A 44,728-nucleotide genomic window follows, 5' to 3' on the forward strand; every position below is an offset into this window, starting at 1 on the left:
AGACCGAGCACTCCGCCGATCAGCGTCTCCCAAGCGCGCGCAAACAGATAGGAAACCGAGTGAACGCCGTTCGCGGCGAGCGTCACGATCAGGATGAATGCGAATGCGCCGCATGCGATGTCATAGCGATCGGGCAATCCCATCGCGTAGATGATCATCGCGAGCGCCGCGAGTGACCACACGACGAGCGGCGCATGCTCGGCGAGCGGCAGGCACGCGAGACCAAGCGGCACGCCGACCAGCGTGCCGATAATGCGCCGACGCACGCGCTGCGCGGTGCCGCTCGCGGAGCCGGCGACGACATACGTGCAAGCGGTGATCGCCCACACGGATTCCTCGAGCCCGATGAGCTGATTCAACGCGATCACCACGGCCGCGCCAACCGCCGCCTGCAGGCCCATCACGAACTCCGGCGGCCAGCGCCGCGCGAACCCGGCCGGCACCGCCGGAACCGGCGAAAGCGCCGCCAGCAGCGCAGGCCGCTCGGCCGGTCCGCTCAACAGGCGCGGCACAATCGACCCGAGCGCGGCGATCAGCACGGCTACGCCGATCGCTTGCAAATCGGCGGGGACGAGATTTGTGCCATATGCATAGAGTTGCCCGAGATAGATCTGCGAGCCAATGCCGCCGCCGAGTATGCCGAACCGTTTCAGGTAACCGACGCAGAACGCGCCGCTTACCAGCGTGATTTCCGGACCCACCCCGCCCACACCGGTCAGAAGCGGCAGCAGCGCGACGTAGGACGCCGCGCCGATGCCCGTCGCGATACACAATAGCGCGAGGTCCCGGCTCGACTCGGCGCGCGTGACACTCGCTTCGGACACGCTCGCCCAGAGCGCGAAGCTGGCGGCGAGCGTCGCGAGCAAGGCGCCCTCGTGCACGTCGCGCGTCACATCATTCAACGCACCGAGTGCGGCGGCAAGCCCATAGGCCGTGACGAGCCGCAGTCCTTTTACACGGCGATGCGCGCCGGGGTCGACCCGTTCGAGCCACGCAAGCGCCGCCTGCCACGGCCGCACGAAGAAATGCCGCACCCATGCGGGAACCGCAAAGCGGCCCGCGTCCGCATGCGTGGCCTGCGTATCCCCGGCCGGGCGCGGTCGCGTTGCATCGAGCTGCTCACGATCGTCCATGATGACGACACCGCCGGTAACCGACACAGTGTCTTTATAGACGCTTTGCACGTCATGCGGCAATGATCGGAAGCACCGCACCGGGCGGTGCGAGACATCGCAGGCTCCATCGAGCGCCGGCGGCTAGCGCGCCAGCGCTCGCCTGCTCAACGCCGAGGCGGCGGGCTGCCGGCCTGCACGGCAAACGCGGCCGGATTCAGTTCGATATGCAGAATCACGAGCCAGCGCTTCGGGCAATCCGCGGCGATCTGCAGCGCGCGCTCCTTGCCGTCCGTGATTTTCACAAAGCCCTGCTTGCGCGCGAAGGCGAACGCGCGGCGCGCATCGGCCTGCAGCCACAGCGTGAGCAAACCGCAGGTCATGCAGCTGAAAAGCCACACCGTCTGATGGGGCAGCGTGGTATCGATCTGCTGCGCAACGTACGTGAAAGCGCTGGTCAGCACCTGATTGACCGCAAAGGCAATTGCGATCACCTTGCACATGCCGCGCAGCATCATCAGCGGTCGCGAGTAAACCATCAGCGTCGCATTGCGGCCGGTTCCATTGGTGCTCATGCTGCACGCGGAAACGTCGGGCACGGCAGCTCGAGGCGCCGCGACCAGCTGGCGAGCGTACGCGCGGCCACCGGCGGCTTGCTGAGAATCGCGCTGTCATAGTCGCGATCGGGAAAGCGCATCACATCGACCATGCGAAATCCCTGGCTGCGATAGAAGTCGAGCAGATGCGTGGCCGGATACGGCGTATCGAGCGCGAGCTGCGCGTAGCCGCGCGTCGCGGCCCAGTGCTCGGCGAACGCGATCAGCGATTTGCCGATGCCGCGGCTTTGCCACGCCGGTTCGACACCGAACTGGCGCAGCGTCGCGACGTTCTCGACGCGATAGTGCTCGCAAAGCGACTCGGCGTCGCGCGCATACAGGGTCATCGTGCCGACCACCTCACCACCGCAGACCGCGACGAAACAATCACCCGAGCGCGCACGCTTGCGCGTGGCGGACGACGTCTGCCCGACGCACAGGCAGTTCAGTCCCATCATGCCGAGCTTCGCAAACGCGCGGTGCAGCATCGCGGTCAATTGCTCGTAGGAGTCGAGTGACGGATCGAAGCGCCGCAGGACGACGCTTCCCGGACCGCTGCCACGCTGCACGGTTGCGACGCGGGAAGGATTTCTATTCGAGTTTCCTGCCGCTGCGCGTTGTTTCTGCATTGATACCTCCAGACTTCGACCGATGCCCGAAGTCCCTGACTTCAGTGGTTCGTTGTTCGATTTGCCGTTGGCTTGCCACTTGCGCGACGGCTGGCGCGGCGGCTGTCCGCTAGTGCGTCGCGCCCAGCGTCTCCGCGCGCAAGTCCTGCAGCGCGTCGCGAGCCTGCGAAAGCCGCTCGACCAGTTGCGCCGACGCGCGCGTGATCGGCATGCGCGTTTCGTCAGTGAGCTGGTGATCGAACGCGAGCATGGCTTTGATCGCCGCTGGGTTCGGCGCCGCGAACAGCAGCCGCAGCAACGGCACGAGGTTCGCGAACAGATGCCGCGCGTCGTCTTCGTGGCCGCCGCGATGCAGTTCGTGCACTTCGACCAGCAGGTCCGCGCACACATGCGCGCTCGCGAGAATGCCGCCCGCGCCGCCGGCGTCGAGCGCCTCAACGAACGCGTCGTCGGTGCCGCACAGCACGTTGATCGGCAGATCGCGCAGCGTGCCGAAGTGGTCCTTCACGCATTCCTTGATCGCGACGATGTTGTCGAACTCAAGCAGCCGGTCGACCGTGTCCGGCGCAATCTTGACGCCGGTGCGATGCGGCACGTCGTACAGCACGATCGGGCGCTCGGTTGCGCATGCAACCTGCTCGAAATGCCATTGCACACCGGCCTGATCCGGGCACAGGTACGCGGGCGGCGACACCAGGTAGCCGGCGCAATTCCAGCGCTCGTAGCGCTGGATCTCGCGCACCACGTCGCGTGTGTCGAAGCCACCCGCGCCAACCAGCACCGGCAAACGGTCACCGACCACATCGAGCAGCGCCTGCAGCACGGAGATCCGCTCGCTTTCCGACAGTAATGCGGCTTCGCCGGTCGTACCGAGCGCGACGAAACCGCTGATCTCGGTATGCAGGTAGTAATCAGCGAGGCGTTGCAAGCCTTCGACATCGACGTCGCCATTGCGGAACGGGGTGACAATCGGCAGCCAGATACCGGAGTACATCAGTGCGCCTCTTTTGACGGGCTGGTCCGCTTGAGCGACCCGATCAGCGCATGCGGCACGGATCCGATCAGCGTATGCAAGGTGAAATCGAGGTCTTCGGGTGCGATCGAGAACAGTACGCGCACACCGTCACGGACGAGTTCCGTGCTGACGACGTAGACGCCCAGAGGCGAGTGCAGCAGCGATTTGAGTTGCGAGCGCGCTTCGTCTTCCGAATCTCGAAGCAGGGTGACCGGCAGGAATGCGCGCGACAGCGGGAAGGGGATGACGTTGTTGCGTTGTAGGGGCCGTGCAGAGGAACGTACGGAATCGGGGACTTCAGACGGTTGAGAGAGAGCCATGATTGGCGGTTAATCCCGCGGTGGTTGATCAAGACAGTTACGAGATTAGTCCTGCGGGTATAAATGCGGTGCAAAAAAGCGGCAGTCGCGCGAAAAAATACCGTGACGGGCACGACTGCCGGCAACGCAAGCGCTTTGCAAGCGCCTCTTAGCACCGTTTCAACTTGATGACACGCGAAATCTGACCTACCGTGAAGCTGCTGTTACGCGCATACGGTTCACACTCGAGCGGCGCCGTCAACGACTGTTCGGGCGCGTACTGGCCGACGTAGCGGAAACGGTCGGTTTCCGCGCGGATAAAGACCGGTATCGCGCCGGTCTGCTTCGCGAGTGTTCGGCCCGCCGCACGTGCAGCCGCGCCGCTGTTGCACAGGACCACGTCAGGCGCCTGCGGGTTCAGGTCCATACGCAGACATGCGGCAACCACCTTGCCGCGCTTGGTCGGCAAAAAGGCCTGCTTGCTTCCGCCGCACACCGTGTGAATATATTCGCGAGAATATTCCTTGCCGACTTCGAATTCGTCCATAAATGCCTCCAGAAAACCGCCGGAAGCGATCCAGCTTCAGCGGGAGGCCAAGACAATAGCGAACTCCGCCTAAAACACCTGTAAATTCGATGAGGGTCGGAGTAAAGGATGAGTATTTTTTTAGTTGCGCGGTCTAGTTGGATCGCCCGATTCGTTTGTTTGACCTTCGAGATAAAGATCGCGCGTGTCGGGTCCGTCGCCGTATCTTTTGCCGACTGCCACGTGCCGCAAGCGGCCGGACTTCCCCCTGGGACACGCGCAGGCTGCGATACGGCGGGCTTTTTGAAATCCATTCACTGGAATGAAGCCTCCATGGGAGGCAACGGAGGAAGCATCGTTGCCGCAAGCGCGTTTCCGGCCTTGCCGACCATGAAAATGCGCTCAGGCATCCGGAAGCCACGCAGTTTGAGCAGCTCGAGCGGTCCCTCGCCGAGCTGCGTACGCAACACATAGCACAGCGGCGCCGCGTCCGGCTGGTCCCACGTCAATTCATAACGGGTGCTGTCGAGCGGTTTGATATGCGCCTGAGCAAGCAGACGCAGGAAGGCCCAATCGCCGGTTGCGTCGAATGCCTGGCGCAGTCCCGCGTTCACCATTTGCCACATCAGTCCCGCGCGGCCATTCAGCCCGTCGCCGGGCCACGTTAGCGCCGTCCATGATTCCTTCTGGTTGAAGTAGACGATAGGCTTGCCATCGATACTCAGTTCCGTGCGCGTCACATTCGGCGACGGCAGCGCCATGATTTCGAAGTGGTATCCGGCGTCGCCCTGCGCGTAGGCGCGTGCGCCGACGTTGGATAGCTGGCGGATCGCGGCAAGAAAAGCAGGATCAAACCGCAATGCCTGCGGCGCGAGTTCGTCGGGCACCCACTGGTCGCCCTGGCGTTTGAGCACACCGGCCAGTTCAGTCGCGAGAAAGCGCGCGATCAGTCCCGTGTCAGGCCGCACATAGCGCCCCAGCTCCGCAAACGAGGCATCGGCGTTTGTTTCGAAGAAGGGGTAGCGACCGTCGAATGACGTTTTGAACGGAATTGCAATGCTTGCCCGCCAAGCTTCGTTCAGGCTCGCGGCGGCCGGTTGCAGGATCGTTTGCCACGCGGTGTCGAGCGGCTGCACGAAGAGCGCGTCGCCAAAGCCGGACCACAGTGCGCCAAGGCTCGCCGCGGTCAGCGCCGCATCATTGCGCGCCTGTGCGAGTTCGGAAAGCCTGCCCTGGAACACGGCCTGCGCGAGCGACCGGGCCATCGCCTGCGCATCGGGACTGACGGCGATTTGCTGCAACTTCAGACGCATTGTGGTGGTCAGGGTCAGGTAGTGTGCGAGGCTGATGCCGTTTAGCGTCATCGACTCATGTGCGACATGACCGTCGTTGTTCGCACTTGCGCTTGAGCCGGTGTCGCCCATCAGCGCCAGCAAGGGGCCAAATGGCTTGTCGAGCGGGCTGACATCAGGTGCCCGCGTGCTTGCGCCGTCGCCGATCAGGCTCTGCGCTTTGCGTACGAGTGTGTCCGCCAGTGCTTGCGACGGGCGTCCTGCCTGTGCCTGGTACTGGACGGACTTCATCAGTGCGATTAGCGGCGACGTCTGTGCGTCGGCCAGGCGATTGAGCTGGTCGATCGCTTCGTTCAGGTTTGCCGCCGGTTGCCACTGGACGCTGTTGAGCATCCGTTGCCATGCCGCCGTGTATTCCGCGAAGTAGCGTGCGGTGAGGCGCTGTTTGAGCGCATCGCGGGCCCCTTCATTGTCGGTTGATGTCGTCTTCGTGATTGTTTCAGCGCCCCGCACCGCGACGGCGTTCGAGGGCCGCGCCGGCTCATTGCCGCTTAGCACCCAGTCAGCTCTGGTGCGCCGCTCGCTGGCAGCCTTGTCGATTGCGTCGGCGATCATGCCGTCCCAAGCGGCGCGGGTATAGATGCCGGGCACCCTTTGCGTGGTGCTGAACAGGCCGCGTGCATCTGTGCCGTCGAGCAGCATGGCGAGCGACGCATCGGCGAATTTGCCCTTCACGTCATCGAGAATCGATCGGTAGACGATATCGTCACCGTTCGCGAGCCCGATCTGGTTGATGAGCGTGCTGCGCGACGCAGTGACGAGCGCATCCGATATGGGGATGCGCCAATCCGGGTGGGTCTGTAGATGGGTCGCGTAGAACGCGGCGAGATGCTGCGCAAGATCGTCACGTTCACCAGCCGACATACCGGGCGGCAGCGCCCAAAACGACACCAGCATCTTGTCGAGAAAAGCCGCATCGGTCCGCTGCGGATCCGCGAGCATCAGGTATGTCTTGAGCGCGTCGTAACCGTCCTGCCGCGTACGCTCGGTCTGCAACGCGTCGGCGCGTGTGCTGTTCATTTCGTTCAGGCGGGCTTCGAGCGAGCCGACCACCGGACGCTGCAGGTTGCGCGCGGCTACCGTTGCATAGGGTTGCCACAGGGCTTCGAGCAGTGCGTTGTTGCGACTCAGGCCCGCGCCCAAATACCAGGGTACGCCGTGTTGCCGACGGTATTCGAGCGTGTCGATCCGCCGTTGCAGAGCGCGCTGCGCGCGCAGCGCGGCGGGTGTGCCGGGCACGGCGGCTAAAGCCGTCTCGGCCGTAGTGTGCGCGTCACGAATCAATTGCCGGTTGCCGATGAATGAAACCGCCATTGCCACGCACGAGGCAACCGATGCAAGCATCACGCTTGCAGCCAACGCTTGTGGCAGGTGGAAACCAACACGCCGACCGTTGCGATGACGCAGGCGGCGGCCAATCTCTTGCCACACGGGGACGAGCGCGAGCGGTTGGGTACTCGACATCAGCATTGCCGACGCGGAGTTTGCCCCGTGCTGTTCGGCTAAGGACTGTCGACTTACGGCAAGAGTCCCGTCTGCTGCAACCGGCACGGGAGCCGTGCGGACGCCTTCGAATACGGGTGCGAACATCACTCCCCCAAGCGGTGCGCGCGACCATCCTGACGAAACGAACGAGCGCCAGTCGTCAACTATCCGCTCTCGCTGCTTGCCGATATAAGCCGAAACTTCCGCGAGATACTTTACCCAGCCGGAAGTGTCGCGCAGCATCACGCCGGTGTATGCGGTGTGCGCTTCGAGCTGGGCGAGTTCATCGTCGAGCAGGTCCGCGGCGGACAGCATCGCACGACGCGTTCGTCCCGCCGTGAACACCCCGACTGATCGGAACCGCTCGGGCTGTCCGCCGCTCGCTTTCACCGCATGCAGGAACGTAAGCGGCGCGGCCCAACCGAGGTCCGCGGCAATCATCGCAAGTATGCGCGCCTGGTCGGCGTTCCGATGTTCGTCTTCGCTGACGCGCGCCACCTGCACAACGCTGTCGATGGGGCGGCGACGGCGAAGCTGTTTGAGCTGACGGCGCCACGGTGCGGGGTCGATGCCGTCTGGTGCGGCATGCACGAGGACCGTCCCGGCGACCAGCATGGCACCGGCCTGTTTCAAACCGGGCGCGACTTCGTCGATACGGTTGTCGCTGCCAGTGAGCATCAGCCACGGCAAGCGGTAGCGCCATCGCCGACCGTGGCTGTGGCGTAATTCGTCGCAGAGAGTTTGCAGACGCGGGTCGCGTTGCAAAGTCCTTATTGCCCGTGGTCGCTCGCCCGTCTCGCGATAAATGAAGCGTGCGGCAGCGCTATACGCACCGAATGACAACGCGAGGAAGTGGATGATCACCACGATGGCCAGCGCGAATCCAGTCCACAGCAACGCTGAAATCCGCACTTCCTTCGAAGTCAGGTCGAGTAGCTCGCCCTTTGACCAGATCAGCGCGGCCGCAAGCAGCGCGAGGCCCAGTGCGGCGAACGGAAAGCCCCACAGGGTGATAAGGCGTTGACGTAAAGTGGTCGGCGATGCCGGCCTGAGCGCCGGCGTATTACTCGTCGGGGATGTCATTTCGGGAATGGGAATGAAGGTAGACGACTGCGGCCTGATCTCGGTCGACGATCAGGTGCGGACCGGGCTCGGCAGATTGGATGGCCGCCACGACTGAGAGCCAGCCGTTGGCGTTGCCGGCATCGCCGATGATGCGATCGGGACGACGTTGCGCTTCATGTCGTGCCACGCCCAGCAGCGACGCTTCGCGCAGACCGGCAAGCAGCGCGTTGTCGTGGTTACCGTTAAGACCTGTGATCCACGCGTGCGTGACTTCGGGACCGTTGACCTTGCCCCATACCACGGTGTTCGCGAAGAGATCGCCCAACGCCGACCGTTCGCCAGCGACGGGACGATGCAGCGTGCCGATCGCTTTCACAGGCTCCGGCAAACGGTAAAACCCCGAAGCGAGCAGGACCGCAACGCAGCCTTCAGTGCTGCCCACGGGTGGATCGGCGTCGTGCCACGCGGCCGCGATGACCAATAGCGGGCGACGCTCGCGCGCGTCGAGCCAGGCGTCGGCGATCAGCAGGCCGTCCGTCGCAGGGATGGCCTGGCACGGGAGTTCGGGCAGTCCGGCGATACGCAGCGCGTCGCGGACTTGTATTTCGCGTAGCGTGGCTTCGCCGGGGGTGGACAGGACACGCACCTGGGGCCAGTGGATGGATTCGTACTGGGTCAGGGCTTGCAGGCTGGGGGCCAGCGGTTCGAGCGCCTGTGCGATTTTGAGTGTGAGGGGCGTGACCTTCCTGCGCTGTCGCGGAGGCAATGACTGGGCCTCTGTGTCGATTTCGGCTTCAAGGTCGATTTCTACCGGCGGAATATCGGACGGGTCGTCAACGAGCAAACCGGTATCTTCAAAGCGGCCGTGCACAACGACACCTGAACCCGTGCGAGGGGCCTGCGATTTCGGCAATACCTTTGTGCCGGCCATTGCGGCAGCAAGCCGCTGTTCGCCGATCGGCAAACAGCAACCGACGGCTAGCACGTGCAATGGCTGTTGCGCTTCGCGCACCTTGTCTTCCAGCCATTTGGTCCGGAACAGATTCCGGTAGTGTGCCTGGAACCAGAGCGCTTCGTGCGCCGCACGATCGAGGCCGAGAAGCACCATGAACACGGCGTTTGGAATTCCAAACACGTAGCCCCAGAACTCGATGCCGTGCGTTGGGGAATCTGCCGGCCATAGCGCGATCACCAGAGCCGCGCCCACTACGTTGCATATGCAACCGATTCCAAGCCAGGGCCAAAAGCGGGGACCATGTGCGGGATAAACGCTGGGCAACCCCGCACGAGAAAGATCGATCGGCATCAGGCAATGCTGACGTTGAGCAGTGACGAGATCAGCCGGCAACCACACGCGCAGCGGTGATGGTGCATCGCGACTCGCTTGCCGTCCTGGTCGGGAAATCGCTCGTGGCCTTCGTTGATGGTGGTTGAGCCATGCAGTGCGCAGATGGCGGCGTCCCCTTGGCGCGCGAGTGGGCGGCCCATGAAATCCATGTAGGGGGAGCCGCCGGTTACTTCGCCGCCGTTTTCGAGTTTGTCGCCTTGTCGGATGGGGGAGTTCATTTTTTATCTCGAGTGTGGTCTATCTGCGATTGCATTGCTGCATTGAAATTTCCGGTGCAGATGGCGATTCAAAAACACCTTTCAGTTGATGTCCCAAGTCACGATCAGTCGATCGGCGCCTATCGGAAGTTGAACAACCGCAAACAAGAGTCCCTACTAATTCTGACTTTCTGGCTTAGACGTATATCGACAACTTCGAGGTCATCTCCTTCCCCACAGCCGTGCAGGTCTACCGAAACATAGCGCCCGTCCAGCGAAAGTGTGGGCGACATCAACGGCGATCCCTCCATTCGCAGTTTGGACATACTCACACCTTTTCGATCAAATTTCGGAAGATTAACTATGTTTCGATCACTACCAATTTTTGCAACGATAGCAACAAAACCCAATGGATTAACATACACGGGGGTCAGTGATGCATATAGTCCGGCGCGCAGGTTTATATCGGAGAGGAAACCGACATGCGGCGCCGCGATTCTTGCATGTACGATTGATGTCGGATGGCAATCCATAAGTTTAGCCACTGGAATATACGATGTCCCCGATACGATCACTGCCTCCCGGTCTGAGCTAAATTTGAGCTCCTCGGGAATCTGATCAATCGTACAGCGATGCTCGGAGTCAAGGTCCTTCACCAAAATTTCTGAGCCGGAAATTTTACTTACGGTGGCGCCTTGCCCGAGTGCCCCGTTTGAAAAGGCCGTGCCACAAAATAAAATCATTGGCACTACAACAAGTACCAGACGTACGATCATAACGAGACCTCCTTCACGATTCTGGTGTATTTGATTTTTTGCTGCAATCCGGTTTCTGCACCATTGATATGAGCCCAAATACGCACGGCATCACAGGTTTGACAAGCGGTAATCTCATTTAGCCATATCCGGGTAGAATAATGACCGACATGATTGTTCGTCCGTCAGTACTTTTCTGTTATGTTCTATGTCCCAGACACTTGGCCAAGCGTTCGCATCACAGAAAATCTGGCCTGCTGGCGCGACATAACGACCATCTGGGGATATAGCTGCGGAACCTGGCTCGCCCGAACTGCTAAACGCATATTGTTTCAGTTCTGAGAGTTTTCGCCCGGCGACATATGCACCTAGCATATTGACGAGATTCCGTGTGCTATTCAAACATGCGACCGTAGCTAAAAACCCCATTGGCCGAAGCGTTACTATGTCAACAGCCACGTATAGGTTTTTGTTCAAGCTTACGTCGACAAGTATTCCGGCGCTCTGCGGGGTTGTGAAAACGTGCACAGGCGTATCAGCCGGACATACCTTTAAACTATCCACAGGTACGTAGCCATTCCCGGATACGATAACTGCGGCCTTGTCGAAGCTTTCGACAGAGGAAGATATCTCCCTGTCCAGAAGACACGTGTGGTCCCTTTCACCGTTTGAAATATCAATATATCGGCCTCTCGCCTGGTATGTATCTTCAGCCGATACAGCAAGGGAAATCAAATAAATCATCATAAAAGCGATAAAACGAATTAGCTGTTTCATGTTATATCAATACCATTTTTGCCAAGCGAGTAAAAATCAATCTGCCGGCAGCACTATCGAAACCACCATTTATCGCGTACGTTACATCGCGGGACACTCTCTCTTCTACCGCCAAGCAGTCCGGGGAATTTGCAATGCATGGTCCGTCTTTGTCAATTTTCCTTATGACGTTATGTCGCTCAAAGCATAAATAAAATCCCGCACTGTCAATGCAATTCTCCGGCAATGCGACTCGCTGAGGATCGTCGATTTCTGCAGGTCGCGCGGTCATTGCCCTACGGTCGCGCAAGATGTATGCGGGATCCTTCCACCAGCTTTCGGAAAAGTCTTTTGGCGATATCCATCCACGAAATACCCAGTAGCCTGCATAGTTACTTCGACCTGTGAGCTGCTTAAACCCTCGTCCACGGAATTTTTGTGCGTCTAGCCACCCACACCGCCTGAAATGCCGAATAAACGCAAGCGGATGAAAAAACCAAAGCTTCTGCCTGCGATTGCATTGCCGCTTTCAGATTTCCGGCACGGTCAGCGGTTCAAAAAACACCCCAACGAAACATAGCCCGCATCCAGCGGAAGTGTGGTCTCGCAGCAGGCGACGCAGCGATCATCGAAAACACTGTCTCTATATTCAAAAGACACTACTACTGGTTCAAAAAACGCGCCGACTTCAGCATATCTATAAACAGGTCATAACTGAAGCCACGTTCCAGACTAAGCTCTCTTTTTCGCAAAAGGCAAACCCCACCAACCTGAGCCGTCGCAACCTCATTTCCTATCATCAAGTGAATGCAGCGATATCTGGATGTGTATTGCTTATATGATTTGCAATCCATACGCCGTCTCCCAAATTTTTCCTCGGCAATCCATCCATGCCAATTGCGTCCTTGGATAGCACTTATGATTGTTTTTGTTACGGGTTCGCAATCAGATCCGGAATACGATGCCCCTGCTGACAGGCTAGGCATATCACTCTTCTCCGATTGATGAAATATACTGTTTTTTCCAGATCGGATTTTCTGCTCTATCCCTATGTTTTCGATAACGAAACTGATTAAATCGGCACCGCTGTTCCGGTTTGGATCGTATTGGAAGTCCATCGACAGAACGGCCTTTCGGCCCTCTCTATAAGATCCGGCGCAGTCAAAGGTCAACTCCTGATTGTAGATATTCTTTAAAGCCGGGACTCGCATCGAGATCCCGCATTGCTCCTCGACTTCGGTATCCATCTCATTGGTTTCGATGGCTCCAAAAGCAGATTGAGCATACACAGTCGAAAAAATTAACAGGACGTGCAGTGTCATTACTCGAATAATCATCTAAACATCCTCCACTTGGCGCTGCAAGCCTCCGTCGACAGGCATAGTCGGAGCATCGCTCAGGACAAAGTACGCGTATCGGAAGAATTGCTGTCTTTCAGCCAGGCCATCGGCCCCGCCAACTAATCGCAGACAGTTTTGGACATCTTGATCAGTTACGCCATTATCTGCCTTAGCATTAATGCGCCTCATGATCCAAAAATATCCAGCGGAATCGGCCGCGGTTTCGGCGTCGGATTCCAGTAACTCTGGGTTGGGGTCGGCAGTGTAATCGCGGCTACGAAACTTTCCGTAATCGCGATATCCATTACGCCAGGTGAGATGGATCAATCCGCGCCCTTTGAAACGCGCTCCATCCCCGGGGTGAACGTTGCCGTTAGAAGTCGCTTTTTCGTGTATATCATGCGGACGAGTCGCTATATACTCCGCACGATTTCGCCCCCGAAGAAAACCGAGTTTTTTGATCCAGTTGTAATTATGATCAAAATCATAGGCTGCATCCTCCGCCGTATAGCTCTCGTACATTTTTCTAAAATAATTCGAATCCCCCATCTCCCTCGCTGAGCGCAAGGCGCCAGTCTCCTTGAATGCTTGCCCCAAGAAATGAGCCTTTCTAAGAGCGTTGCTGAGGCCATATTTTAAAAACATGTCATTTAGCGCCATCCAAATGTTGCGAGGCCATTGCCTGTTAGCTTCCTTGTGATCTTCGGTGAATCTATTTTCGCTCTGCTCCCACAGAATCAGGGCACCCGCATCCGGTAACGATCTGCGCGGGAGCAATTGAATCTGCTCGCGCAAACTCAACCACCCACACCGCCTAAAATGCCGAATAAACGCAAGCGGATGAAAAAACCAAAGCTTCTGCCCAGCCGGTAGCCCCGTCTTCTCCCAGAACTGAAACGACGTCAGCAGTTTCATGAACGCGGCGTACCCCGCTTCGTTCCCGTGATAGAACTCACCTTCTTCCTTCAACCTCCTGAAACGCTCTTCGTTATGCGTGCTATCCCACTGACCTGGCGCTTCGCAAATAAAGCCTCGCAACTGTCGACGCACCGCGTCATTCGACTTCACATAACGGGCCAGCACCTCCTCCTTCTGATACTCCTTCTTCAACGCAACGTCCTGCGGCGTCTGACGCTCAGTCGTATCCTTGACAACCCTCTTCAGCGCATCGATATCGCACAACCCATCCGCATTGAACGGACTATTGCCTTCGCTGATCTTCTGCCAGCCCATAAAGAACGGAAAATCCGCGTCGGAGAGCTTCAGAATCTCCGGATTGTTGATATCGATGTAGCCCTGTTTACCCTCTTCAAACGCCGCACGCATCCACGTCGCACACTGACTCGGCACGCGCCTCGATTGCGGATTGCCTTGAATTGCTGGATCGATTGACGCGGACGTACTAGCAGACGAAGACGTGAGCGTTGCCGGCTCCGACAGAATCCGCCCAAAACGAAGCAGCTCATAACCATCACTGGGACACGCTGCATAAAGCTTCGTCGCCCGCGCGTACATGTCGTACTCGTAGTCCACTTCGCAGATCGGCTTCGGAGTCAGTAATACCCGGCTGCCGTCCTCGGACATGCTCCAAACATTCGTGTACTTACTGCCTTTGTGGAAGTACATCTCGACAACCAGCGGTTGTGCGTTCTGCCCCGTTTGCAGCGGTTCAAACGCAATACCCGACAGCATGTGGTGACTATCCACGCCCGGCGGCAGCGCACGGAACGCCCTCTCCTGCGGAATAAGAAAATAGCAATGCCCCCAACAGTCCTTGCCCAGGGCTGGGTTCACAGTCGTTCGACCAAGCTGCGTCTGCGCGAAATAAGCCTCGAAATCCGCACTCGTCATAAAGATCTCGAAGTGCAAATGCCACTGCCCCTGACACCCACCGGTCCACCCCAGCACATCTTTGCGACTCACCTTGCGGCCTTCGCCAGGCTGCGCAGGCGGCACCTCAGCGTCATCACCAGGGGCGGGCATACGCAGAAACTCAGGTAAGCGCTTCGCGTCCGCACTAACCGACTGATAGCTCTCGAGATCCAGCAGATGCATATAGAGCGAGTAGAAGGTCAACGTCCGACCATCTCCCGTTTCCGTCGTATGTCGAAGCAGAACAAACCCGGCATGACTGTCCCGCGTACCACTACCGCCGTCGTATGCGTGCTGACAAACGCGATACGCCACTACCACTCCATCTGCAATTGCATGAACTTTCTCGTTCTGCATGGCCGGCATCAAATGCACGCCGCAATGCCATCGCCGATCAAACGCGATCGGGTAAATGCCATGTGCGAGTTCGTACTTATCGACCCGATCCATCAGTGGATCGACGCTCGGAGGATTCGCCTTCGTATCGACGAAATTCAAACCGGCAGTCGGCAGGAACGGAGGGCTGATGATCATGGTTCTAGTGCGTCAAGAGGTAGTCGACAACGGGCTTCAGTTCGCTCTGTGGCAGGGATGGGAGCGGGGTATCGTCGCTTTGCGGTCCCTCGAAGGTGAAGGATGCAGCTTTGATCCGAAATTCCCCGGGACAACGAATTTCCACATTGCCGTTTTCGATCGTGATCGACGCACCGCCGCTGGTTAGCGCGATCTTCTTCTTCCCGGCCACCAGCACGTCCTCCCTGGCGCTGGCGAGATGCAGCCGCTTCTCCGCGAACAGATCAAGCGCGTCGCTCTGCGCTTGAATTTCGACCTTGCCCTTCGCAGCGGTCAGCTTCAGCCCAAGCTTGTGCGCACACAGCGAGATCAACTCACCGACCGCCAGCGTGAAGCGCTCGACGACACTGAAGTCCGCATGTCGTCCCGCTGTCATGATTACGTTTTCGCTGGCCGCGTGCTGAATAGACTTCGGCGTTACCAGCGCAATGCCGCCTGGCGCACTGGCAAGCAGCCCCGGCGCCTTCAACTCATCTAACGCCTCCGTGAGGTCCGCCTGCGTGGCCATGTCGGCCGCTGTGGCCTTGGCCTGTGCAGTGGACTCGGCGAGCGCCTTAACCCGCTCCAGCGAAGACCGCTGTTCGCGGCGCGCCGCCGACATCTCCAGCTGCGGCGCATCCGCGCCCGACAACCCATCAGCCGAAAGGAACAACCCCTTCGGCCCTCGCACCGTTCCCCACGCATGCGTAGCGATCTCGAAGCCTTCCCCGCGCTGCTTCTTCTCGCTATCAACAAGAAACCCGAGACTCACCGACGTCTGCATATAAACCGTCGCGGCCTTGAGACCTTCGCGGCCCTTCAGATCGTCGAAACGAATCTTCGCGCCCAGCAACGGACTACGCCATACCGCACGGCTGTACCACTGTCCGCCGCCGTGCACGACGTCAGGATGTGCATAGTCATGCAGCGCACCGGCGATAAACAGCCGATCGATATCTCCGTTCGTGCCGACCAGCCGAACCTCGGTATCCGGCAACAGCGGCGAATGAAATCCCCCTTGATACGACGCGGCAGGCCGCAGCAACCGCAGCGCCATCAGATGCGTGCCGCGCTTGCCGCTACGTTTGCGAAACAGCGGGTCGACCTGATACCGACCATGCTCATCCAGACACGCATAAGGTTGTGTCGAGTCCGACGTGACCACAGCAGTCAGCGCGCCTGACACCCAGCGCCAATGCCGCGCGGGATCATATTCAGGCCGCCACGTCAGATGCGCTGGCGTCGCCTCGAACTCATTGAAGACCGGCGCTGAACGGCTGCCTTTTGTCTTCAACCGCGTGATCAGCAAACCATAGGGGGCCTCGGTCAACTTCAGGTTGGTCAGTTTCACCACAACGCCCGGCATCATCCCGAGCGCGTTGCTGGTCCCATACAGCGTCTGCTGCTTCGCAACCTGTTCATCGCGCCGCGCCTCGACCAACATCCGGCCACTCTCGACCGTATGGTGATGCTCGATGCTGCGATTGACGCGGCCAAACACCGACCGGTCATCACGCGCCACGATCGCGCCCGCTTCCAGCGAAGCGTCAGGCAAACGATAATTCCGGTCCCATACCCCAATCTCGGCCGGCACCAGCTCGCGCACGGAGCCGACCGATAGCACCGCCTCGTGCCAGTCAGCCACCAGCCCCGAATCCGGCACCCAAGGCAACTCGATCGACCGCACATAGCCGCGCGGGTTGTTGCCAAACACCAGCGTGTCCCGCCGCGGCCCGCTGCGACCCTGCTTGAAGTAGTAGTAGATGCCCGCGCGCCGGCAATGGCGTTCGATAAAACCCTTGACGGTCTCCTCGTACATCACCGTTTGCTCGAATTTCTCCTCAGTGCCTTCGAGATTGAACTCGATGTCGTGCGGGTCAAACAGCTCGCGGTCAACGATGCATTCCCTGATCAGTTCCCTCACCGACACATCGCGAAACACACCCGAATCGTGTACATGTTCAAGCAGCGCAAAGCGCGGCTCGATGCGCAACCCATAAGCCGTCTCGTCCCGGCTTGACGAGCGCCGCTCCCAACGCGTGACCACACCATGCACGCGACGTGCGGGTTCGATCACGGGCTCGATCGGATCGGGCATCGACGGCACCGAACCTTCCTCGACGATCGTGAACGTCGCGCGACGCCCAACGCACAGCCCGCCGTCGATCGCATGATCGGAGGAGGTGACCACCAGATCGAGCTTGTACGTCTGGTTGAGTGCCTCTTCGAGCTCGAAGCTGACCACAGACAAAGATTGACTGACGGTGCCAATCGTCAACTCGAACTGCTGTCTTAAGCGGGCACCTGGGTATTGCAGAATGTTCTGGATTGTTCGCATAAAGGCGAGGCTCTCGTTTTTTTCTTGAGATCGAGTAAGGACGTGCGCGCTTACGCTGCATCCCGGCACGGATCGGCCCTGGAGAAACTAATCTCCAATTGATGCGATGTCCATCGAATTTGCTCAGGTTTGACAAACCTTTGCAATTCGCCTTTTTATTCATTCGTATTGCAAACTATGTCCACGGAAAGATCATGTTTGCGGGTGTCCGCCATAAACGACAAACCCGGCCGGAGCCGGGTTTGTCACTACGGTGCTTCCTGTCGGATCAATCGGGACGCGTAGTCAAAAGCCTACGATCCCGCGTCTCGCGGCTCGCTCGCCGGCGCCCTTCACTCCTGCTCACACACGCGCGCCAATGCGCGATCCATCGCGACCGCATATAACGGGTCCAGCGCATGACTCACCACATACGCTTGTGTCGCCTGCGCCAATTGCGCGCTGCAATCCGGCTGCGCGCGCAACGTCGTCGTATCGGCCAGCGTCTTGATAAAGCCTTGCTGCAACCTGTCCAGTTCCGGACGAATGTCTTTCTTCAGATCCACCCGTTTTTCGTCGGGCGCGTGGCCGTCGCGGTGCCATTGCGCAAGTAACCCGTATTGCACGAGTTTATTGGCTTCAATCTGGTCAGCGAAGAAATGCGTCGCGAGTTGCGGCGGCACGCCGAGCGAGCGTGCCTCTTCCGCCGCGGCCTTGATCACCTCCGCCTCGCGCGGCAGATCTTCGACCGGCTTGCGCGAGTCCCACTTCGATAGCGCAACCTGCCGCGCAATATGCAAGCGCGCAACCGTCATATCGAGCAGAGGAAGAAATGCCTGACCGTTGGATGGTGCGCTGTAGGAAGGCGGCGCGGCGAACAGCAGAGCGGCGGCAAGCGGGCTGATCAGAAAGCGTGACTTGTCGAAACTGAACTTCAGCATCAATCGGTTCCTTTTTGCAGGTGAACGCGGGCGCTGCCATCACAGCACCCGCTAACGCGCGGGCTACGCCCGGAGCCTCAATAACGCCGGCCGCACAGGTTCTATTCCGCACCGGTTCTATTCCATACCGATCGAACTTTCACCTTGTCTGCGCGCAGCGCTCCGAGCGAAGTGCGTCCTGGACGTCATTGTCCACGATACGTTCAACGTGCGCATCGAACTCCGCAACCCACCACCCTGCACTTAGAACCGGTAATCAAGCCTGAACGTCGCCGCCTGCGCGGACGCATGACTGGTGGCGATCAGCGCGTCATAACCCACTGACACGGAGAGCGCCTTGGTCGGCTGCATGCTGACGCTGACGCCCGTCGTCAACTGATCGCGCGGCAGGCTGGTGCCCGGCGCCGCGAACAAGGTGCCGTCCTGCGCGCCGACCGTGACCGCACGTCCGGTGCCGAGCAATTCGCGCGCGTAACCGACTCGAAGTTCCACGTTAACCGGCTTTAGCTGGTTACCGAAACTTTTGTCAAAAGTGAGTTGCGCGTACGGCTGCAAGCTGCGCACGTTATCCGTGCCCACATTCAGGTCCTGACCATTCGCGCCGCTTTCGCTAAAACCATTCGCATGCAGATAAGAAAAGCGCATACCGATGCGCGGCGTGACCGTCACGCCGCCAAGCACAAGCGGCATCGCTGCCTGAGCCGCGGCCGTCGCTTCCTGCCCGATGTGATCGCCTTCCGCAGTGCCAGCCGGACCGAACGGCCGCTTCTGCGACAGAAAATCGAGGCCTGTGCCAACCGTCGCGGATACATCGACCGGCCCGAGCGTACGCCCGCCATAGAACGCGACGCGTAGCGTATCGGTCGTGCCCGAATCGCCGGTGCTGTCTTCGCTGATGTCGCTGTGGTTATAGCCGCCCGAGAAACCGACCGTATACGCGCCAAGCGGATGATCAATACCCGCGATAAAGCCATAGTTACGCGCCTCGAAGCCCGGCGCACCGTTGGTGCCGTGCACCTTCGCCTGTGACCCGGTCGCGTTCACCCATACCGACGATCTCGACGTCGCACGGTCGGCAAACGGCATGCGCTCGAGCAATGCGGCGTTCGCCATCTGCGCGGACAACGCGAGGTTCGTGCCGAGCGCCGTATAAATGCTCGTGTCGGTCGGCGCGATGATCGTCGGACCCGTCCCTGATGCGGGGTCGCCGCCTGGAGGATTGCCCCCGGCGTCATCGCCGCCCGGCGTCTGCTGCCCCGCTCCGCTCAGCACGAGATCGACTTCATTCGCGCTGTATTCGACCGATTGCTGCAGCGAGCCCAGATTGGCACCCGATGCGAGCGTGTTCGTCACATTCGTGAAGCGGCCGTTGACCCCGCCGCTTGCCGTCACGATCGCATACGTTTTCGACTGGTATGTGCCCGGGTCGTACAGCACCTGCAAGCCCCCGTTCAGCGTCGCCGCGCCGCCGACGCGCAACTGCGAGCCCGAGATCGGACTGACCTCGATCGCGAGCGAGGCGCCGCTTGCCTGCGTGTAGTTGCCGCCGACCGTCAGCGTCCCGATCGAGCCACCCGGCATCACGACACCGTTATTCATCACATTGCCGGTGATCGAACCATGACCCCGCAATGTGCCCGGCGCATCGACGATGACATCGCCGCCGAGCTGCGCGCCCGGGTTGTTGATATCGCCGACGGCGAGTGCGCCCGACATGACTTCGGTGATACCGCTAAACAGATGGCTATCGCCATTCAGCACCACGCTGCCTGTGCCCTGCTGCTCGATGCGCCCGGCACCGGTGACATTGCCGGCATACGTGATCGCATCGGGCCGGTTGAATACCAGCAGACCGTCGTTGACCGTGTTGCCGATCAGATCGCCAGCCGCCGTGCCCTGGCCGATGGTCAGAATACCGCCCGACGACACAACCGGATTCGTCAGCGATCCGAACAAATGCTGGGTGCCGCCGCTCATCACCTGCGTGCCGCTCACGCTCGCGCCGCTCGACACGGTCTGCACACCGCCGCTCGATACGATCGAGCCGTTCGCGGCGCCGCCGGACAGCACGTCCTGCGTGCCGCCGGACGCGACGATCGTGCCTGACGTGACGCCGCCCGAACCGACCGTCTGCGTCCCGCCGGACGCGACTGCCGTACCCGACGCCGTGCCCCCCGAACTCACCGTCTGCGAACCGCCGGACGCGACCATCGTGCCCGACGTGACGCCGCCCGAACTCACCGTCTGCGAGCCGCCCGAGGCGACCGCCGTGCCGCTGGTCGTACCGCCGCTCGCCACGGTCTGCTGGCCGCCACTGCCCACCGATGTGCCGACTGTTGCCCCGCCCGACGACACAACCTCCGCGCCGCCGCTGCTCACCACGGTGCCGCTCGCGGTGCCGCCAGCGGTCACGATCGACGTGCCGCCGCTCGTCACGGTCGTACCGCTTGCCGAGCCGCCCGACATCACGACGCTCGACCCGCCGTTGCCAACAGATGTGTCGCTTACCGCACCGCCGGAGGACACGAACTGCGTGCCTCCGCTAAGCTGTGTGCCGCTCGCGGTACCGCCCGCGGCTACAGTCTGCGAGCCCGCGCTGTCCACGATCGCGCCCCGCGTGACGCCGCCCGACGAGACGGCCTGAGCGCCGCCGCTGCTGACGTGCGTGTTGCTTGCGGTGCCGCCCGCGACGTTCTGCTGGCCGCCGGCCGTCACCTGTGTGCCCCGCGCCGAGCCGCCCGATGACACGATCTCGACACCGCCGCTTGCGAGCAGGGTGCCGCTCGTCACGCCACCGGACCCGATCGACACGGTGCCGCCCGCGGACGCCGTCGTGCCGCTCGCGGTGCCGAACACGGTCTGCGAACCGCCGCCGCTGACTGTTGTACCCACCGTCGTTCCGCGGGACGCCACGACTTCGGACCCGCCGCTGGTCACCAAGGTGCCGCTCGCGGTGCCGCCGGACAACACGTTCTGCACGCCGCCCGAGCTTACTGTCGTGCTATTCGCGGTCCCGCCGGCGGATACAAATGTAGTGCCGCCGCTGCCCACCGTCGTGCTGTTCGCGTTATCGCCCGCCAATACGGTCAACTGGCCGCCGTTTTCGACGAGCACGTTCTGGGCGTTGCCGCCGCTGATCCAGAACGCACCGTTCGTGTTGGAACCGACCACCGTGGCCGACGTATTGGTGATCAGCGCCGCGCCCGCGGACTGGTTGACGTCCGTCGCCGTACCGCCGCCCGACACGGCGAGCGTTCCGCCGCTTGACACGGTTGTCGACGATGCACTGCCGCCCGTCAGCACCGTCTGTATGCCGCCACTCGCGACCGTGGTGTCCGACGTCGTGCCGCCCGACGATACGATGACCTGTCCACGACTGCCGACGGTGGTCGACGTTGCGCTGTCGCCGGCTAGCACCGTCAGCTGGCCGCCGTTTTCGACGATCACCTTTTGCGCGTCGCCGCCGACGATGCTGAACGAGCCGTTGGCGTTCGTGCCGCTGACCGTCGCCGACGTATCGGTAATGAGCGCCGCGCCCGCGCTTTGCGCGACGTTCAACGCAGTGCCGCCGCCCGACACGACCAGTTGACCGCCGCTATTCACCGTTGCGCTGTTCGCGGTGCCGCCCGACGACACCAGCAATTGCCCGCCGTTACTGACCGTCGTGTTGTCGGCCTCGCCCGCGGCCTGCACGATCGCACTGCCGCGATTGCCGACTTGCGTGCCGCTTGCCGTGGTGCCGCCCAGCACGGTCAATGAGCCACCGCCTTCGAGAAACACGCCCAGCGCGACGCCGCCGCTAATCGAAAACGGATTGCTGGTCGTGCCATTCGCCGTGTTCGTGCCGTCCACCGTAGCGGACGTATTCGTGATCAGCGCCGCGCCGGCCTGCTGCGTAACATTCGTCGCGGTGCCGCCAGACGACACCGCGAGTGTGCCGCCGTTGCCGACCGTCGTTGAATTGGCCGAACCGCCCGCCATCACCACCGCGGACCCCTGATTGACGATATGCGTACTGGTCGCGGAATTGCCGGAAAGCACCGTCAACACACCGCCGTTTTCGAGCAGCACGCCGTTCGCGACGCCGCCCGAAATCGAAAACGCGCCGCTGGCATTCGTGCCGTTTGCGCTCGCCGAGGTGTCCGCCGTGAAGGCGGCGCCGCTCGACTGAGCGATCCCGTTCGCGGTGGCGCCCGCGGACACGACGATCGCGCCGCCGGAGAGCACCGTCGTACCGCTCACCGTACCGCCTGCCGACACGGTCTGCCGCCCGCCGTTGCTGACGGCCGCGCCGTTCGCGACACCTCCGTTCAGGATGTTCTGCACGCCGCCGCCACGGACGATCGCCGACGTGTCGGTGCCCTGCACGTTCTCTGTGCCGCCGGCGGAGAGTGTCGTCGATACGGCCGTGCCGCCGGCGGACACCGTCAACCCGCCGCCGCTCACGAGCGCGCCCACCGTCGAACCGCCATTGCCGACGCTGACCGCGCCACCATTGTTGATCGTCGTCGCACTCGCGACGCCGCCCGACGACACGATCAGTCTGCCGCCCGCGCCGACCGTCGCCGACGTATCGGTGCCGGTCAGATTTTCGACGCCACCGGAATTGACCGCCGTGCGGGTTGCGTTGGCGCCTGCGGAAACGGTCAGCGTGCCGCCGTTGAGGACCGTGCCGATCGCGGTCCCGCCGCTACTCACGATGCTCTGCGCGCCGCCGAGCACAGTCGTGGCGCTCGCAGTGCCGCCCGCGAACACGTTCTGCGTCGCGCCGTTGCTGAGCGTGGCCCGAATGTCCGTGCCGAAGACCGAGTCGACGCCGCCGGACGAGACTGTTGTGAGCGCCGCGCTGCCGCCGGCCGACACCGTGATTTGACCGCCGGCGCTGACCGTCGTCCCGGACGCGACACCGCCCGACGATACCGCCACCGCGCCGGTGTTGCTCACCGTCGTGCCGCTCGCCGCGCCGCCGGCCGCGATGCTCTGGGTCGACGCGTCGCTCACGGTGGTGCCGATGGCGACTCCGCCCGACGAAACCACCTCGGACGATCCGCCGAGCAGCGTCGTGCCGCTCACGATGCCGCCCGCGGACACGACGTCCAGCCCGCCGCTTACCGTCGCGCTACGCGCGATGCCGCCCGACGACACCGCCAGCACGCCGCCGATACCGACGTTGGTACGCTGCGCGAGGCCGCCCGACAGAACCGCCTGCGTGCCGCCGGCGCTCACCGTCGTGTTGCTGGTAACGCCGCCCGACAGCACGTTTTGCATGCCGCCGACCGTCACGCCATCGCCAATCGTCGTGCCGAGCACGTTCTCAGTGCCGCTAATGGTCGCGCCGTTCTCGGTGTCGCCCGCGGCGACGGTGGTCTGCGCGTGCGCGCCTTGCGCGAGCCACGGCTGCATGGTCAGCGCCGCGAGCAGCATGCCCAGCAGGCGCGAGCACCGGCGATAGCGCCCGCTGAAGGCACGCGCGGTATGCACGGCGTGCACGCGGCGCCAGGTGAATCGTTTCATCGTGTTCCCCGAATTCTTTACTGCTCTTCTTCTGTTTCTTGGTGTCGCTTCTTGGTATTGCTGCTTACTGCTGCTTCTTGCTGTGCTTTTTTGTATGTCGTCTTCTGGCGCTGCGTCTTTAACGCGCTCGCGCGCTCGCCGTATCACGCGCCGTTACAGCATCGGATTCAAGCCGCCGCGACCGGCTGCGCATTGAACACCGGAACGCGCCGGATCGTGTTCTTCACCTGTTCCGCGGTAATGAGCCGCGTACATTCGAATTGCCGTGGCGTGCCCGCATGACGCGGACACCACAAGAAGTCGTGGTGATCGAACTGCACCCGCACGTCGTTCCAGCAACTGTTGCATGTGTGGTAGTTGATCACGCGATACGGTGTGTCGAACTCGTTGGTCGGATGCGTGAAGCCGCTGATCATCACGACCGGTGTGCGCATCGTCCATGCAAGCCATGACAGACCGCTGCTCAGGCCGACGAAAAACTCCGCGTGCTTGAGCCAGCGCGCGCGTTCCGCCAGCGGCCGCTCGCCGGTGAAGTCCTCGGACCCGTAAGGTATGTGATTCCAGACAACACCGCTGCCATGTGTCGCTTTCTGGTCGATGCAGATTACGCGGTAACCGTGCTGCTTCAGGAACTGCACAATTTCGCGCCAGCCACTCGGGTTGTTCCAGTATTTGCACTGCGTCGTGCTTTGCGCGGCGATACACACGTATTTGTCCGGAATCGGCCGGCTATCGTCGGGCAATACGAGCGTCGGCCGCTCTTCCTGCGGGTCGACGCCGAGAATGTACGCGGCCGTCCGGTGCAGGCCGACCAGACGGAAGTCGCACGGCTGGCGCACGTTCGCGTCGTCAGTGAAGAAAAGGCCGATGTTGTAGGTCGCGTAGAAATCGCTGGGGTTGATCGCTTCGGGCGTGGCAAACGTAATCGACGGATAAGCATCCTGAAACAACGGGATCAGCGCGTCGCCCATCACACAGGTCAGCCGACAGCGATGCTGCTGCTCGAACTTCGCGACATACGGAAACCAGCCGAGCGTGTCGCCCAGTGTGCCGACCGGTAGATGCACGAGCACGTTGCGGCCGGTCAGATCGAGGCGGTGACGAAAAACCTCTTTGCCTTGCGACCACACTTCGATCTCGAACGGCACATAGTATTTCTTGCTGCTTGCAACGACGCCCGCGGAGATCTGCGTGTCGAACAGCGGGTTCGCAGTGGCCGTGTCGCGCAGCAGCACGCGCCAATCGCCATCGCCGGCCGGCAGCGTGACGCGACAGCCATCGTTGAAGTCGAAGCGGATGCCGGCCGGGCCTTCCTGCGTCGGCACCGCGGGCGGGTTTTGCACCGGTTGTCCGCCGTGGCCTTTAGCGGCATTGCCGGCGCTGTCGTCCGGCGCGGCGTGGCTGGCCGCGCTTGCCTCGGTGGACTCGGTGGACTCGGCGGTCGTGGTGGCTGACCCAGCGAGCGCGTCCGTACCTGCCGCCCCCGTTGCTGCGCTGTCGGCGGACCCCACCGCCGCGCGCGACTGCTTGCCTGTTTGGGACATAATCGATCCGAAAGTTGAACGACTCGGCCTTGCATTGGACTTGTAAATGGCGTGTGTCTGCTTTTCCGGTCGTCGTAAAGCGAAAAAGCCGGTTATTTAACCATCGGTCGAAATCACTCGCAATAGCGGCCATGCACGGGCGCGAGCGCAGTAAACTGAAGCGCAGCGCGCGCATCCCGCCAATCGGAAACATTCAGGAACATTCAGGAACACCGATGAGCGTCAGCATCGTTCAACTCGGGTCGGCCCGCGCGGCCGATGAAGGCCTGCGCATCGGCACCGTCAGGCGGCCGCCGCGCGGCGTGCCCAAAAGCGAGTTCAGCACGCGCAACTACTACGACGTATGGCTGCCGATTCTGTCGCCGACGCCGGAGCTCGTCAGCGAGGCGCTGGCGGCCGGGACTGAGCGCGACTGGAATGCGTTCGCTCGCAAGTTCCGCGCGCAGATGAATAGCGGCGACGCATCGAAGGTACTGGACACGCTCGCCGCGCTATCGAAAACGACTGATTTCTCGGTCGGCTGCTATTGCGACAACGAGCACCGCTGCCATCGAAGCATCTTGCGTCAGTTGCTGAAGGACCGCGGAGCATCGGTGCGGTAAAGCCTGGAGCCATGGACGACTAGAGCCACGGCAACAACGGTTCCCTGACATACGTGTCAAGCACGAGGTTCGCGGCGACCGGCTTGCCGAACAGGTGGCCTTGCATCACCGTCGCACCCAGCTCGCGCAGCGCGGTCATCTGCGCGCGCGTCTCCACGCCCTCGATCACGCAAGTCAGCCCCAGGTTCTGGCACAGATCGACGATGCTCTTCACGATCGCCCGCGCCGTCGCCTCGCGCTCGATGCCGGCGACGAAGCTGCCGTCCACCTTCACCTTGTCGATCGGCAAGCGGTGCACGCTATTCAGGCTCGAAAAGCCCGTGCCGAAGTCGTCGAGCGAGATGCGCGCGCCGAGTTTTTTCAGCGCGTCGAGCGCGGTGCGCGCCTGGCCGAAATCCTGGATCAGCGCGGTTTCGGTGATCTCAAAGTCGATCCGGTGCGGTGCGACACCGCTTGCGAGCGTCGTGCGAATGACCCGGTCCAGCGCGCCCGCCGAGGTCAGGTCGCGCGCCGACAGGTTGAACGAAATGCGCACCGTCTCCGGCCAGCTGCGCGCCGTGTCGAGCGCCTTGCGCAGCAGCACTTCGGTGAGCGCATGAATCAGATCGCAGCGCTCGGCCACCGGGATGAACATCGATGGCGCCACCACGCCGAGCGTCGGACTGGTCCAGCGCGCAAGCGCCTCGAACGCCATGATCTCGCGCAGCGCGGTATCGAAAATCGGCTGGAAATGCAGCGAGATTTCGCGTTCGAAATCGGCGCGCCGCAGGCTTTCCTCGATCTTGCTCAGATGCCGGATCTGCGTTTCATGTTCCGGCGAGAAAATCACGACGCCACCGCGCCGATGGGCTTGCGCGAAATGCAGCGCGTAATACGCGCGCTCGACGAGCTGCAAGGTCGTCTCGCCCGCTTCAGGAAAGTTCGCGAAGCCGATCGACGCCGACATCCGCGCTGCGCCTTCCGGCAGCACGTAGGGCCGCTCGATCACGGCGGTCAACGCGTCGCCAAGATCGAGCAACTGCCGGTAAGCCGTTGCGCCGACAACCATCAGTCCGAACTCGTCGCCGCCGATGCGCGCGACGCTAACCTGCGGCGTGATCTGCGCGGCAAAACGCCGGCCGGTTTCTTCAAGCACACGGTCTCCAAACGCGTGCCCGTACAGGTCGTTGATCCGCTTGAACCCGTCGAGATCGATAATGCCGATCGCGAGACTTCCCGGTGCGCGCGCGTAGCCTTGCAGCGGCGCCAGGTGGCCGTCCAGGTCGGCAAAGAAGCGCCGGCGGTTCGGCAAGCCGGTCAGCGCATCGAGGTTCGCAAGCCGGAAGTTTTCGTCGCTCAGGCGCTGCGTTTCGGTCTGCTTGGTGCGCAACTGGATCTGCGATTCGACAAGGGTCGTGAAATCGCGGTAGTAGATCAGCAGGATCATCACCATCACGACCGCGACCAGCAATACGTTCACCGCGATCGCGACGAGCACCGGGTTGTGCGTCGACCCGAAAAAGAGCGTGAACGGCACAATCACGATGCAGGTCAGCAGCAGCGCGGCGACGCGCATATGCATCAGGCAGAAAATGCAGCCGATGACCGTCATCGCCATATAGAACGCGACATGGCTGCGCGCATACGCGTCGCCATACGGGTAAAGCGAGAGCGCCCACGCGGTGAATGCCGTCCCCATCCCAGCGGCCATCCACACCATCGTGCGCAGGCGCCGCGCAAGCGCATCGTCGGACAGCACGCGGCGCCGCGAGCGCAGCCACATGACGACCCGCACCACGCAGAACAGGCACAGCAGCACAGGCGCGTACACCGACAGATAAACCGGTGCGACGCGTAGATGCGTAATCGCAACCGTCGCCGTATTGACAATCAGGACCGCGTAAAGAAGCGGGACTTGCTGCAGAAACGCGCGATACTGCGACCGCCTCAGTTCGACCCGAGCCGCCGGCGCAAGACGCGAACCAGACCATCTTTTGAAAGGAAACATGCTTGTCCCGGGTGCATTTCCGTCAAAAGCAGCGCGTGAAGTCGCGAACCACTCAATCTTTGGTTTCGTTCGGTTCAGTTCGGTTCATTCAGTTCGTTTAGGCCCTCCACTATTAGCAAAATTCCCACCTACCCGCGGTAATCGTTCGAATTGTCATCGGGCATCCGTGGCTGCGATCACCGCGCCGTACGCAGATGCTGGAAAACACAGGCAAAAAAAATCGCCGGCGCATAACGCCGGCGATTTCATGGTTCAGCGCCCGCGCGGCGGTTGACGCGTCAGGCGCTGGTCGATGTTCCGTGACGGGGCACTGAATTACACGCCGCTGTCCGCCGGCACATTTGCCGTGCGGATCGGCTCGGCGGCGACGCGCCCCTGGCTTTCTGCCGGCAGCGCCCATTCGAGCCAGCGGGCCCGGTGCAGCACCACCAGCACGAACGCGAGCGCCGACAAGCCTGCGAAGGTCGCAAAGCCCATCTGATAGCTGCCGGTGCTCTCCTTCGCGATACCCATGATCACCGGCAGGTAAAAGCCGCCGATGCCGCCCGCCGCGCCGACGATCCCGGACATCAGACCGGTCTTGCCCTTCCAGCGTTGTGGGACGAGCTGGAAGGTCGCGCCGTTGCCGAGTCCAAAGCAAAGGTACAGCGCGATCAGCAGCACGATGCCTGCGGCAAGCGGCGGCATCCACGCGGCAAAGACGAAATCGCACAGCGAGATCGCCGCGAGCAGGATCACGAGTGCCCGCACGCCGGAGATGCGATCGGCGACGAGGCCGCCGATCGGCCGCACCAGGGCGCCGATAAACGCGAGCAGCGACATGAAGAGGCCTGCTTCGAGCGCCGGCAACTGGTAGAGCGAAATGAGCAGCGTCGTCACGTACGAAGACATGCCGACGAAGCCGCCGAACGTGATGCTGTAGACGAGCATCACGACCCACGTATCGCCTTCGACGAGCACGCTGCGGTAGTGGCGCGGCAACACGAAGATCGCCAGCAGCGCGCCGAGTACGGGCAGCAGCAGCACGCCGGTCTTGCCCGCGCCGAATACGCCCGCATGCACCGCGAGCACGAGCACAACGAGGCCCGCGAGCGTGACGAAGAAACTGCGGAACGCACGCGGCGCGCTGCCCGACTTCAGTCCAAAATCCTGCGCCCAGAAGAACAGCGCGGTGGCCGCGAGCGCGAGCAGCGGTAACGCGGCGCCCGCCGCGGAGGTCCAGCCGAAATGGGCGGCGAGGCCGGGGAACATGAAGCCGTCGAGCACCGCGCCGATATTGCCCGCCGCGGCAAGACCGAGCACCAGCCCCTGCACTTTCGGCGGATAGTTGCTGCCCGCCATCGGTAGCGCCACTGCGAAGCTTGCGCCGCCGACACCGAGGAAGACGCCGAGCACGAGCAGCAGCGTGTACGACGGCGTGCCGGGCATCAGCAGCAGCACGATCGACGGAATCGCCGACAGCAGCACGCCCATCAGCGCGATGCGCCGGCCATCGCAAGCCTGGTACAGGTTGCCGAGCGTCACGCGCAAGATCGCCGCGCCAAGCACCGGCACCGCGACCAGAAAGCCCAGTTCAGCCGGCGTCATCGCAATGTCTTTGTGGATGAACGGCGCGAGCGGCCCGAACATCACCCACACGGTGAAACCGGTGTCGAAATAGAAGAAGCACGCGAGCAGTGCGCGCCAGTTACCGCTCGTGAGCGAACTCAACAGATTTTTCATGGGTCGATGTGCACACGCAAAAGAAAAGCGTCCCGAACCGCACGCGCGCGGATCGATGCATCGATCGCGCTCGCGTGCGGTTCGGGACGCCGTTGCCCCTAGGTCCTATGGTCCGCTCGACCTGAGCGTCCCTGCTCGAACTGCCCTTCATCGAAGCCGCCATTGGCCTCGGCGACGATAAACGCAATAGGTATGCCATCGGGCGTGACGGCGGCGCGCCACGCGCGTGAAAGCGCGCTGCGCGAACCCGTCACGGCGTGCGCAATCGCTTGTTAGACGGGGCGTTGCGCGCGATGCGGCGTGCGCCCAAAAAAATGAAAGCGGCCTCGTGGAGGCCGCGGGTAAGTGCGTGACGGACGGGCTTTCAGCGCGCCGACGCGTTGCCTTCGCGCACGCTGACGAAGCGGGTCAGTGCTGCGCCGTGGTGCACCGCACCACGGCCGTGCGCAGATAGGTCAGTCGAATGCCACTTGCTACGTTTAGCGTTGCGCTTCAGCGTTGGTTCGACCCCGAAATCACGTCGACCCACACGGCGAGCACGAGAATGCCGCCTTTGACGATCATCTGCCAGTACGAATCGACGTCGAGCATCGACATCCCATTGTCGAGGCTCGCCATCACGAGCGCGCCGATCAGCGCGCCGTACACGGTGCCCGAGCCGCCGCGCATCGACGTGCCGCCGATAAAGCAGGCGGCAATCGCATCGAGCTCGCCGGTCGTGCCGGCCGATGGCGACCCGGCCGCGAGTCGCGCGGTTTCGACCAACCCGCCGAAAGCGCACATCAGCCCCATCAGCGCGAAGATCGCGAGCTTCACGCGATTCGTATTGACGCCGGACAGACGCGTCGCTTCGAGATTCGAACCGACTGCATAAATACGGCGGCCGAATACGGTCTGCGTCGCGATATACGTGAAAATGCCGAGCAGCGCGAGCAGCACCAGCACAGGCACCGGAATCCCGCCATAGCGGTTCAGTGTCGCGACGAACGCGAAGACAATCAGCCCCGCCGCGACGATCTTCACGCCGTCCTGCCACACCGGCACCACCGGCAGGTTGTAGTGCTGACGGCTCTTGCGGTGGCGCACGGTCAGCACGGTCAACAGCACGAACAGCACGACCGCGAGCACGTTGCCGGCGATACGCGGCAGATATCCCTGTCCGACAAACACCAGCGCGTCCGAAGCGGGCGCAATCGTCGAGCCGCCGGTCACGCCGAGCAGCACGCCGCGATACGCGAGCATGCCGCCCAAACCGACGATAAACGACGGCACGCGCAGATACGTCGACCACCAGCCGTTGAAGATGCCGAACGCGACGCCCGCCAGCATCACGACCGGCAGCGTCGCCGCCAGCGGCCAGTGATACTTGACGTCGAGAATCGCGGCGATGCCGCCGAGCAGCCCGAGCAGCGACCCGACTGACAGGTCGATTTCGCCGGCGATGATCACGAACACCATGCCGCACGCGAGCATCCCGGTGATCGACATCTGCCGCAGCAGGTTCGACAGATTGCGCGGCGTGACGAACGCGCCATCGGTGAGAAACGAAAAGAAAGTCCAGATGACCACGACCGCCAGCAGCAAAGCCAGCAGCTTGTAGCGCGCGAACAGCTGTTTGACGCGCTGCCCTGAGGCAATCGACGCCCGCTGCCCGGCACGGTTTTCGACGGAACTGAATTCAGGTGTCATGCGACGCTCACAAGGTTGGAAGGGTCACGACGTTCGGTTTCGGTATTGAGCGCGGCGGTCAGGATGTGCTCCTGCGTGAGGCCGTCGTTGACGAAGTCGCCGCGCAGGCGGCCTTCGCCGATCACGAGCACGCGGTCGCTCACGCCGAGCACTTCGGGCAATTCCGACGAGACGACGATGATCGACACGCCGCGCCGCGCGAGCGCGAACATCAGCTTGTAGATTTCGTATTTGGCGCCGACGTCGACGCCGCGCGTCGGCTCATCGAGAATCAGCACCTGCGGATCGGTCAGCAGCATGCGCGTCAGCACCGCCTTTTGCTGGTTGCCGCCGGAGAGGCTGGCAATCGACAGCATCGGCGACGCGGCGCGCACCGACAGGCGCTTCATTTCCGTGTGAATCGTGTCGAGCTCGGACGCGCTGTCGATGCGCCCGGCCTTCGCGAAGCGCGACAGCACCGCCAGCGTGATGTTGTGGCCGACCCCGAGTTGCGGCACGATGCCGTGGCGCTTGCGGTCTTCGGGCACCATCGCGATGCCGGCGCGAATCGCATCGGCCGGCGCGGCGATCTTCAGGCGCTTACCGTTCATCGATACGTCGGCGCGACTCACGCCCGGATACGCGCCGAAAATCGCCTGCATCAGTTCGGTGCGACCCGCGCCGACCAGCCCGGCCACGCCGAGAATCTCGCCTTTGCGCAACGAGAACGACACGTTGTCGACCCGCTTGCGGTTCGAATTCGTCACGTCGTAGCAGGTGACGTGGCGCGCTTCGAAAATCACGTCGCCGATTTCATGCGGCTCGCGCGGAAACAGATTGGTGATCTCGCGCCCGACCATCAACGCGATAATGCGGTCGGTGGTGAGTTGCGCCATCGGCTGTGTCGCGACATGCTTGCCGTCGCGAATCACGGTGATCGTGTCGCACACCGCTTCGACTTCGTCGAGCTTGTGCGAGATATAGACGCACGCGACGCCGCGCTTTTTCAGGTCGCGCACGATATTCAGCAGAATCTTTGTTTCGGCGGCCGTCAGCGATGAAGACGGCTCGTCGAGAATCAGCAGCTTGGCGCGCTTGTTCAGCGCCTTCGCGATCTCGATCAGTTGCTGATGCCCGCCGCCGTAGTTCATCACCGGCTGCGCGACATTGATGCCTTCGATGTTCAGTTCGCGTAGCAGCGCGTCCGCACGCTGATACATCGCCGCGTAGTTCATCCGGCCGCCGGGCAGCGTGATCTCGTTGCCGAGGAAGATGTTCTCCGCCACGGAAAGCTGCGGCACCAGCATCAGTTCCTGATGAATGATCACGATGCCGGCGCGCTCGGTGTCGCGCACGTTTTGCGCGACGAGCGGCCTGCCTTCCCACAGCATCTCGCCGGACCAGTCGCCGTGCGGATAGACGCCCGACACGATCTTCATCAGTGTCGACTTGCCCGCGCCGTTTTCGCCGCACAGGCCGACGCATTCGCCGGGCGCGACGGTGAGATCGATGCCGTCGAGCGCCCGCACGCCGGCAAATGATTTGGCGATGCCGCGCAGCTCCAGAAGCGCTTGTGACATGTGCGCTTGTTCCATGCGTGTCGTCCTGGGTGGATCAGGGACACGCGCGTGCCCGTTGACGGGCGCGCGCGCCTGTTACGGAGACGTCGCGCCGCTTATCGCCTGATGCGATGCCAGCCGCGGCGCGCGTCAACCCGCACGCGATCAGTTGCCCGCGAGCTGTGCCTGCGTATAGAAGCCATCCCTGACCACGACGTCGGCATTGGCCTTCGTCAGCAGCGTCGGCTGCAGCAGCACCGTGTCGACCTGCTTCTTGCCGTTGTCGTACTTCGCGTTGAACGCGGGCTGGTTGCCCTTCGCGAGATCGACCGACAGCTTGGCCGCTTCGCTGGCGATCAGCTTCAGCGGCTTATAGACCGTCATCGTCTGCGTGCCGGAGATCACGCGCTTCACCGCTGCGAGATCGGCGTCCTGGCCCGACACCGGCACCTTGCCCGCGAGATGCTGCGCGGCAAGCGCCTGGATCGCGCCGCCCGCGGTGCCATCGTTCGACGCGACGATCGCATCGATCTTGTTGTTGTTCGCGGTCAGCGCGTCTTCGGTGATGCGCAGCGCGGTCGCAGCGCTCCACTCCGGCACCCACTGCTGGCCGACCACCTTGATATCGCCGCGGTCGATCGCGGGCTTCAACACTTTCAGCTGGCCTTCGCGCAGCATCTTCGCGTTGTTGTCGGTCGGCGCGCCGCCGAGCAGGAAGTAATTGCCCTTCGGCTGCGCGTTAAAGACGCCTTGCGCCTGCAGTTCACCGACCTTCTCGTTGTCGAACGAGATATAGCCGTCGACATCCGCATCGAGAATCAGGCGGTCATACGACACGACCTTGATGCCGGCCTTATGCGCTTCGGCGACGACGTTGCCGAGCGTCTTCGAGTTGAACGGCACGATCACGATCACATCGACGCCGCGCGAGATCAGGTTTTCGATCTGCGAGATCTGGCGCGATTCGCTCGCGTCAGCCGACTGCACCGACACCTTCGCGCCCAGCTTGGTTGCGGCCTCAACGAAGTAGTCGCGGTCGCGCGACCAGCGCTCGACGCGCAGATCGTCGATACAGAAACCGATTTCCGGCTTGTCCTTGCTTGCATGCGCTAGCGGCGCAAGCGACGTCAGGCCGGCAAACATCGCGGCGCAGACAAGTGAATTCAGAACGGAACGACGCATAGCAGATTTCATTGTCTCACTCCTTCCTTTATTGGTTGGCTACCGGCGTCCGAAGATGCGAGAGCAACGAAGTCGCCGGCAAAATCCTACGGATGCGCCGCGAATTCGTGTTCGCGGTCGTCGATTGTGTAAAGCTGGTTTTTGTCCGCCCGACAGAGTGGGCTGTGCGGACCGGCCGGACAATTGCGAAATTGACCGGCCGAGCTAACGTTTTTTACCGATGCGCGTTCTTTCGCGACGCGCGCCTATTTGCCCGCGCCGTACAGCGCCTGGGTCACCACGTTTTCGAGGTGCTCCTGACGGCCGCTGACATGCCGCGGCGCGATGCCGCGTGCGAGCGCATCGTCCGCGAGCGATTCGAGCGAGTAGTCGCCCGCGAGAATCTTGCGGCCGAACTCGGTGTCCCAACCCGCGTAACGCTTTTGCTTGAACTCGGCGAGCTTATCGTTTTCGACAAGACGCGCAGCGCGTTCGAGCGCAATCGCGAGCGCGTCGATCGCACCGATATGGCCGTGGAACAGATCTTCCGGGTCGATGCTCTGGCGACGCACCTTCGCATCGAAGTTCATGCCGCCGGTCGTAAAGCCGCCATTGCGCAGAATTTCGTAGAACGCGAGCGTGAGTTCTTCGACGCTGTTCGGGAACTGGTCGGTATCCCAACCGTTTTGCGGATCGCCGCGATTCGCGTCGACGCTGCCGAAGATACCAAGCGCAAACGCATTCGCAATCTCGTGGTGGAACGAATGGCCCGCGAGCGTCGCGTGATTCGCCTCGATATTCACGCGAATGTCATGCTGCAACCCGAACTGCGTGAGGAAGCCGTGCACCGTTGCGACATCGTAATCGTACTGGTGCTTGGTCGGCTCCTGCGGCTTCGGTTCGATCAGCAGCGTGCCCTTGAAACCCTTCTTGTGCTTGTGCTCGACCACCATGCTCATAAAGCGGCCAAGCTGTTCGCGCTCGCGCTTCAGATCGGTGTTGAGCAGCGTCTCATAGCCTTCGCGGCCGCCCCACAGCACATAGTTCGAACCGCCCAGACGCTGGGTCGCTTCGAGCGCTTCGCACACCTGGGTCGCGGCAAACGCGAACACGTCCGGATTCGGATTGGTCGCGGCGCCGGCCGCATAGCGCGGGTGCGAGAACAGGTTCGCGGTGCCCCACAGCAGCTTCACGCCGGTGTCTTCCTGCTTGCGCGCGAGATAGTCGGTGAGCGACTTGAAGTTGCTCACGTACTGCTTGATGCTGTCGCCTTCGGGTGCGACGTCGGTATCGTGGAACGTATAGAACGGCACACCGAGCTTCGAGAAGAATTCGAATGCGGAGTCGGCCTTCAGGCGTGCGCGCTCGAGCGGTTCGCCCGCGGCGTGCCATGGGCGATCGAAGGTGCCCGGCCCGAACATGTCGGTGCCCGCCCAGCCGAACGTATGCCAGTAGCAGACGGCGACGCGCAGATGATCTTCCATCCGCTTGCCAAGCACGACCCTGTCGCGATCGTAGTGGCGGTACGCAAAGGGATTGTCGGACTGCGGGCCTTCATAGCGCACAGCCGGCAGGTGTTCGAAATAGGACATCCGCGTCTCCTTGATCGATATCGTGCGTGCACATGACCCGGCATGGGGGCATGGCGGGCGCCGCACGTTTGCATGAGTGACGCCATGCTGCCAGTTTGCGGCTCACGCCGGCAATTGCGAAATCCGCCAGCGTCGTTAGCGATTCTTGCCACCGGTTAAAATCGGCTGGCGGCAGCAAGCTTGCACCGCCTAAAATAAACAGGATGCTTAAAAACACCGCGAAGCCATCTTACCCCTAAGGGTTTCGCCGCATACGGAGACGACGGCGCCGCTGCGTTCATGCAGCAACAGCCGTTTTACACAGCGATGACACGCCAGCAACCCGTTCAACGTACGCATCGGATCGCGTTGCTCTTTAACGCGAACAAGGTCTATGACCGCGAGATCATCACCGGTATCGGCAAATACCTGCTGTCGACGCGCGTCGCGTGGGATCTGTTCCTTGAAGAAGACTTTCGCGCGCGTCTGACCGGCATCGAACACTTCGAAGGCGACGGCATCATTGCCGACTTCGACGACCCGGCCGTACGCGAAGCGCTGTCGGATTGTCCGCTGCCGGTGGTGGCGGTCGGCTCGTCGTATGAGGATGAATCCCAGTATCCGGACAATGTGCCGTATATCGCGACCGACAATCGCAAGCTCGTTTCGCTCGCGTATACGCATTTGATCGGCGCCGGACTGCAGCGCTTCGCGTTATACAGCCTGCCCGAATCGCCAACCAACCGCTGGGCGCAGGAACGCGAGCTCGCATTCAACGCGCTGCTCGCCGCCGATGGCCTGACCGGCGACGTGCATCGTGGCCTGCCGACCAGCGCGCCGGTGTGGAGCCAGGCCAGCGCGCAATTAACCGCATGGCTGCAAAGTCTGCCGAAGCCAGTCGGCGTAATCGCGGTCACCGATGCGCGTGCGCGTCAGCTATTACAGGTGTGCCTGATCTCCGGCATCGCGGTGCCTGAGGAAGTGGCGATTATCGGTATCGACAACGATCCGCTCACGCGTTCGCTGACGCGTATTCCGGTGTCGTCGGTCATTCAAGGCACCGAGGAAATGGGCCGCACCGCCGCGCACCTGCTGCATCAGATGCTGGGCGGCGCACGCTTCGGCGGACGGCGCATTCTGGTGCCGCCAGTCGGCATCAATGTGCTCGAGTCGACGCGGCATCAGCCCGTGTCGAGCCCGTACGTGATGCGCGCACGCCACTACATTCGACAGTACGGCTGCCAGGGCATCAAGACCGAGCAGGTCGCCGATTATGTCGGCGTGTCGCGCTCGTCGCTCGAAGAGCACTTCCGCCGCGAGCTCGGCTGCACCGTGCATCAGGCCATCCTTAACCACAAGCTCGAGGTCGCGAAACAGTTGCTCGCGCAACCGGATATTTCCAGTACCGAGGTCGCAATACGCTGCGGCTTCACGTCGTTGCAATACATGTACGCGGTGTTTCGCCGCGAACTGGGCTGTACCCCACGCGAGTACCATGAACGCTTGCAGTCCACGCAGGCATCGCAACCCGGCTGACCCCCGACTTCGATTTTTTATCCATGAACCTCGCAGACTCGCGCAGCTCCGATCGCGCCCATCCGGCGCATATCACCGTCGAACGCTGGGGCACGCTGCCCGGCGGCGATGCGATCCGTCTCTTTACGCTGCGCAACGCGCACGGCATGCGGGTCGCGATCAGCGATCTGGGCGCGACGCTCGTGTCGTGGCATGCGGCTGACCGCGCCGGCCGGATCGCCGACGTCGTGCTCGGGCACGACACGCCGGCCGACTATCTCGCCAGCACGTCGTTCTTTGGCGGCACGATTGGCCGCTGGGCGAACCGGATCGCCGCTGCGCGCTTCATGCTCGACGGCGTCACGTATCAGCTCGATCGCAACGAAGGTGACAATCTGCTGCACGGCGGCGCGACCGGCTTTCATCGCGCGGTGTGGAATGCACGCGAAGTCGATGGCACGCTCGTGTTCACACACGAATCGCCGGAGGGCGACGCGGGCTTTCCGGGCACGCTCGAGGCGACCGTGCGCTACGCGCTGGGCGACGACGGCGCGCTGACCATTCACTACGACGCGGTGAGCGACGCACCGACGCCGGTCAATATGACGAATCACGCGTACTTCAATCTGTCCGGCGGACCGGCGGACATCCGCGGCCATCTGATCGAAATCGATGCGGACGAATTCTGGGAGGTCGACGGCGCGCTGATTCCGCTGGCGCGCGCAAGCGTCACCGGCAACGCGTTCGACTTTCGGACGGGCGCGCCGATCGGTGCGCGTCTGGATTGGCCGCACGAGCAACTCGCGCGTGCGAAGGGATTCGACCACTGCTATCTGCTACGCGGTCCGTCCGGTACGGTGCGCCGCGTGGCGGTGCTGTACGACCCGGGCAGCGGCCGTGAGCTGACCGTCGAAACCGATGCAAGCGGCTTGCAGTTCTATACGGGCAATTATCTGGACGGCGTGGTCGCGCGCGGCGGCCAGCCGTTGCGCAAGCATGCGGCGCTGTGCCTCGAAACCGGCGGGTATCCGAACCAGATCAATATGGACGATGCCGCCGCGCAGGTCGTGTTGCAGCCGGGCGAGCGCTATCGGCATACCACTGTGTATCGGTTGGGTGTCCGATAGAACGCGCGATAACACCCGCGAACGTAACGGTTCGAAACAATTCGATTTGCTTCAGCCAGCTTACGATGATTGCAGCATTCGCTTTGGCGTGAAATGATAGTAATTCTTATCTGAACGCCAGCCACTCCGTCCGGCCTGGCGGCCTGCTTGCACGTTGCCAGCGGCCGCGAACCTGAGCGACGGCCAGCCAGCCCGGACCGCCAGCCCAATGTCGGCGCACCTGTGATGCAACGTGCGCCACCGCGGTGGCGCCCCCCATTCCAACCTGTGCAGTATGCGCACACGCGCCGTCGGCAGCTAACCGCGGCCGCGTGATGCCGCGACGCGCGGGTGATCTCGACACGTTACACATTCCGCGGAGCGATTTTGAATACGACCCAGACCTTCGAATCGGGCACCACCGATTTCAAACCGCTCGCATCGAGTACCGCAGCCGCTGCCGGCGACGTTGAAGCCCAGCAGAAACGCTCGCGCCGGATCACGTTCATCCGCTGGCTGCGCAAGATTCACGGCTGGATCGGGCTATGGGGCGCGGCACTTGGGCTGCTGTTCGGTACGACCGGCTTTTTCCTGAATCACCGCGCAGGGCCGCTGCGTGTGTCGACGGGCACCCCACAGGTATCGGAACTGCAGGTGCCGCTGCCGCAGCCGGCGCCCAAGTCGCCACGCGAGCTCGCCGAATGGCTCAAAGGTGAACTGAAGCTCACCGGCAAACCGGGCCGCGTGCAGAAGGAGCCATCGCATCCGGTTGCGTGGGGCGATCGCAGCGCGATCCAGCCGGAGCACTGGCAACTGTCGTTCGCGTCGCCACAGCAGATCACGTCCGCCGATTACTGGGTGGGCAGCGGCTACGTCACCGTCAAGCGCACCGGCAATTCGTTTCTGGCGACGCTCACGAATCTGCACAAGGGCGTGGGCTTGAGTGTCGGCTGGGTGCTGCTGATCGATACGCTGGCCGGCAGCATCATTCTGTTGTCGCTGACCGGCGTGCTGCTGTGGACGCAGCTCAACACGAGGCGCACAGTCGGCGCCGTGCTGGTGATTGGGTCGATTGTGGCCGCCGTTTGTGTTGGGCTCGCTTAGTGGGGGGCGCGTAACGGCATTGCGTTTTTCGCTACGCGGCGGCGCGCGCGCCGAACTTCAACGGCTCGCGCACCTGCGTTGCGCCTTTGCTCTGTCTTTGTTCTGTGCGGGTCCCGACGCGCGGTTTACCGCGGCGCGCGTAACATCGGCGCACCCGACGGCGCACCGGTCAACCCGCCATCGACGACGATCTCCGCCGCGGTAATTCCCGCCGAATCGTCTGACGCAAGGAACAGCACCGCGCGCGCCGTTTCTTCCGGATCCGCGAGGCGGCCGATTGGAATGCGCGGCGCGAATGCGTTTTCCGCGTCGTCAATCGTCTTTCCCGCCCGTGCGCCACGCGTCCAGATCGCCGTGCGCGTCGCACCCGGAATGACGGTATTCACACGAATGCCGCGCGGCGCCAGTTCGGACGCGAACACCTTCGCCATCGCCGTCACAGCGCCCTTCGATGCGGAGTACGCCGCGGTCCCCGCCATCCCCTCGCCGCGCATTACCGAGCCGTTCAGCACGATCGCACTGCCTTCATGCATCAACGGCAGCGCCGCCTGCACGGTCAGAAAAACCGCCGTGATATTGGTGCGCGTGATGGTCTCGAAGGCCTGCGCGGTCGTGCCGCCAAGCGGCGTCGGCCCGCTGATGCCCGCGTTCGCGAATACCGCGTCGAGCGAGCCGAATTCGTCCTTGATTTTTTGGGCGACCCGCTCGAGCGCGTCTGCATCGTTCAGGTCGGCCACCATGCCGATCGCGTTCGGGCCCAGCTCCGTCAATGCGTGATCGAGCTTCCCCGGATCGCGACCGGTAATCGCGACGCGCGCACCTTGCTCGATCAACAGCTTCGCCGTGGCAAAGCCGATACCGCTGTTACCGCCCGTCACGAGCACCGTCTTGTTCTGGAAACGCATGATCTTCTCCTTCAGAAACCCTTGTTTGCACCGGACCGGTTGGCCCGGCGCTCATTCATTGCAATCGCAACTATAATTTAATGATATTGATCGCAATGAATGTGGTCAAACGGCGTCTGGCGAATACTGTGTTTCAGGAAAGTGGGCTAATGGGGTGCGCAGAGGCGTACGCAGACCCCGGTTGAGTGGTAGTCATACGGCGGCGTTTCGCCTACGCGGTACGCGGCAGCACGCTCGCAAGGCGCGCCTGAAACGCCTTCGGATCGGCGGCGAACGCGGCAGCCGCTTCGCGCGACAGTTTGCCCGGAAATACCTCCATCTCGCCCGCTTCAACCGCGTCGAGCGTATCGGCTGCCACGTCGCGCGGCGCGACCTTCGGTATCTCGCCGGCCCAGCCGCCCATCGCGGTGTTGGTGACGGTCGGCATCGACGCGACCACCAGCGTGCGCTGCGCGGCCAGTTCGGCGCCAAGGCTGCGGGTTAGCGCCAAACCGGCCGCCTTCGCCGCGCTATACGTGCCCATCATCGGCAAGGTCGCGAGCGACAGAATCGACAGTACATTGACGATCGCACCACCGCCGTTACGCGCAAGGATCGGCGCAAACGCGCGCGCCATCAGCAGCGGGCCGAAGTAATTGACGTCGATCTCGGCGCGCCTCCGACAGGTCCGCCGCCGCGACCGCGCCCTGCTCCGCGCTGTAGCCGGCGTTATTGATGACGAGCGACACGTCCGTGGCGACGGCGGCGGCCGCAGCCACCTGCGCGGGGTCGGTCACGTCGAGCACCAGCGGCGCGATGCACAAGTCGCCGTTGAATGAGCCCGCGAGCGCTGCCGCGTGGCGCCCACCTGCGTAGACTTTCGCGGCGCCGCGTTCGAGCAGGTGCGCGACGAATTCGCGCCCGATACCGCCGGCGGCGCCGGTCACCAATGCAACAGTATTTTTGAGATTCATGATCGCTACCGTCGTCCTCAAGGGGTTTATAATTGCACGCGCAATTATAAACCAATGATAGCGACCGAAATCAATGTGTTTGGGATTGTTCGATTGACGCAGGTTTGAAGCAGGCTGGGAGTCAACAATGAAAGTCAGCAAGGAGCAGGCGGCGCAAAACCGCGCCAGGCTCATCGAGACAGCGGCGCGGCTGATGCGCGAGCGCGGCATCGACGGCGTCGGTGTCGCTGAAATCGGCAAGGCGGCGGGTCTCACGCACGGCGCGCTGTACGCGCATTTTCCATCGAAGGAAGCGCTCGCCGCCGAGGCGCTCGCGTTCGGCCTGGAGCGCGGACACATCCGCTTGACGACGCCACGCGACGGGCGCCTGCCGGGGCTCGGCGAACTGCTCGACGGCTATCTGTCCGAGGAAAAGCGCAATGACGTCGCGGAAGGCTGCGCGATGGCGGCGTCGGTGAGCGACATCGGACGGCAGGATGTGTCCGTCAGCGAGCCGTTTGCGACAGGGCTCGAGCAGATGGCCGACGTGTTCCGGTCGAAGCTCGACAGCGCGCTGCCTGAAGCGACGCGGCGCGAACGCGCATTGACGATGGCCGTCGCGCTGATCGGCGCGATTTCGGCGTCGCGCGCGGTGATGAAGGCGCAGCCGGCACTCGCCGATGAAATCCTGCACGCGGTGCGGCACACGATCGATACGATCGCGGCGCAGCCCGACGGACACGACGTGAACGGCGAGAGAGACAGGCAGTGACGCGGCGAGGCGGACGCGACCGCCCGCTTACAGCAAGCCGAGCGCGGACGCCTTTAGCGTCGCCGCCGCACGCGTCGAGCACTCGAGCTTTCGAAACACGCTTTCGACGTGAGTGCGCACCGTGCTCGGGCTCAAGTCCAGTTCCCGTGCGGCTTCCTTGTTGCTGGCGCCGCGGCTGATCGAACGCAATACGTCGGTTTCGCGCGCCGACAGGCGCACCGCGGACGGTTGCCGGCGCGGCGCAACATCCGCGCGCGACGCGACGGACCCGCGAGCGCACGCGAGCAGCACCTCCACCACGTCCGGATCGAAGCGCCCACGCGCCGCGTCGTCACGGATCAACTGCGCGGCCTCATCGGCACCGAACGCCGCGCGCCAAGGTCGCGCGGCACGCAACGCAACCCACGCAACCGATGCCGCCAGCACACGCGCTTCAAGCGGCAGCGCGTCGCGCGCGAGGCCACGAAAGTAGCCTGACCCGTCACCGCGCTCGTACACGTATGACGCGAGCTCGGCCGCATCGGCAAGCGTCCCGGTCTGCCGGCCGGCACGCGCCGTCCAGTAGGGCACGAGACGCACGCGCTCCCACGCGGACGCCGATAACCGTCCGGGCGTACTCCACAGCGCGTTCGGCACGGCCGCGCGGCCGATGCCGTGCAGCAGGCCCGCGCGATACACACGCTGTTGCGTCAGCGGGTCCGCGATCAGTTGCGCGCAGCATTGCGCGGCCATTGTCGCGACCGCGCGCGAGTAGCCGGTCATCCACGGCAGCTTCAGGTCGATCACGTCGGCGATCAGCTCGGCCGACGTGGTGTCGGACATCGGCGGCGTCGATAGCGCAGCGTCGAATTGCGCGGGCGTCATCTGGTCGAGCGCCGCCATCCATGGCCGGCCGTGGGTCTCCGCAAGCGCCGCGAGCGCGGCCGGATAGCGCGCGTTCGCACGCTGCGCGATCAACTGCAACGCGTGATCGACGCCATAAACGCGCGCAAAGATTTCGAGGTCCCCAGCGACCGCGATCAGATACACCGCGGTCGGCACGGCATCGCCGGCGAGACGGTCCGGAATGCCGCCGCCGTCCCATGCTTCGAAGATGTGTCGCAACGCGGTTTGCGTAGCGTGCGCGAGACCCAGCATCCGCGCGACCTCGCCGGACACTTCGCAATGAATCTGCGCGAGCGGCGTCAACGCGGCTCTCACACCACCGTGCGCGTCGAGCGGCTGCGCCCAGTCGGGCCGCTGCGCGAGCATCGCTGCGCGGCCGCCGACGTCATCACCGAGCGTGTCGGCAAAACCCGATGCGTTCGCCGTACAGCCTGTCCAGCGCAGCAGCGACCCTTCGATCACTGCGCAACGAACCGTCTCGTCGGCGCCGGCCGCACGCGCGAATTGCGCGGCGAGCCACGCGGTGCGCAGCGAATGATCGGTGGGTTGGCCCATGCTGAGGTCGCCGATAAAGGCGAGCGCTTTGACTGCGTCGAAGACGTGCAGCGCGGCGCCTGGGTCTGGCGCCATTGGCGGTGCGTTCATGGATTCGTTGCCGGATGAAAGCGGAGGTCGGTGGGTGAGTGAGCCTGGACACTATACCGGAGCTTGCATTCGTGTCTTTTGTGTTCGTTGTGTTCGGATGGCTTCGCTTGCGTCGTGCCTTGGCCAAGGCGAGCAAGGGGCAGCGACACCCGAAGTCATGACGACCTGGTCGCTGCTGGGCAAATGAGACACCTCCCGAGTAAATCCGAGTTGCCTGCTTCTCTCTGAGATTCGATCGCGTGGTTGCGCCGCCCTATCAGACAGTCTTCGCGCGGATGTCAAATTGTGTGCACAACGATCTATTCCGTTTGCCCGGCCCTTATCATCCGCTTCAACCAGTCAGGCGATATCTAGCTTGATGTGATTGACAGAGGAACGAGACCTTTGAGCCCGGCAACGACCAGCATGAGTAGTCAAACGAAACACAAAGCGCACCCGTCCACTGCGCCTGCACACGTCGTTGCGCCACCGCCTGCGTTGAAGTGGTGCTATCCCTTCCCGCGCAAAGGCGGCGGCGAAGTCACCGACCCGCAGGTCTTCTATCACGCGCTCGGGCAGATGACCGATGGCTTCTTTCCGCTTGGCGTGAATGGCTTTCCGCACGGCGGCGTGCATTTTGGCGCAATGTCCGCGGCGTGCGTCGATCAGTCAGGTGGCGTGCGGCTGCACGCGGATGGCGAGATCGTCGCGTACCGGATCGACGGGCGCTATCCGCACCTGAAGTTCAGACAGGACTCGCGCTGGGCGCTGTACTCGACCGGCTTCGTGCTGGTGCGTCACCGGATGACATTGCCTCCGCCGCCGGGCCACACGGCATATCGGGCCATACGGCTGCGCAGCCCGCCGACGAGACGCTGACGTTTTTCAGCCTGTTCATGCATATGGCGGACTGGAAATCCTATCTGGAGGACGGCAGGCTCGCACGCCCGGACTGGTGGCTGGGGGTGGATGCGTATCGTGTGGCGGGCAGGGACCGGCAGAAGCCTGACGCGCAGGGGAACAGCGGTGATGGAACCGGAGCGTTCGTTTATACGGAGCCGAAGGCCGCAGCGAAGAAAGGCCAGTTCAGCGCGGGGACCTGCGTGGCGTTCCTGCAGAAGGACAGCGAAGTGGTCGTGGGCGAAAAACGTGGCGAGTGGCGGCATATCAAGGCCGTGACATCCGGCGCGATGACGGGCGCGACCCATGGAAGCCCGTTCGGCACGAAGGACCTGACCGTGCCGTGGCAGCGCCCGGACGGTGACGACAGGGGACGCGTGCCGCTGACTCCGGAAGGCGACTGGGGCTGGCTTCACCTGCACGACGAGCAGCCGGTGCGCGAGCCGGAGGGCGTGGGCAGTGTGGTGATTCCGCCGCGACCGGTCGCGGTGAAGGCCGGC

Annotated in this window: 33 protein-coding genes and 1 pseudogene (1 of these 34 running past the window's edge); 7 read left to right on the top strand and 27 right to left on the bottom strand. The window is 62.6% G+C overall.

What is annotated here, in order from left to right; all coding sequences use genetic code 11:
* From HV796_RS21725 to HV796_RS21805, 17 genes are all read right to left on the bottom strand, one after another.
* A protein-coding gene (locus HV796_RS21725) for an FUSC family protein (protein ID WP_175228566.1) crosses the window boundary here: on the bottom strand, positions 1–1,133 show its 5' portion. The gene continues 52 nt to the left of window position 1, outside the view; only the first 1,133 of its 1,185 coding nucleotides appear in the window; its start codon is at positions 1,131–1,133; its stop codon lies off the left edge, out of view.
* Positions 1,134–1,279: 146 nt separating this feature from the next.
* Positions 1,280–1,687, bottom strand: a complete 408-nt coding sequence (locus HV796_RS21730; RefSeq protein ID WP_246355974.1) for a hypothetical protein — start codon at positions 1,685–1,687, stop codon at positions 1,280–1,282.
* Complete coding sequence (locus tag HV796_RS21735; RefSeq protein WP_175228567.1) at positions 1,684–2,337, bottom strand: GNAT family N-acetyltransferase; 654 nt, start codon at positions 2,335–2,337, stop codon at positions 1,684–1,686. Before HV796_RS21735 ends, HV796_RS21730 begins: the two co-directional genes overlap by 4 nt.
* Positions 2,338–2,446: 109 nt before the next feature.
* The gene (locus HV796_RS21740; protein WP_175228568.1) at positions 2,447–3,331 is read right to left on the bottom strand and encodes a 4-hydroxy-tetrahydrodipicolinate synthase family protein; all 885 of its coding nucleotides are present in this window, start codon (positions 3,329–3,331) and stop codon (positions 2,447–2,449) included.
* The gene (locus HV796_RS21745; RefSeq protein WP_175228569.1) at positions 3,331–3,672 is read right to left on the bottom strand and encodes a hypothetical protein; all 342 of its coding nucleotides are present in this window, start codon (positions 3,670–3,672) and stop codon (positions 3,331–3,333) included. The genes HV796_RS21740 and HV796_RS21745 overlap by 1 nt, the downstream gene beginning before the upstream one ends.
* Positions 3,673–3,820: 148 nt before the next feature.
* On the bottom strand, positions 3,821–4,198 hold the full coding sequence (locus HV796_RS21750) for a DUF6697 family protein (RefSeq protein WP_175228570.1): 378 nt from the start codon (positions 4,196–4,198) through the stop codon (positions 3,821–3,823).
* A 293-nt stretch (positions 4,199–4,491) separates the two neighbouring features.
* The gene (locus tag HV796_RS21755) at positions 4,492–8,097 is read right to left on the bottom strand and encodes an ImcF-related family protein (RefSeq protein WP_175228571.1); all 3,606 of its coding nucleotides are present in this window, start codon (positions 8,095–8,097) and stop codon (positions 4,492–4,494) included.
* On the bottom strand, positions 8,078–9,286 hold the full coding sequence (locus HV796_RS21760) for a hypothetical protein (RefSeq protein ID WP_246355975.1): 1,209 nt from the start codon (positions 9,284–9,286) through the stop codon (positions 8,078–8,080). Before HV796_RS21760 ends, HV796_RS21755 begins: the two co-directional genes overlap by 20 nt.
* A gap of 98 nt (positions 9,287–9,384) precedes the next feature.
* Complete coding sequence (locus tag HV796_RS21765; protein ID WP_175228573.1) at positions 9,385–9,645, bottom strand: PAAR domain-containing protein; 261 nt, start codon at positions 9,643–9,645, stop codon at positions 9,385–9,387.
* A gap of 119 nt (positions 9,646–9,764) precedes the next feature.
* Positions 9,765–10,400 carry a hypothetical protein gene (locus HV796_RS21770; RefSeq protein ID WP_175228574.1) on the bottom strand — a complete coding sequence of 212 codons (636 nt, stop codon included), beginning with the start codon at positions 10,398–10,400 and terminating at the stop codon, positions 9,765–9,767.
* Between the two features lie 114 nt (positions 10,401–10,514).
* Complete coding sequence (locus HV796_RS21775) at positions 10,515–11,156, bottom strand: hypothetical protein (RefSeq protein ID WP_175228575.1); 642 nt, start codon at positions 11,154–11,156, stop codon at positions 10,515–10,517.
* A 641-nt stretch (positions 11,157–11,797) separates the two neighbouring features.
* Complete coding sequence (locus HV796_RS21780; protein WP_175228576.1) at positions 11,798–12,472, bottom strand: hypothetical protein; 675 nt, start codon at positions 12,470–12,472, stop codon at positions 11,798–11,800.
* A complete protein-coding gene (locus tag HV796_RS44210; protein ID WP_246355976.1) occupies positions 12,473–14,881 on the bottom strand; it encodes a M23 family metallopeptidase in 2,409 nt (802 codons plus the stop codon).
* A gap of 4 nt (positions 14,882–14,885) precedes the next feature.
* Positions 14,886–17,177 (bottom strand): type VI secretion system Vgr family protein, encoded by a 2,292-nt coding sequence (locus HV796_RS21790; protein WP_343052956.1) that lies wholly within the window; start codon positions 17,175–17,177, stop codon positions 14,886–14,888.
* A gap of 392 nt (positions 17,178–17,569) precedes the next feature.
* Positions 17,570–18,157 (bottom strand): chorismate mutase, encoded by a 588-nt coding sequence (locus tag HV796_RS21795; protein WP_175228578.1) that lies wholly within the window; start codon positions 18,155–18,157, stop codon positions 17,570–17,572.
* Between the two features lie 243 nt (positions 18,158–18,400).
* On the bottom strand, positions 18,401–23,671 hold the full coding sequence (locus HV796_RS21800) for an AIDA repeat-containing protein (RefSeq protein ID WP_175228579.1): 5,271 nt from the start codon (positions 23,669–23,671) through the stop codon (positions 18,401–18,403).
* 167 nt (positions 23,672–23,838) lie between these two features.
* The gene (locus HV796_RS21805) at positions 23,839–25,215 is read right to left on the bottom strand and encodes an autotransporter strand-loop-strand O-heptosyltransferase (RefSeq protein WP_175228580.1); all 1,377 of its coding nucleotides are present in this window, start codon (positions 25,213–25,215) and stop codon (positions 23,839–23,841) included.
* A gap of 215 nt (positions 25,216–25,430) precedes the next feature.
* On the opposite strand from HV796_RS21805, the gene HV796_RS21810 reads away from it, so the two are divergent.
* Entirely contained in the window at positions 25,431–25,817 is a 387-nt protein-coding gene (locus HV796_RS21810) for a DUF488 domain-containing protein (protein ID WP_175228581.1), read from the top strand.
* A 19-nt stretch (positions 25,818–25,836) separates the two neighbouring features.
* Here HV796_RS21810 and HV796_RS21815 read toward each other — a convergent pair whose 3' ends face one another.
* From HV796_RS21815 to xylA, 6 genes are all read right to left on the bottom strand, one after another.
* On the bottom strand, positions 25,837–27,804 hold the full coding sequence (locus HV796_RS21815; RefSeq protein WP_175228582.1) for a putative bifunctional diguanylate cyclase/phosphodiesterase: 1,968 nt from the start codon (positions 27,802–27,804) through the stop codon (positions 25,837–25,839).
* Positions 27,805–28,119: 315 nt separating this feature from the next.
* On the bottom strand, positions 28,120–29,526 hold the full coding sequence (locus HV796_RS21820) for an MFS transporter (protein ID WP_175228583.1): 1,407 nt from the start codon (positions 29,524–29,526) through the stop codon (positions 28,120–28,122).
* Positions 29,527–30,018: 492 nt separating this feature from the next.
* Positions 30,019–31,215 carry a sugar ABC transporter permease gene (locus tag HV796_RS21825; RefSeq protein WP_175228584.1) on the bottom strand — a complete coding sequence of 399 codons (1,197 nt, stop codon included), beginning with the start codon at positions 31,213–31,215 and terminating at the stop codon, positions 30,019–30,021.
* Positions 31,212–32,774 carry a D-xylose ABC transporter ATP-binding protein gene (gene xylG / locus HV796_RS21830; protein ID WP_175228585.1) on the bottom strand — a complete coding sequence of 521 codons (1,563 nt, stop codon included), beginning with the start codon at positions 32,772–32,774 and terminating at the stop codon, positions 31,212–31,214. The genes HV796_RS21825 and xylG overlap by 4 nt, the downstream gene beginning before the upstream one ends.
* A 144-nt stretch (positions 32,775–32,918) precedes the next feature.
* The gene (gene xylF / locus HV796_RS21835; RefSeq protein WP_175228586.1) at positions 32,919–33,947 is read right to left on the bottom strand and encodes a D-xylose ABC transporter substrate-binding protein; all 1,029 of its coding nucleotides are present in this window, start codon (positions 33,945–33,947) and stop codon (positions 32,919–32,921) included.
* 233 nt (positions 33,948–34,180) lie between these two features.
* Positions 34,181–35,506, bottom strand: coding sequence for a xylose isomerase (gene xylA, locus HV796_RS21840; protein ID WP_175228587.1), 1,326 nt, complete (start codon positions 35,504–35,506; stop codon positions 34,181–34,183).
* 306 nt (positions 35,507–35,812) lie between these two features.
* On the opposite strand from xylA, the gene HV796_RS21845 reads away from it, so the two are divergent.
* From HV796_RS21845 to HV796_RS21855, 3 genes are all read left to right on the top strand, one after another.
* Positions 35,813–37,021, top strand: a complete 1,209-nt coding sequence (locus HV796_RS21845) for a XylR family transcriptional regulator (protein WP_175228602.1) — start codon at positions 35,813–35,815, stop codon at positions 37,019–37,021.
* Positions 37,022–37,044: 23 nt separating this feature from the next.
* Positions 37,045–38,127 carry an aldose epimerase family protein gene (locus HV796_RS21850; RefSeq protein WP_175228588.1) on the top strand — a complete coding sequence of 361 codons (1,083 nt, stop codon included), beginning with the start codon at positions 37,045–37,047 and terminating at the stop codon, positions 38,125–38,127.
* Positions 38,128–38,493: 366 nt separating this feature from the next.
* A complete protein-coding gene (locus HV796_RS21855; protein ID WP_246355977.1) occupies positions 38,494–39,210 on the top strand; it encodes a PepSY-associated TM helix domain-containing protein in 717 nt (238 codons plus the stop codon).
* A gap of 125 nt (positions 39,211–39,335) precedes the next feature.
* Here HV796_RS21855 and HV796_RS21860 read toward each other — a convergent pair whose 3' ends face one another.
* From HV796_RS21860 to HV796_RS45440, 3 genes are all read right to left on the bottom strand, one after another.
* Entirely contained in the window at positions 39,336–40,115 is a 780-nt protein-coding gene (locus tag HV796_RS21860; RefSeq protein WP_175228589.1) for an SDR family NAD(P)-dependent oxidoreductase, read from the bottom strand.
* A gap of 211 nt (positions 40,116–40,326) precedes the next feature.
* Entirely contained in the window at positions 40,327–40,731 is a 405-nt protein-coding gene (locus tag HV796_RS45435) for an SDR family NAD(P)-dependent oxidoreductase (protein ID WP_217477975.1), read from the bottom strand.
* A complete protein-coding gene (locus HV796_RS45440; RefSeq protein WP_217477976.1) occupies positions 40,697–41,068 on the bottom strand; it encodes an SDR family NAD(P)-dependent oxidoreductase in 372 nt (123 codons plus the stop codon). The genes HV796_RS45435 and HV796_RS45440 overlap by 35 nt, the downstream gene beginning before the upstream one ends.
* Before the next feature lie 127 nt (positions 41,069–41,195).
* Here HV796_RS45440 and HV796_RS21870 point away from each other — a divergent pair, with 127 nt between their 5' ends.
* On the top strand, positions 41,196–41,819 hold the full coding sequence (locus tag HV796_RS21870) for a TetR/AcrR family transcriptional regulator (RefSeq protein ID WP_175228590.1): 624 nt from the start codon (positions 41,196–41,198) through the stop codon (positions 41,817–41,819).
* Positions 41,820–41,846: 27 nt separating this feature from the next.
* On the opposite strand, the gene HV796_RS21875 is transcribed toward HV796_RS21870, so the two are convergent.
* Positions 41,847–43,349 carry an HD domain-containing phosphohydrolase gene (locus HV796_RS21875; protein ID WP_246355978.1) on the bottom strand — a complete coding sequence of 501 codons (1,503 nt, stop codon included), beginning with the start codon at positions 43,347–43,349 and terminating at the stop codon, positions 41,847–41,849.
* 405 nt (positions 43,350–43,754) lie between these two features.
* Here HV796_RS21875 and HV796_RS21880 point away from each other — a divergent pair, with 405 nt between their 5' ends.
* On the top strand, positions 43,755–44,207 hold the full coding sequence (locus tag HV796_RS21880) for a hypothetical protein (protein WP_175228591.1): 453 nt from the start codon (positions 43,755–43,757) through the stop codon (positions 44,205–44,207).
* Between the two features lie 17 nt (positions 44,208–44,224).
* Positions 44,225–44,728: pseudogene (locus tag HV796_RS21885) on the top strand (lytic transglycosylase domain-containing protein); the annotation flags it as partial.

Source organism: Paraburkholderia humisilvae, assembly GCF_902859855.1.
Classification (GTDB): Bacteria; Pseudomonadota; Gammaproteobacteria; order Burkholderiales; family Burkholderiaceae; genus Paraburkholderia; species Paraburkholderia humisilvae.

Bases quoted from the DNA above. Each gene is read 5' to 3' on its own strand.
- HV796_RS21730 (WP_246355974.1), bottom strand. From the start codon at position 1,687: ATGAGCACCAATGGAACCGGCCGCAATGCGACGCTGATGGTTTACTCG.
- HV796_RS21735 (WP_175228567.1), bottom strand. From the start codon at position 2,337: ATGCAGAAACAACGCGCAGCGGCAGGAAACTCGAATAGAAATCCTTCC.
- HV796_RS21740 (WP_175228568.1), bottom strand. From the start codon at position 3,331: ATGTACTCCGGTATCTGGCTGCCGATTGTCACCCCGTTCCGCAATGGC.
- HV796_RS21745 (WP_175228569.1), bottom strand. From the start codon at position 3,672: ATGGCTCTCTCTCAACCGTCTGAAGTCCCCGATTCCGTACGTTCCTCT.
- HV796_RS21750 (WP_175228570.1), bottom strand. From the start codon at position 4,198: ATGGACGAATTCGAAGTCGGCAAGGAATATTCTCGCGAATATATTCAC.
- HV796_RS21755 (WP_175228571.1), bottom strand. From the start codon at position 8,097: ATGACATCCCCGACGAGTAATACGCCGGCGCTCAGGCCGGCATCGCCG.
- HV796_RS21765 (WP_175228573.1), bottom strand. From the start codon at position 9,645: ATGAACTCCCCCATCCGACAAGGCGACAAACTCGAAAACGGCGGCGAA.
- HV796_RS21770 (WP_175228574.1), bottom strand. From the start codon at position 10,400: ATGATCGTACGTCTGGTACTTGTTGTAGTGCCAATGATTTTATTTTGT.
- HV796_RS21775 (WP_175228575.1), bottom strand. From the start codon at position 11,156: ATGAAACAGCTAATTCGTTTTATCGCTTTTATGATGATTTATTTGATT.
- HV796_RS21780 (WP_175228576.1), bottom strand. From the start codon at position 12,472: ATGATTATTCGAGTAATGACACTGCACGTCCTGTTAATTTTTTCGACT.
- HV796_RS44210 (WP_246355976.1), bottom strand. From the start codon at position 14,881: ATGATCATCAGCCCTCCGTTCCTGCCGACTGCCGGTTTGAATTTCGTC.
- HV796_RS21795 (WP_175228578.1), bottom strand. From the start codon at position 18,157: ATGCTGAAGTTCAGTTTCGACAAGTCACGCTTTCTGATCAGCCCGCTT.
- HV796_RS21800 (WP_175228579.1), bottom strand. From the start codon at position 23,671: ATGAAACGATTCACCTGGCGCCGCGTGCACGCCGTGCATACCGCGCGT.
- HV796_RS21805 (WP_175228580.1), bottom strand. From the start codon at position 25,215: ATGTCCCAAACAGGCAAGCAGTCGCGCGCGGCGGTGGGGTCCGCCGAC.
- HV796_RS21810 (WP_175228581.1), top strand. From the start codon at position 25,431: ATGAGCGTCAGCATCGTTCAACTCGGGTCGGCCCGCGCGGCCGATGAA.
- HV796_RS21815 (WP_175228582.1), bottom strand. From the start codon at position 27,804: ATGTTTCCTTTCAAAAGATGGTCTGGTTCGCGTCTTGCGCCGGCGGCT.
- HV796_RS21820 (WP_175228583.1), bottom strand. From the start codon at position 29,526: ATGAAAAATCTGTTGAGTTCGCTCACGAGCGGTAACTGGCGCGCACTG.
- HV796_RS21825 (WP_175228584.1), bottom strand. From the start codon at position 31,215: ATGACACCTGAATTCAGTTCCGTCGAAAACCGTGCCGGGCAGCGGGCG.
- xylG (WP_175228585.1), bottom strand. From the start codon at position 32,774: ATGTCACAAGCGCTTCTGGAGCTGCGCGGCATCGCCAAATCATTTGCC.
- xylF (WP_175228586.1), bottom strand. From the start codon at position 33,947: ATGAAATCTGCTATGCGTCGTTCCGTTCTGAATTCACTTGTCTGCGCC.
- xylA (WP_175228587.1), bottom strand. From the start codon at position 35,506: ATGTCCTATTTCGAACACCTGCCGGCTGTGCGCTATGAAGGCCCGCAG.
- HV796_RS21845 (WP_175228602.1), top strand. From the start codon at position 35,813: ATGACACGCCAGCAACCCGTTCAACGTACGCATCGGATCGCGTTGCTC.
- HV796_RS21850 (WP_175228588.1), top strand. From the start codon at position 37,045: ATGAACCTCGCAGACTCGCGCAGCTCCGATCGCGCCCATCCGGCGCAT.
- HV796_RS21860 (WP_175228589.1), bottom strand. From the start codon at position 40,115: ATGCGTTTCCAGAACAAGACGGTGCTCGTGACGGGCGGTAACAGCGGT.
- HV796_RS45435 (WP_217477975.1), bottom strand. From the start codon at position 40,731: ATGGCGCGCGCGTTTGCGCCGATCCTTGCGCGTAACGGCGGTGGTGCG.
- HV796_RS45440 (WP_217477976.1), bottom strand. From the start codon at position 41,068: ATGAATCTCAAAAATACTGTTGCATTGGTGACCGGCGCCGCCGGCGGT.
- HV796_RS21870 (WP_175228590.1), top strand. From the start codon at position 41,196: ATGAAAGTCAGCAAGGAGCAGGCGGCGCAAAACCGCGCCAGGCTCATC.
- HV796_RS21875 (WP_246355978.1), bottom strand. From the start codon at position 43,349: ATGAACGCACCGCCAATGGCGCCAGACCCAGGCGCCGCGCTGCACGTC.
- HV796_RS21880 (WP_175228591.1), top strand. From the start codon at position 43,755: ATGAGTAGTCAAACGAAACACAAAGCGCACCCGTCCACTGCGCCTGCA.